Source organism: Klebsiella indica (assembly GCF_005860775.1).
GTDB lineage: Bacteria > Pseudomonadota > Gammaproteobacteria > Enterobacterales > Enterobacteriaceae > Klebsiella > Klebsiella indica.
Genome location: NZ_VCHQ01000009.1, coordinates 1 through 57,671, shown reverse-complemented (window position 1 = coordinate 57,671; position 57,671 = coordinate 1). Strand labels below are relative to the sequence as shown.

General features: G+C 53.1%; 56 protein-coding genes and 2 pseudogenes (1 of these 58 running past the window's edge). 28 read left to right on the top strand and 30 right to left on the bottom strand.

The genetic code is table 11. The features are described 5' to 3' along the window. Positions 1-299, bottom strand: the 5' end (the start) of a protein-coding gene (locus FE839_RS07760) for an RpiB/LacA/LacB family sugar-phosphate isomerase (protein ID WP_138360261.1). It extends 340 nt beyond the left edge of the window; only the first 299 of its 639 coding nucleotides appear in the window; its start codon is at positions 297-299; its stop codon lies off the left edge, out of view. A 417-nt stretch (positions 300-716) separates the two neighbouring features. On the opposite strand from FE839_RS07760, the gene ftnA reads away from it, so the two are divergent. Continuing rightward, a complete protein-coding gene (ftnA, locus tag FE839_RS07750) occupies positions 717-1,214 on the top strand; it encodes a non-heme ferritin (RefSeq protein WP_138360392.1) in 498 nt (165 codons plus the stop codon). A 36-nt stretch (positions 1,215-1,250) separates the two neighbouring features. On the opposite strand, the gene FE839_RS07745 is transcribed toward ftnA, so the two are convergent. Continuing rightward, positions 1,251-1,490 (bottom strand): YecH family metal-binding protein, encoded by a 240-nt coding sequence (locus FE839_RS07745; protein WP_138360260.1) that lies wholly within the window; start codon positions 1,488-1,490, stop codon positions 1,251-1,253. A gap of 195 nt (positions 1,491-1,685) precedes the next feature. Here FE839_RS07745 and tyrP point away from each other — a divergent pair, with 195 nt between their 5' ends. Then, positions 1,686-2,897, top strand: coding sequence for a tyrosine transporter TyrP (gene tyrP, locus FE839_RS07740; protein ID WP_138360259.1), 1,212 nt, complete (start codon positions 1,686-1,688; stop codon positions 2,895-2,897). 28 nt (positions 2,898-2,925) lie between these two features. Here the strand turns inward: tyrP and FE839_RS07735 are convergent, their stop codons facing one another. Together FE839_RS07735 and emtA are read right to left on the bottom strand one after the other, a co-directional pair. Then, positions 2,926-3,594: a YecA/YgfB family protein gene (locus FE839_RS07735; protein WP_138360258.1), complete on the bottom strand. Its 669-nt coding sequence runs from the start codon at positions 3,592-3,594 to the stop codon at positions 2,926-2,928. Between the two features lie 191 nt (positions 3,595-3,785). Continuing rightward, positions 3,786-4,397 (bottom strand): membrane-bound lytic murein transglycosylase EmtA, encoded by a 612-nt coding sequence (gene emtA, locus FE839_RS07730; protein WP_138360257.1) that lies wholly within the window; start codon positions 4,395-4,397, stop codon positions 3,786-3,788. A gap of 95 nt (positions 4,398-4,492) precedes the next feature. Between emtA and ldcA the strand changes: the two genes are divergently transcribed. Together ldcA and FE839_RS07720 are read left to right on the top strand one after the other, a co-directional pair. Then, positions 4,493-5,407: a muramoyltetrapeptide carboxypeptidase gene (gene ldcA, locus FE839_RS07725; RefSeq protein ID WP_138360256.1), complete on the top strand. Its 915-nt coding sequence runs from the start codon at positions 4,493-4,495 to the stop codon at positions 5,405-5,407. 92 nt (positions 5,408-5,499) lie between these two features. Beyond that, a complete protein-coding gene (locus tag FE839_RS07720; protein WP_138360255.1) occupies positions 5,500-7,233 on the top strand; it encodes a potassium/proton antiporter in 1,734 nt (577 codons plus the stop codon). Positions 7,234-7,249: 16 nt separating this feature from the next. On the opposite strand, the gene dadX is transcribed toward FE839_RS07720, so the two are convergent. Together dadX and FE839_RS07710 are read right to left on the bottom strand one after the other, a co-directional pair. Beyond that, complete coding sequence (gene dadX / locus FE839_RS07715; RefSeq protein ID WP_138360254.1) at positions 7,250-8,320, bottom strand: catabolic alanine racemase DadX; 1,071 nt, start codon at positions 8,318-8,320, stop codon at positions 7,250-7,252. 12 nt (positions 8,321-8,332) lie between these two features. Beyond that, complete coding sequence (locus FE839_RS07710) at positions 8,333-9,631, bottom strand: D-amino acid dehydrogenase (protein WP_138360253.1); 1,299 nt, start codon at positions 9,629-9,631, stop codon at positions 8,333-8,335. 321 nt (positions 9,632-9,952) lie between these two features. On the opposite strand from FE839_RS07710, the gene FE839_RS07705 reads away from it, so the two are divergent. Further along, on the top strand, positions 9,953-11,485 hold the full coding sequence (locus tag FE839_RS07705) for a SpoVR family protein (protein ID WP_138360252.1): 1,533 nt from the start codon (positions 9,953-9,955) through the stop codon (positions 11,483-11,485). 57 nt (positions 11,486-11,542) lie between these two features. Here the strand turns inward: FE839_RS07705 and fadR are convergent, their stop codons facing one another. After that, positions 11,543-12,262, bottom strand: coding sequence for a fatty acid metabolism transcriptional regulator FadR (gene fadR, locus FE839_RS07700; protein WP_138360391.1), 720 nt, complete (start codon positions 12,260-12,262; stop codon positions 11,543-11,545). 243 nt (positions 12,263-12,505) lie between these two features. Between fadR and nhaB the strand changes: the two genes are divergently transcribed. From nhaB to FE839_RS24840, 4 genes and pseudogenes are all read left to right on the top strand, one after another. Then, a complete protein-coding gene (gene nhaB / locus FE839_RS07695; RefSeq protein ID WP_138360390.1) occupies positions 12,506-14,053 on the top strand; it encodes a sodium/proton antiporter NhaB in 1,548 nt (515 codons plus the stop codon). 135 nt (positions 14,054-14,188) lie between these two features. Next, the gene (gene dsbB / locus FE839_RS07690) at positions 14,189-14,719 is read left to right on the top strand and encodes a disulfide bond formation protein DsbB (RefSeq protein ID WP_138360251.1); all 531 of its coding nucleotides are present in this window, start codon (positions 14,189-14,191) and stop codon (positions 14,717-14,719) included. Between the two features lie 113 nt (positions 14,720-14,832). Next, positions 14,833-15,177: a TehB family protein gene (locus FE839_RS07685; protein WP_138360250.1), complete on the top strand. Its 345-nt coding sequence runs from the start codon at positions 14,833-14,835 to the stop codon at positions 15,175-15,177. Between the two features lie 73 nt (positions 15,178-15,250). Next, positions 15,251-15,438, top strand: a pseudogene (locus FE839_RS24840) (SOS response-associated peptidase family protein); the annotation flags it as partial. A 105-nt stretch (positions 15,439-15,543) separates the two neighbouring features. Here the strand turns inward: FE839_RS24840 and FE839_RS07675 are convergent. Next, positions 15,544-16,305, bottom strand: coding sequence for an SDR family NAD(P)-dependent oxidoreductase (locus tag FE839_RS07675; RefSeq protein WP_241675620.1), 762 nt, complete (start codon positions 16,303-16,305; stop codon positions 15,544-15,546). Between the two features lie 98 nt (positions 16,306-16,403). On the opposite strand from FE839_RS07675, the gene FE839_RS07670 reads away from it, so the two are divergent. Together FE839_RS07670 and FE839_RS07665 are read left to right on the top strand one after the other, a co-directional pair. Then, positions 16,404-17,294: a LysR family transcriptional regulator gene (locus FE839_RS07670; RefSeq protein WP_138360249.1), complete on the top strand. Its 891-nt coding sequence runs from the start codon at positions 16,404-16,406 to the stop codon at positions 17,292-17,294. Positions 17,295-18,003: 709 nt separating this feature from the next. After that, positions 18,004-18,384: an RND transporter gene (locus FE839_RS07665; protein ID WP_138360248.1), complete on the top strand. Its 381-nt coding sequence runs from the start codon at positions 18,004-18,006 to the stop codon at positions 18,382-18,384. Between the two features lie 153 nt (positions 18,385-18,537). Here FE839_RS07665 and FE839_RS07660 read toward each other — a convergent pair whose 3' ends face one another. The 3 genes from FE839_RS07660 to FE839_RS07650 all read right to left on the bottom strand — a co-directional run bounded on the left by FE839_RS07660 (position 18,538) and on the right by FE839_RS07650 (position 20,041). Beyond that, on the bottom strand, positions 18,538-18,984 hold the full coding sequence (locus tag FE839_RS07660; protein WP_138360247.1) for a YcgN family cysteine cluster protein: 447 nt from the start codon (positions 18,982-18,984) through the stop codon (positions 18,538-18,540). A gap of 94 nt (positions 18,985-19,078) precedes the next feature. Beyond that, positions 19,079-19,738 carry a fumarylacetoacetate hydrolase family protein gene (locus tag FE839_RS07655; RefSeq protein WP_138360246.1) on the bottom strand — a complete coding sequence of 220 codons (660 nt, stop codon included), beginning with the start codon at positions 19,736-19,738 and terminating at the stop codon, positions 19,079-19,081. Between the two features lie 21 nt (positions 19,739-19,759). Further along, positions 19,760-20,041 (bottom strand): YcgL domain-containing protein, encoded by a 282-nt coding sequence (locus FE839_RS07650; protein WP_138360388.1) that lies wholly within the window; start codon positions 20,039-20,041, stop codon positions 19,760-19,762. Between the two features lie 126 nt (positions 20,042-20,167). On the opposite strand from FE839_RS07650, the gene minC reads away from it, so the two are divergent. The 3 genes from minC to minE are packed head-to-tail and all read left to right on the top strand — an operon-like array spanning position 20,168 to position 21,974. Beyond that, the gene (gene minC, locus FE839_RS07645; RefSeq protein WP_138360387.1) at positions 20,168-20,866 is read left to right on the top strand and encodes a septum site-determining protein MinC; all 699 of its coding nucleotides are present in this window, start codon (positions 20,168-20,170) and stop codon (positions 20,864-20,866) included. A 22-nt stretch (positions 20,867-20,888) separates the two neighbouring features. Then, positions 20,889-21,701: a septum site-determining protein MinD gene (gene minD / locus FE839_RS07640; protein ID WP_138360245.1), complete on the top strand. Its 813-nt coding sequence runs from the start codon at positions 20,889-20,891 to the stop codon at positions 21,699-21,701. Between the two features lie 3 nt (positions 21,702-21,704). Next, the gene (gene minE, locus FE839_RS07635) at positions 21,705-21,974 is read left to right on the top strand and encodes a cell division topological specificity factor MinE (RefSeq protein ID WP_138360244.1); all 270 of its coding nucleotides are present in this window, start codon (positions 21,705-21,707) and stop codon (positions 21,972-21,974) included. Between the two features lie 72 nt (positions 21,975-22,046). On the opposite strand, the gene rnd is transcribed toward minE, so the two are convergent. The 5 genes from rnd to FE839_RS07610 all read right to left on the bottom strand — a co-directional run bounded on the left by rnd (position 22,047) and on the right by FE839_RS07610 (position 28,572). After that, positions 22,047-23,171 (bottom strand): ribonuclease D, encoded by a 1,125-nt coding sequence (rnd, locus tag FE839_RS07630; RefSeq protein ID WP_171034847.1) that lies wholly within the window; start codon positions 23,169-23,171, stop codon positions 22,047-22,049. 81 nt (positions 23,172-23,252) lie between these two features. Then, positions 23,253-24,938 carry a long-chain-fatty-acid--CoA ligase FadD gene (gene fadD, locus FE839_RS07625; protein WP_138360242.1) on the bottom strand — a complete coding sequence of 562 codons (1,686 nt, stop codon included), beginning with the start codon at positions 24,936-24,938 and terminating at the stop codon, positions 23,253-23,255. Positions 24,939-25,146: 208 nt separating this feature from the next. Then, complete coding sequence (locus tag FE839_RS07620; RefSeq protein ID WP_138360241.1) at positions 25,147-25,734, bottom strand: Slp family lipoprotein; 588 nt, start codon at positions 25,732-25,734, stop codon at positions 25,147-25,149. Positions 25,735-25,773: 39 nt separating this feature from the next. Next, the gene (tsaB, locus tag FE839_RS07615) at positions 25,774-26,469 is read right to left on the bottom strand and encodes a tRNA (adenosine(37)-N6)-threonylcarbamoyltransferase complex dimerization subunit type 1 TsaB (protein WP_138360240.1); all 696 of its coding nucleotides are present in this window, start codon (positions 26,467-26,469) and stop codon (positions 25,774-25,776) included. A gap of 192 nt (positions 26,470-26,661) precedes the next feature. Next, on the bottom strand, positions 26,662-28,572 hold the full coding sequence (locus FE839_RS07610; protein ID WP_138360239.1) for a DNA repair helicase YoaA: 1,911 nt from the start codon (positions 28,570-28,572) through the stop codon (positions 26,662-26,664). 132 nt (positions 28,573-28,704) lie between these two features. Here FE839_RS07610 and FE839_RS07605 point away from each other — a divergent pair, with 132 nt between their 5' ends. Continuing rightward, positions 28,705-29,049: a RidA family protein gene (locus tag FE839_RS07605; protein ID WP_138360238.1), complete on the top strand. Its 345-nt coding sequence runs from the start codon at positions 28,705-28,707 to the stop codon at positions 29,047-29,049. A 101-nt stretch (positions 29,050-29,150) separates the two neighbouring features. Here the strand turns inward: FE839_RS07605 and FE839_RS07600 are convergent, their stop codons facing one another. The 5 genes from FE839_RS07600 to FE839_RS07580 are packed head-to-tail and all read right to left on the bottom strand — an operon-like array spanning position 29,151 to position 34,491. Further along, on the bottom strand, positions 29,151-30,290 hold the full coding sequence (locus tag FE839_RS07600) for an alginate lyase family protein (RefSeq protein WP_138360237.1): 1,140 nt from the start codon (positions 30,288-30,290) through the stop codon (positions 29,151-29,153). A 7-nt stretch (positions 30,291-30,297) separates the two neighbouring features. Continuing rightward, positions 30,298-31,392, bottom strand: coding sequence for an ABC transporter ATP-binding protein (locus FE839_RS07595; protein ID WP_138360236.1), 1,095 nt, complete (start codon positions 31,390-31,392; stop codon positions 30,298-30,300). Positions 31,393-31,402: 10 nt separating this feature from the next. Continuing rightward, positions 31,403-32,242 (bottom strand): carbohydrate ABC transporter permease, encoded by an 840-nt coding sequence (locus FE839_RS07590; RefSeq protein ID WP_138360235.1) that lies wholly within the window; start codon positions 32,240-32,242, stop codon positions 31,403-31,405. A 9-nt stretch (positions 32,243-32,251) separates the two neighbouring features. Continuing rightward, on the bottom strand, positions 32,252-33,193 hold the full coding sequence (locus FE839_RS07585) for a carbohydrate ABC transporter permease (RefSeq protein ID WP_241675619.1): 942 nt from the start codon (positions 33,191-33,193) through the stop codon (positions 32,252-32,254). 11 nt (positions 33,194-33,204) lie between these two features. Beyond that, positions 33,205-34,491 (bottom strand): ABC transporter substrate-binding protein, encoded by a 1,287-nt coding sequence (locus FE839_RS07580; protein WP_138360234.1) that lies wholly within the window; start codon positions 34,489-34,491, stop codon positions 33,205-33,207. Between the two features lie 526 nt (positions 34,492-35,017). On the opposite strand from FE839_RS07580, the gene FE839_RS07575 reads away from it, so the two are divergent. Both FE839_RS07575 and FE839_RS07570 read left to right on the top strand, forming a co-directional pair. Continuing rightward, complete coding sequence (locus FE839_RS07575; protein ID WP_138360233.1) at positions 35,018-36,256, top strand: alginate lyase family protein; 1,239 nt, start codon at positions 35,018-35,020, stop codon at positions 36,254-36,256. After that, positions 36,256-38,274 carry a heparinase II/III domain-containing protein gene (locus FE839_RS07570; RefSeq protein WP_138360232.1) on the top strand — a complete coding sequence of 673 codons (2,019 nt, stop codon included), beginning with the start codon at positions 36,256-36,258 and terminating at the stop codon, positions 38,272-38,274. The genes FE839_RS07575 and FE839_RS07570 overlap by 1 nt, the downstream gene beginning before the upstream one ends. A gap of 16 nt (positions 38,275-38,290) precedes the next feature. Here the strand turns inward: FE839_RS07570 and FE839_RS07565 are convergent, their stop codons facing one another. After that, entirely contained in the window at positions 38,291-38,470 is a 180-nt protein-coding gene (locus tag FE839_RS07565; protein WP_004103292.1) for a YoaH family protein, read from the bottom strand. Between the two features lie 90 nt (positions 38,471-38,560). Here FE839_RS07565 and pabB point away from each other — a divergent pair, with 90 nt between their 5' ends. From pabB to FE839_RS07545, 4 genes are all read left to right on the top strand, one after another. Continuing rightward, positions 38,561-39,916, top strand: coding sequence for an aminodeoxychorismate synthase component 1 (gene pabB, locus FE839_RS07560; protein ID WP_138360231.1), 1,356 nt, complete (start codon positions 38,561-38,563; stop codon positions 39,914-39,916). Positions 39,917-39,919: 3 nt separating this feature from the next. Beyond that, positions 39,920-40,498 (top strand): CoA pyrophosphatase, encoded by a 579-nt coding sequence (locus FE839_RS07555; protein ID WP_138360230.1) that lies wholly within the window; start codon positions 39,920-39,922, stop codon positions 40,496-40,498. Positions 40,499-40,660: 162 nt separating this feature from the next. After that, positions 40,661-42,025 (top strand): L-serine ammonia-lyase, encoded by a 1,365-nt coding sequence (gene sdaA, locus FE839_RS07550; protein ID WP_138360229.1) that lies wholly within the window; start codon positions 40,661-40,663, stop codon positions 42,023-42,025. Positions 42,026-42,154: 129 nt separating this feature from the next. Beyond that, positions 42,155-43,720: an EAL domain-containing protein gene (locus FE839_RS07545; RefSeq protein ID WP_138360228.1), complete on the top strand. Its 1,566-nt coding sequence runs from the start codon at positions 42,155-42,157 to the stop codon at positions 43,718-43,720. A 41-nt stretch (positions 43,721-43,761) separates the two neighbouring features. Here FE839_RS07545 and yoaE read toward each other — a convergent pair whose 3' ends face one another. Then, positions 43,762-45,321, bottom strand: a complete 1,560-nt coding sequence (gene yoaE / locus FE839_RS07540; protein ID WP_138360227.1) for a CNNM family cation transport protein YoaE — start codon at positions 45,319-45,321, stop codon at positions 43,762-43,764. A 446-nt stretch (positions 45,322-45,767) separates the two neighbouring features. On the opposite strand from yoaE, the gene manX reads away from it, so the two are divergent. The 5 genes from manX (at position 45,768) to mntP (ending at position 49,954) form a co-directional block, all read left to right on the top strand. After that, positions 45,768-46,730 carry a PTS mannose transporter subunit IIAB gene (manX, locus tag FE839_RS07535; protein ID WP_138360226.1) on the top strand — a complete coding sequence of 321 codons (963 nt, stop codon included), beginning with the start codon at positions 45,768-45,770 and terminating at the stop codon, positions 46,728-46,730. Positions 46,731-46,790: 60 nt separating this feature from the next. After that, positions 46,791-47,591 (top strand): PTS mannose transporter subunit IIC, encoded by an 801-nt coding sequence (gene manY / locus FE839_RS07530; RefSeq protein WP_138360225.1) that lies wholly within the window; start codon positions 46,791-46,793, stop codon positions 47,589-47,591. A 12-nt stretch (positions 47,592-47,603) separates the two neighbouring features. After that, positions 47,604-48,455, top strand: coding sequence for a PTS mannose transporter subunit IID (locus tag FE839_RS07525; protein ID WP_138360224.1), 852 nt, complete (start codon positions 47,604-47,606; stop codon positions 48,453-48,455). 52 nt (positions 48,456-48,507) lie between these two features. Continuing rightward, on the top strand, positions 48,508-48,966 hold the full coding sequence (locus tag FE839_RS07520; protein ID WP_138360385.1) for a DUF986 family protein: 459 nt from the start codon (positions 48,508-48,510) through the stop codon (positions 48,964-48,966). 421 nt (positions 48,967-49,387) lie between these two features. Further along, positions 49,388-49,954 carry a manganese efflux pump MntP gene (gene mntP / locus FE839_RS07515; RefSeq protein ID WP_138360223.1) on the top strand — a complete coding sequence of 189 codons (567 nt, stop codon included), beginning with the start codon at positions 49,388-49,390 and terminating at the stop codon, positions 49,952-49,954. A gap of 4 nt (positions 49,955-49,958) precedes the next feature. Here the strand turns inward: mntP and rlmA are convergent, their stop codons facing one another. The 6 genes and pseudogenes from rlmA to mgrB all read right to left on the bottom strand — a co-directional run bounded on the left by rlmA (position 49,959) and on the right by mgrB (position 54,264). Next, positions 49,959-50,756, bottom strand: a complete 798-nt coding sequence (rlmA, locus tag FE839_RS07510) for a 23S rRNA (guanine(745)-N(1))-methyltransferase (protein ID WP_138360222.1) — start codon at positions 50,754-50,756, stop codon at positions 49,959-49,961. Between the two features lie 61 nt (positions 50,757-50,817). Next, on the bottom strand, positions 50,818-52,563 hold the full coding sequence (gene ftsI / locus FE839_RS07505; protein ID WP_138360221.1) for a peptidoglycan glycosyltransferase FtsI: 1,746 nt from the start codon (positions 52,561-52,563) through the stop codon (positions 50,818-50,820). Between the two features lie 190 nt (positions 52,564-52,753). Then, the gene (cspE, locus tag FE839_RS07500; protein WP_001062678.1) at positions 52,754-52,963 is read right to left on the bottom strand and encodes a transcription antiterminator/RNA stability regulator CspE; all 210 of its coding nucleotides are present in this window, start codon (positions 52,961-52,963) and stop codon (positions 52,754-52,756) included. A gap of 12 nt (positions 52,964-52,975) precedes the next feature. Next, a pseudogene (locus tag FE839_RS24835) lies at positions 52,976-53,121 on the bottom strand (DUF2627 domain-containing protein). Positions 53,122-53,755: 634 nt separating this feature from the next. Next, a complete protein-coding gene (locus FE839_RS07490; RefSeq protein ID WP_138360220.1) occupies positions 53,756-54,046 on the bottom strand; it encodes a YebO family protein in 291 nt (96 codons plus the stop codon). Between the two features lie 74 nt (positions 54,047-54,120). Next, positions 54,121-54,264, bottom strand: a complete 144-nt coding sequence (gene mgrB, locus FE839_RS07485) for a PhoP/PhoQ regulatory lipoprotein MgrB (RefSeq protein WP_138360219.1) — start codon at positions 54,262-54,264, stop codon at positions 54,121-54,123. A gap of 159 nt (positions 54,265-54,423) precedes the next feature. Here mgrB and FE839_RS07480 point away from each other — a divergent pair, with 159 nt between their 5' ends. Further along, positions 54,424-54,663 (top strand): YobH family protein, encoded by a 240-nt coding sequence (locus FE839_RS07480; RefSeq protein ID WP_138360218.1) that lies wholly within the window; start codon positions 54,424-54,426, stop codon positions 54,661-54,663. A gap of 46 nt (positions 54,664-54,709) precedes the next feature. On the opposite strand, the gene kdgR is transcribed toward FE839_RS07480, so the two are convergent. Continuing rightward, complete coding sequence (kdgR, locus tag FE839_RS07475; protein WP_138360217.1) at positions 54,710-55,501, bottom strand: DNA-binding transcriptional regulator KdgR; 792 nt, start codon at positions 55,499-55,501, stop codon at positions 54,710-54,712. A gap of 177 nt (positions 55,502-55,678) precedes the next feature. On the opposite strand from kdgR, the gene FE839_RS07470 reads away from it, so the two are divergent. Continuing rightward, entirely contained in the window at positions 55,679-57,052 is a 1,374-nt protein-coding gene (locus FE839_RS07470; RefSeq protein ID WP_138360216.1) for an MFS transporter, read from the top strand. Positions 57,053-57,671: the final 619 nt, after the last annotated feature.

Sequence of the window (57,671 nt, the reverse complement as noted above, 5' to 3'; positions counted from 1 at the left end):
AGGAAAGCGTCAGCCGGATCGATACAGTAGCCGCAAACCACTCCCGGATGAATATTCAACGACATCATGGCCCCCTGGCCGGTACCGCAGCCGGTAACTACAAAATCTACCGCTTTCGAGTTCAGCAAAATGCTGGCCATAATACCCAAATGAATATAAGTCAGGTGGTGGTCGTTTTCATCGCTCATACCGACGTTGTAAACCGGGAAGCCTTTTTCCTCAGCAACGGCGTTTAACTCATTGAGGATAATGGCGTTTTTGTTCGCCTGGCTATTTTCCATCATCAGTGCGATTTTCATGCTTTACTCTCCTGAATGCTGTGCGGGTTCGCCCGCGATAGTTCGTTAGCGTTGCCCTTAACGATAGCACCACATAAACATACTTTCAAATTTTATGAAAAGTTGTTTTATAAATTGCATATCCCCTCACACTTTTCATTCTCCCCCCTGCACAGCCTGACTCTCCCCGTTGCTGCTCAAACCATTTCCGACGTGTTGTCTGCGGGTGCCCGTTTTTAGCACGAGATCTGCGGTGATAATGAATAACGTCAAATATTAAATTAAAACCATTCTCATTATTTATTAAAGTGCCAATGCGTGTTATTCCCATTTGCATTATTAATAAATCATTTTATTAATTTACTTTTTGCAAATAAATTAATAACAAATTATAGTGACGACAAAATATGCTTTTATTTTATTTGCGGAGAAAACCTGATGCTAAAAACAGAAATGATCGACAAGCTCAATGCACAGATGAACCTTGAACTTTACTCCTCTCTGCTTTATCAGCAAATGAGTGCATGGTGCAGCTACCACAGTTTTGAAGGCGCCGCGGCATTTCTGCGTCGCCACGCGCAGGAAGAGATGACCCATATGCAGCGCCTGTTCGATTATCTGACGGATACCGGTAGCCTGCCCTGCATCGCAGCTATCGAATCACCGGCGGCGGAATATGCTTCACTGGACGAACTCTTCCGCGCCACCTATAAACACGAACAGTTAATTACGCAGAAAATTAACGAACTGGCGCATGCGGCGATGACCGGTCAGGATTATCCGACCTTTAATTTCCTGCAATGGTACGTTGCAGAGCAACATGAAGAAGAGAAACTGTTTAAATCTGTTATTGATAAACTGACCCTCGCAGGAAAAAGCGGCGAAGGTCTGTACTTTATTGATAAAGAACTGGCAACGCTCGATACGCAGAATTAAGCAAAATAATGGCGACGTGTAACAAACGTCGCCGTATTAATGATGGCAAATTTTACTTTCATGGGTATTAAACCCATTTTCTCTGGCAATAAACTTACCCTTTTTCTGCAAAAACGCCACCAGTTCCGCCGCACTCAGCCCCTCAGCCGAACAGGTATGGAATCGCGCCTCCGTGCCGAAACGCGCGGTAATCGCCGCCTCCAGGCTGGCGGCAGTATAAGGCTCACCTGACGCGAGCATCATTTGTAAAACTTCGTGGCCATGAATTGATTGCATAATGCCTCCCGTAAAACACAAAGCATAAACTCGTCGGGATAAGCGATTCTTGCGCCAGCGCAGCTTTAACGCAAAATCGCGACATCCGTAAACCAATCATTACACCCCCTGTACCACTGGTTTGACGAACACGCGGATTTCACATACCCTGCGCGGCATAATCAATTGTGTATTCCGTTATGGATAGATGAAAGCGTGAAGAATCGCACTCTTGGCAGTATTTTAATCGTCGCCGGGACCACTATCGGCGCCGGAATGTTAGCGATGCCATTAGCATCGGCAGGCGTCGGTTTCGCCGTTACGTTAGGTTTGCTCATCACGCTTTGGGCGTTGATGTGCTACACCGCGTTATTGTTGCTGGAGGTTTACCAGCATGTACCGGCTGACATGGGGCTGGGCTCTCTCGCGGCCCGCTATCTGGGGCGTTATGGGCAATGGGTAACCGGTTTTTGCATGCTGTTCTTATTGTACGCCCTGACCGCCGCCTATATAAGCGGGGCTGGCGAACTACTGGCCGCGAGTCTCAATCAGTGGCTGAACTGGACCCTGTCGCCTGCTGTCGGCGTTGCGCTGTTTACCGGCATCGGCGGGACGGTGGTGTGTATCGGAACATCGCTGGTCGACCTTTTTAACCGTTTTTTATTCAGCGCCAAAATTATCTTCCTTGCGGTTATGCTGGCGCTTCTCCTGCCGCACATTCATCAGATGAACCTGTTGACTCTGCCCTTACAACAAGGGCTGGCGCTATCGGCAATACCGGTGATGTTCACTTCTTTTGGCTTTCACGGCAGCATACCCAGTATCGTCAGCTACCTTAACGGGGATGTTCGAAAGCTGCGTCGGGTATTTATTATCGGTAGCTTTATTCCGCTGGTCGCCTATATTTTCTGGCAACTGGCGACCCTTGGCAGTATTGATTCGACCACCTTTACCCACCTGCTGGCAAAAAATGCCGGGCTTAACGGACTGTTAGAAACAATCCGCGGAGTGGTGGTTTCATCGCACGTTGAAGTGGCCGTCCATCTGTTTGCCGATCTGGCGCTGGCTACCTCATTCCTCGGCGTAGCGCTTGGGTTATTCGACTACCTGGCCGATCTGTTTCAACGTAACAACAGCGTCAGCGGACGTATACAGAGCGGTGCAATCACCTTTCTGCCGCCTCTGGCCTTCGCCCTGTTCTACCCGCGCGGGTTCGTAATGGCTTTAGGTTATGCCGGTGTCGCGCTGGCGGTACTGGCGCTCATGCTCCCTGCATTGCTGGCCATCAAGAGCCGTAGACAGCATCCTGATGCCGCGTGGCGAGTGGCCGGAGGGACCCCGGCTCTGTGGCTGGTTCTGCTGTGCGGGATCGGTATCGTGGGCATTCAGTTCGCTATTGCCACGGGGTTGCTGCCTGCGGTGGGGTAATCTTCAGGGGCCTGTGCGGCCCCTGATTTTATTTCGCTAAGCAGCACTGTTTGTATTTCTTGTTGCTGCCGCAGGAACAAGGATCGTTGCGCCCGATCTTCGCCTCATTTCTGACCGGCTGTTGACCCGCTATGGGCTGAGCATGCTCGGTCCAGTAGTTATAGAGCGCCAGAGCCGCCGGACGAATTCGCTCTACGCTGGCGACAAACTCGTCAGCAGATAAGTTATCAAGCGCCTCAAAGTGCGCCTCGGAGCCATGCAAAGCGATAGCATCCAGTTCGGCCTGCAACGGTGCCGGTAAGGCGGACCAGTCGCTCAGGCCCACACCGCGCATATAGCCGAAGCACCACTCTTCGACGATAGTCAGTTCCTGCCCTTGCTCTTCACGGCTGCCAAACATCGGCTCAAACTGATCGGGGTAATCGCTTAGACGCTCCGCAATATCGCTCATCTGCCGCAGCGTCAGATCCACAAATCGGTTCCGTTCCCGGTCGTTAGCCCAGCGCGGTACGTTATCCGCCCCTCCCCAGATAGCCAGCAGGCACTGCGCGGGTTCGATCTCCGTCGGCCCGGAGAGAATCGCCGTCAGCAATCCATCAAGTTCGGCAACATCAAGGATGGTGCCTTCTTCAGCATATTTCGACAGGATCTCGTCCAGCCATTCAATTTCGCTTTCATTCAGGGGTCCGCTGTTCATAACCAGGCTCATGCTCGTAGAAAAATGGCGCTTACAGTAGCGGAAATAGCGCGAGAAAACTACCTGACATGGCGCATTCGGCGACAGTGCCTCTTTTCCGGCAAACGGACTGAAAGGGAAAAAGGCCTCAGTCTGACGATAAGGAAGGAAAAATTCCTCCCCGCAATACAGCCTGCGGGGAGAATGCGGGATTACATGGCATCCAGCGCTTTCTGTAATTTCCAGATATAACGCGGGGCCTGTGGTGCCGGATGTTTTTTCACAACGTGCTCAAAGAAGTCATCCGCATCCATCTCATTAATTTCGTCAATCGCATCCTGCCGACTCGACGAGAATGTCCGCAGCAGCGCCCCCGCGCCATTGGCATAGGCGACCACCAGCGCATAGCGCATCACCTGCGGATCTTTAATCCCCGCCAGCGGACCGGTTTCAAGAATGCTCAGATACGCGGCCCCCATGGAGATATTGCGCTCAGGATTTTTCAGCTCGCTCACTGAAGGAACGCCGCTCCAGCCCATCCGCCGGTACACATCACGACCTGATGTCGATGGTTTCAGTTGCATCAGGCCAACCGCGCCAGATTGACTGATAACCGTCGGGTTACCGCCGGACTCAATGGCGATAATCGCGGTGATCAACTGCGGATCCACTCCCCACGCCGCACCGGCTTTTTCACTGACGGGCATCCACTGCATGGCTCGCTTAACCGGGATTTCCGGGTTCCACGGCGGATTACGATAATCTTGTTTTGAGCTACAACCGGCCAGCAAGACCAGTAAAAACATACACCATCTCAATTTCACACATCGATCCTTATTGGCTGAAGTTTGCCGCGCGGTGATGACAATAAACGCGCCAGGCGGCATGATAACCCTTTCATTCTTAGCAAGGAATTGTCATGTCCCAGTTTTACCTCATCGCCCCCTCCGGTTATTGCAGCAACCAGCAGGCGGCTAACCGCGGCGTACAACGTCTGCAGGAGGCTGGACATCAGGTCATGCATCTGGAGGTAATCCCCCGCCGGGAACGGCGTTTCGCCGGAACGGAACATCAACGACTCGCCGATATCAACCATCTTGCAACGCTGGACGGTAAAAACCGTATTGTGCTGGCGGTTCGCGGCGGCTATGGCGCGACTCGCCTGCTGCCGCACATTGACTGGCAGGCGCTGATCGCCCGCCAGCAGCGGGATCCGCTGCTCATTTGCGGCCACAGCGATTTTACCGCCATTCAGATGGGCCTACTGGCAAAAGGAGACGTCATCACTTTTAGCGGACCGATGCTGGCTGGCAATTTTGGCGCGGAGACGCTAAACGAATTTACCCGGCACCATTTCTGGCAGGCGTTGCGTAGCCCGGCGTTTACCCTGGAATGGCACGGTGATGGGCCAGACTGCCGCGCCGAAGGCACCCTGTGGGGCGGCAACCTGGCCATGCTGACATCGCTTATTGGTACGCCGTGGATGCCGCAGATTAGCGACGGAATTCTGGTGGTCGAAGATATTAACGAACATCCCTTCCGGGTCGAAAGAATGCTATTGCAGTTGCTTAATAGCGGTATTCTGGCGCGCCAGCGGGCGATTATTTTAGGCAGCTTCAGTCAGGGGAATGCTAACGACTATGATGCCGGATATGACCTGCCGGTGGTATACGATTACCTTCGCGCACAGCTTAACATTCCCGTTATTTCGGGGCTGGAATTTGGTCATGAGCAGCGCACCGTCACGTTGCCGCTGGGCGCCAGAGGACAACTGGTCAACAACACATCCATCACAACATTGCGCATCAGCGGCCACCCGGTTCTGACGGAATAAAAATTCCTCTAACGCATATCCTGATTAGCGTGAGATTGTTAAAATGGTGTAGTTTTTAATTCATATTCATGCCGGTAAGGAGTACGTCAACATTGGACGCCGCTGCGGTCATCAATTTGTTTATCCTGGGTTCTGTTTTAGTAACCAGTAGCATCTTATTAAGTTCTTTTTCCTCACGCCTCGGCATCCCCATTCTGGTTATCTTTTTGGCCATCGGGATGCTGGCGGGCGTTGATGGTATCGGCGGTATTCCTTTTGACAACTATCCATTCGCTTATATGGTGAGCAACCTGGCGCTGGCGATCATTCTGCTGGATGGCGGGATGAGAACCCAGGCCAGCTCCTTTCGCGTTGCGCTGTGGCCTGCGCTTTCACTCGCCACGGTGGGCGTTCTGATTACTTCCATTCTCACCGGTGCGATGGCGGCCTGGTTATTTCATCTCAATCTTATTGAAGGCATGCTGATCGGCGCAATCGTTGGCTCCACCGATGCGGCTGCGGTGTTTTCATTGCTCGGCGGTAAGGGCCTGAACGAACGCGTCGGCTCCACGCTGGAAATTGAATCCGGCAGCAACGATCCGATGGCGGTGTTCCTGACCATTACGCTTATTGAGATGATCGAACAGCATCAGACTGGCCTGAGCTGGCTGTTCGTGGTCCATCTCGTGCAGCAGTTTGGATTAGGTATCGCCATTGGTCTGGCAGGCGGTTATCTGCTGCTGCAGATGATCAACCGCATCGTACTGCCAACTGGTCTTTATCCCTTGCTGGCGCTGAGCGGCGGGATCATGATTTTTGCCGCAACCACATCGCTGAATGGCAGCGGCATCCTTGCGGTTTATCTGTGCGGCTTCCTGCTTGGTAACAGGCCGATTCGCAACCGCCACGGCATCCTGCAGAACTTTGACGGTCTGGCATGGCTGGCGCAGATCGCCATGTTCCTGGTACTCGGTCTGCTGGTGACGCCATCCGATTTATGGCCCATCGCTATCCCGGCGCTCATTCTGTCGATGTGGATGATATTCATCGCCCGCCCGCTATCGGTATTTGCCGGTCTGTTACCCTTTCGCGGCTTTAATCTCCGCGAACGGATGTTTATCAGTTGGGTCGGTCTGCGTGGCGCGGTGCCAATTATTCTCGCCGTCTTTCCGATGATGGCCGGTCTGGAAAACGCGCGGTTATTCTTTAATGTGGCCTTCTTCGTTGTCCTGGTCTCGCTGCTTTTGCAGGGCACGTCTCTGTCGTGGGCGGCAAAAAAAGCCAAAGTCGTCGTGCCGCTGGTGGGGTATCCCATTTCCCGGGTGGGGCTGGATATTCATCCGAAGAACCCGTGGGAGCAGTTTGTTTACCAGCTTAGCGCCGAGAAATGGTGCGTCGGCGCGGCGCTACGCGACCTGCATATGCCACCTGAAACGCGTATTGCCGCGCTGTTTCGCGATAATGTTCTGCTGCACCCGACGGGCAGCACGCGGCTGCTGGAAGGGGATATTCTCTGCGTTATTGGCCGCGAACGCGATTTGCCGGCGCTGGGGAAATTGTTCAGTCAGTCGCCGCCCGTGTCGCTTGATCAGCGCTTCTTCGGTGATTTCATCCTTGATGCGGATGCAAAATTCGCCGATGTGGCACAAATTTACGGTATCGACGGCGGAGAAGAGTTCCGCGAGCATCAGCATTCACTCGGGGATGTCATTCAGCAGTTGTTAGGCGCCGCCCCGGTTGTCGGTGACCAGGTGGAGTTTGCCGGAATGGTGTGGACGGTGGCAGAAAAAGAAGAAGATCACGTACTCAGAGTCGGTGTCCGTATGGCGGAAGGTGAGACGGAGTGATCCGCCTCACCTTCCGTTACGCTGTCACAACCGGAACGCGCGGCGCCAGAGCGCACATTAATTCATAGCCGACGGTGCCGCAGGCGGCGGCAACGTCGTCAATTTTAATCTCTTTGCCCCACAGCTCAACCGGCGCGCCAATCCCCGCCTGTGGGCAAGGGGTTAAATCGACCACCAGCATATCCATTGAGATGCGCCCTACCGTGGTGGTACGCACACCGTCAACCAGTACCGGCGTGCCGGTCGGCGCCAGGCGAGGATAGCCATCCGCATAGCCACAGGCGACGATTCCGATTCTCTGTTCTTGCGTCGCTTTCCAGATCCCGCCATAGCCTACCGCGTCTCCGGCCTTCAGATTCTGCACGGCAATAATCTCGCTGCTTAGGGTCATCACGGGTTTCAACCCGGTATTGGCCACATCCTGCCACAGGCCGGAAGGTGAAGCGCCATACAACACGATACCCGGTCTTACCCAATTATAATGGGTTTCCGGGTGCCATAACGTGGCGGCGGAATTTGCCAGCGAGCGCGGGCAATCGAGACCTTCCGCCGCCTGTTCGATACGGCGCATCGGTTCCACAATGCCTTCCGCTTTTTCCGCTTCAGCAAAGTGCGACATTAACGTCATGTCACTGACGTTATCGAGTGCCCGCAGTTGCTGCCAGACAATCGGCAGACGTTCCGGCATAAAGCCCAGCCGATTCATCCCGCTGTTCACCTTAACGTAGATATCAAGCGGCGCATGCAGTTTCGCCTGCTGAAGCGCCTTGATTTGCCAGTTGCTGTGTACGCTGGTTGTCAGACGATATTTATCAAACAACACCAGTTCATCGGCATGGAAGAAGCCTTCCAGCATCAGTATCGGCCCTTTCCAGCCCAGCTCGCGCAGCAGGATCGCCTCTTCCAGATTCAGCATCGCAAACCCCTCAGCGGCGCTCAGCGCGCCCCAGACTCTCGCCAGACCGTGGCCATAAGCATTTGCTTTGACCACCGCCCACAGGCGCGAGCCGGGCGCGGCGCGGCGAACAATTTGCAGATTTTGCCGCAAAGCTGAGAGATCAATACTGGCCTTTACAGGACGGGACATAAAAACTCCTTGTTAATTATGAACACCGTGCAAATGTCGGGCACGAGCCGGGGAAAACCCACGCTGATAGCGAGTGACCGCAAGATCGTCATACGGAATCGCCGGGGTTCGTCCGGAGATCAAATCGCTAAGCAGTTGCCCTGAGCCACAAGCCATGGTCCACCCTAACGTGCCATGCCCGGTGTTGAGCCACAGATTTTTATACGCCGTACGGCCTACCACCGGCGTACCATCCGGCGTCATCGGCCGCAATCCGGTCCAGAAGGTCGCTTGCTCAATATGACCGCCGCGGGGGAACAGATCGCGTACCACCATCTCCAGAGTCTCACGCCGCGACGGCAGCAGTGTTTTATTAAAACCGACAATCTCCGCCATGCCCCCGACGCGAATACGCTTATCGAAGCGGGTTATGGCGATTTTGTAAGTTTCATCCAGAATAGTCGATACTGGCGCGCCGTCTTCTTCCGCCAGCGGAATCGTGAGTGAATAGCCCTTCAGCGGATAAACCGGAATATCCACCCGCCCTTTCAGCATAGCCGTTGAATATGAACCTAATGCCATAACGTATGCATCAGCTTTGATGATTTCAGACCCGCATTTCACACCGGAGATCTGCTCCCCTTCATATAACAACGCATCCGCTGCCGTATTAAATCTGAAGGTCACCCCCGCCTGCTCCGCCATCGCCGCCAGACGCGTGGTAAACAGCTGGCAGTCGCCGGTTTCATCGTTGGGTAAACGTAAACCGCCGGTCAGCTTATGACTGACCTCGGCCAGCCCGGGTTCAACCTCCCGCAGATGCTGCGCTTCCATCAGTTGATAAGGCACACCCGCCTCTTGCAGCACGGCAATATCACGGGTGGCGTTTTCAAACTGTTTAGCCGTGCGAAAAAGCTGCAGAGTCCCGCCCTGGCGGCCTTCATACTGGATACCGGTACTTTCACGCAGCGCTTTCAGGCAATCGCGGCTGTATTCGGCCAGACGCACCATGCGTCCTTTATTCTCCATGTAGTGACGGGTATCGCAGTTGCGCAGCATCTGCCACATCCATCTCAACTGGAACTGCGTCCCGTCAAAACCAATCGCCAGCGGCGCATGACGCTGGAATAGCCATTTGATTGCTTTCAGCGGCACGCCAGGCGCTGCCCACGGCGCAGCATAGCCCGGAGAGATCTGTCCGGCATTTGCAGCGCTTGTCTCCTCAGCGGCTCCCGGCTGACGGTCAATTACCGTCACCTGATGTCCTGCCTGGCTTAAATACCAGGCGCTTGCGACCCCAACGACCCCACTTCCCAGTATAACGACGCGCATATCGGCTCCGTAATCGTTAAAGAACAATCATCTAATTACAAATTGATAACCCAGATGAAAATATTATTCAACATACGCTTTATTTATGATGACCCGCTTCACAGGATTCACCGCCAGTAGTGGCCCCACTGATTTAAAATCTCCTGCTACGCTCCCTTTTTCTTCAGAATAAAATTCTAATTAAAGCGCAAAATAACGCCTTTAAGATTGTGAAATCGCGAAGAAAAGAAATTGCTCATCAACGCAGTTTACGGCACCGTGTTCTATGCTTGTTTAGAGGTTTTCCGTACAGAGAGAACCACCAACAATGAGGGCGCGCTAATGGCTACGATTGATTCCATGAACAAGGACGCAACCCGTTTAAGCGATGGACCCGACTGGACTTTTGAACTGCTGGAGACTTATCTGGCAGAAGTCGACCGGGTGGCGAAACTGTACCGTCTTGATACCTATCCGCACCAAATTGAAGTGATTACTTCCGAGCAGATGATGGATGCGTACTCCAGCGTCGGGATGCCTATCAACTACCCGCACTGGTCATTTGGTAAAAAATTCATTGAAACCGAACAAGCTTATAAGCACGGTCAACAGGGCCTGGCCTATGAGATTGTGATTAATTCCAACCCCTGCATCGCCTATTTAATGGAAGAGAACACCATTACCATGCAGGCGCTGGTGATGGCTCATGCCTGCTACGGGCATAACTCCTTCTTCAAAAACAACTATCTGTTCCGCAGCTGGACAGATGCCAGCTCAATCATTGATTATCTGATCTTCGCACGTAAATACATCACCGAATGTGAAGAGCGCTACGGCGTTGATGAAGTCGAGAAACTGCTCGACTCCTGCCATGCCTTAATGAACTATGGTGTCGACCGTTACAAACGCCCACAAAAAATTTCCTTACAAGAGGAGAAAGCACGGCAAAAAAGTCGCGAAGAGTATCTGCAAAGCCAGGTGAATATGCTGTGGCGTACTTTACCGAAGCGCGAAGAGGAAAAAATCGTAGAAGCCAAACGCCGGTATCCTTCGGAACCGCAGGAAAATTTGCTCTACTTTATGGAGAAAAACGCGCCGTTACTGGAGCCCTGGCAGCGTGAAATCCTACGCATCGTGCGTAAGGTCAGCCAGTACTTTTATCCGCAGAAGCAGACTCAGGTCATGAACGAAGGCTGGGCAACTTTCTGGCACTACACCATCCTCAATCATCTTTACGATGAAGGAAAAGTGACGGAGCGCTTTATGCTGGAGTTCCTCCACAGCCATACCAATGTCGTGTTCCAGCCGCCCTACAATAGCCAGTGGTATAGCGGCATTAACCCGTACGCACTGGGCTTCGCCATGTTCCAGGATATTAAACGTATTTGCCAGTCGCCGACGGAAGAGGACAGATACTGGTTCCCGGATATTGCCGGTTCTGACTGGCTTGAAACGCTGCATTTCGCCATGCGGGATTTTAAGGATGAGAGCTTTATCAGCCAGTTCCTGTCGCCGAAAGTCATGCGCGATTTCCGCTTCTTTACCGTGCTCGATGACGATCACAACAACTATCTGGAGATATCCGCTATTCATAACGAAGAGGGATACCGTGAGATCCGCTCGAAACTTTCAGCACAGTACAATCTGAGCAATCTTGAGCCCAATATTCAGGTCTGGAATGTTGACCTGCGCGGTGACCGCTCCTTAACCCTGCGCTACGTGCCGCATAACCGCGTACCGTTAGATAAAGGCCGCCGTGAAGTTCTTAAGCATGTTCACCGCCTGTGGGGATTTGATGTTCTTCTGGAGCAGCAAAACGCCGATGGCAGCGTTGAACTGCTGGATCGCGTTCCTCCGCGGCAAAATGCGCTGTAATGATTGAAAGCAAAACGCCCGGCAGTCACGCCGGGCATTTTTTATCATTCACCGGGTTTAGCGCATATTGATAGCTAAATCGCCTGGCAGGCTTTTTTGCATACGGTGCCAAATCTCACCGCTGTCGCGCCCATAGCGGCGCACAATCTCATAAACCTGCTCGTAAAGGCCCTCTTCACAAACTTTCGCCAGTTGATGATAGAAGCCCAACGCCAGACTACGCGCTTCCGGACTGGAGAAATAGTGGCGACCAATGCGTGTATACAACCCTTTCATACCATTGAGGATCAGGCCGTAGATCGGGTTACCGGACGCAAAAGCCAGACCGCGGAAAATGTTGTAATCCAGCTCAGCAAAGGCATCCGCATGATCTTCCACCTCATGCGCGCTCGCCAGCACGTCCAGCGCCTTGTCCGGATGCTGGCGGAATGCGGTGCGAATAAATATAGTCGAAATATTCGTCCTCACCGACAGCAGGTTATCAATGAGCTGCGGTACGCTGTCATGATCGAGACGCGCCAGGGTTTCGAGAATATTCAGGCCCGATGTTTCCCAGAAATTATTCACCTTCGTGGGTTTCCCGTGCTGAATAGTTAACCAGCCATCGCGGGCCAGGCGTTGCAACACTTCACGTAAGGTTGTACGGGTCACACCAATCAGTTCAGAAAGCTCACGTTCAGCGGGAAGAATTGAACCAGGAGGAAAGCGGTTATTCCAGATACTCTCAATGATGTACTCTTCAGCGAAACCCGCAGGGCTTTGCGCCTTAATGACCATAATAATATTTCCATTACACAGCGTTGCAATTTTACTCATCATACCAGAGCACCCTTGAGGCAGATAGCGCCAGAGAGCAATTAAAAAGGGATCGCTGTTTCATTTTAGACTTTTCATTTCACGCTTTTTCTTGTTGAAGAAGGTGATATAAAGCGGATTACAAGTTTTTTACCCAACTGGCAATCTTGCGCATAGTCACGTATAAAAGTGTGTTGAATTTTTGACGGAGAAAGAATGGCTGTCATGGAAATGTCTTATGGCCGCGCCCTTTGGCGCAATTTTCTGGGCCAGTCTCCGGACTGGTATAAGCTCGCGCTTATTATTTTCTTAATTATTAATCCCTTAGTCTTTCACCTCAACCCGTTTATCGCCGGATGGCTGCTGGTGGTTGAATTCATCTTTACCCTGGCAATGGCGCTTAAGTGTTATCCGCTGCTGCCGGGGGGACTGCTGGCGATTGAAGCTGTCTTTATTGGTATGACAACCCCCGGCCATATCCGGGAAGAAGTTGCCGCTAACCTGGAAGTCCTGTTGCTGCTGATGTTCATGGTGGCGGGGATTTACTTCATGAAACAGCTGCTGTTGTTCATCTTCACCCGCCTGCTGTTGGGTATACGCAGTAAAATGTTGCTGTCGTTGGCATTCTGTATTGCGTCCGCCTTCCTCTCCGCCTTTCTGGACGCGCTGACCGTCGTGGCGGTGGTCATTAGCGTCGCCGTCGGTTTTTATGGTATCTATCACCAGGTTGCTTCAGCGCGCCCGGATGATCACGATCTCCTTGATGATAACCACATCGAACAGCACTACCGCGATGTGCTGGAACAGTTTCGCGGTTTCTTACGCAGCCTGATGATGCATGCGGGAGTCGGTACGGCGCTCGGCGGCGTGATGACGATGGTCGGTGAGCCGCAAAACCTGATTATCGCTAAAGCCGCTGGCTGGCACTTTAGTGAATTTTTCTTACGCATGTTACCCGTCACGCTGCCTGTGCTGGCCTGCGGCCTGGCAACCTGTCTGCTGCTGGAAAAATTCCACCTTTTTGGCTATGGCGAACCGCTGCCACCAACCGTGCGCAAAGTGCTGCAGGATTTTGACGATCGTAGCCGTCATAGCCGTAGCCGCCAGGATCGCCTGCGGCTTATCGCGCAGGGCATTATCGGCGTCTGGCTGATCGTCGCGCTGGCGCTGCACCTTGCGGAAGTCGGTCTGATTGGCCTGTCGGTGATTATTCTGGCCACCACTTTCTCCGGGATCACGGATGAACATGCGATCGGCAAAGCGTTTACCGAAGCTCTGCCATTTACCGCTCTGCTTACCGTCTTTTTTGCCGTGGTCGCGGTGATTATCGATCAACATCTGTTCGCCCCGGTGATTGAATTTGTCCTGCAAGCGTCGCCGCATGCTCAGCTTTCGCTGTTTTATCTGTTTAACGGCCTGCTGTCATCGATTTCCGACAACGTTTTTGTCGGCACGGTCTACATCAATGAGGTGAAGGCGGCTCTGGCACAGGGCACCATTGGCCTACCGCAGTTTGAGATGCTGGCGGTGGCGATCAACACCGGCACCAACCTGCCATCGGTGGCGACACCGAACGGCCAGGCGGCGTTCTTGTTCCTGCTCACATCCGCCCTGGCACCATTGATACGTCTCTCATACGGCCGGATGGTATGGATGGCGCTGCCGTACACCCTTGTCCTGACGCTGGTTGGTCTGGCGTGCGTCGAGTTTACCTTAATGCCGGCCACGCAGTGGATGCTCGACCACGGCTGGCTGGTTACGCCCCAGTTATAAAAATAGCGCGGCGCGTACCCGGCGCACTCACCGGGTACGCAGGATTTGTTTACGGAATATTTTCAGACGAGTTGATGGCGTCGGTGCGGTTTTCGTTTACACTGCCATGATTTAGCATGTTCCAGGGAAATGATTATGTTGCGATATCTAAACCAGTGCTCAAGGGGACGCGGTGCCTGGCTCCTGATGGCGCTAACCGCGTTTATTCTTGAATTGGTTGCATTGTGGTTCCAGCACGTGATGTTGCTGCAGCCATGCGTGCTGTGCATTTACGAACGCTGCGCGCTTTTCGGCGTGATGGGAGCCGGTATTGTCGGCGCGATCGCCCCGAAATCCCCGCTGCGCTATGTAGCAATCGTTATCTGGCTTTACAGCGCCTTCCGTGGGCTGCAGTTGTCGTGGGAGCACACCATGATTCAGCTCCACCCTTCCCCTTTCCAGACCTGCGATTTTGCCGCACGCTTTCCCGGATGGTTACCGCTGGATAAATGGCTGCCTCAGATTTTCGTTGCAACCGGTGACTGCGCCGTACGCCAATGGGAGTTCCTGACCCTGGAGATGCCGCAATGGCTGGTCGGGATTTTCGCCGCCTATCTGATTGTTGGCGTGCTGGTGCTTATTGCTCAGCCGTTTAAACCGAAAAGACGCGATCTTTTTGGACGCTAAGAGTGATTGCGGGTAAAGCGCTCCTTCGGGAGCGCTTTTTTTTGCGTGTTGACGTCGGCCCCTAAAAGTTGCATGTTAAATACAACTTATTTATCTTCACTCAGGAGCACATGATGTCTCATCTGCGAATTCCCGCTGACTGGAAAATAAAACGTTCCACGCCGTTTTTCACCAAACGGAATGTTCCCGCTGCCCTGTTGACTCACCACAACACCGCCGCCGGTGTTTTTGGCCAGCTTTGTGTGATGGAAGGCACTGTCATCTACTACGGTTTTGCAGATGAACAGGCGACTGAACCGGAAGTGAAAGTGGTGATAAACGCCGGTCAGTTTGCCACCAGTCCACCGCAGTACTGGCACCGTATCGAGCTAAGCGACGATGCGCAGTTCAATATTAACTTTTGGGTCGCAGACGATGCCGATGGCGAAAGCGGGCTGTTTCACGTGAAGAAAGAGTAATTCGCGCCTTACTGCGGCCGATTTCACATTCTCTGTTTTAGTGCGCGATATCTGTGGTGCTTTTATTTTCCATCCTGTTGAACGGGGCAATGACGCTGAAGGATTTTTGATAGTCACTGCAGGAGCCAGCCACGGTTTAGCCGATATTCACGACCGCCAGCCCCTTATCCTGTCACCGGAAGCCGCCCGTGAAGGCTGCACCAGGATGTCGGTGGACAAGAGGCCGGGGAAATTGCTGTCGATGGGGCCATGCCTGCAGACTATGGCTGCCACACTGCCGTAGGATAAATCGCTGTGACCTTTATTCCGGTAACCATGCGATAAAGTGAATCTTCATCACAAAGCCCCTCCCTGATTTAAAAGCTATTATCTCATTCCCCCCATCGTGAAACCGCCATCAACCGTAATTTCCTGTCCGGTAACATAGCTGGCATCATCAGAAAGTAGCCACGCAACTGTCCCTGAAATGTCATCAGGAACACCATTGCGTTGTAACAATGCATGTGAAGCGAGTGCGTTAACGGTATCTTCGGGTAGCGCTGATGCTGCCATCGGGGTGAGAATGACCCCGGGGCTAACAGCATTCACTCTTATACCCCGGGGACCACACTCCACGGCCAATGTATGCATTATTGCAAGCAATGCCGATTTAGTTGCTGCGTAAATTCCGGATCCAGGCATGACACTCCCCGTGGTCCATGAAGCATTGATCAGAATAGCGCCTTTATTTATCAGAGGCAGGCAATGGCGGATTGTCAGAAATGTTCCTTCGAGATTGGTTGCCAGCGGCTCACTGAAATCTGCTACGTCGGCTTCAGCCAGCGGTTTAAATGCACCAAGATATCCGGCATTAGCAAACAGGGCATCAACATGCTGGAAAACAGAAGCAACCTGTATAAAGGTTTCTTTTACCTGGCTTTCACTTCTGATATCACACGGAAAAACCTCAGCAAAACCCCCTGCATGTTTTATTTCATCTCGTACTTCTTCGAGTCCTCCCACCTGTCGCCCAAGGAGCATGACCTTTGCGCCTTCCGATGCGAGCCTTATTGCTGCCGCCCGCCCCATTCCACTACCGGCGCCAGTAACAACAACTGTTTTGTCCACGAAACGTAATTTGTTCATCATTTCTCCGGATGTTATTAAGTGCATCCGGGATGGTAATAAAATACTTTTTTAAAGATAATCGTCTTATAAATTTAATGACTTTAAAGTAAAGGTATCAAATGGATCTTTTCCGGGCGATGACTGTTTTTGCCGAAGTTGCCAGAGCTGGCTCGATGAGTGCTGCATCAAGAAAGCTGCACATTACCCCGGCAATGGTGGGCCAGCATATAGCATCACTGGAAGAGCGACTGGGAATGCGTCTTCTGAACCGGACAACGCGCAAGCAAAAGCTGACCGATTTCGGGAGCAGTTATCTGGAGCAGTGTCATGACATACTGGAAAGAGTCGCCATCTCTGAAACACAGGCTGAGGGATTGCAGCATTCCTTTAGTGGAAAACTGAGACTAACAGCCCCTGTATCTTTTGGCACAGAATGCCTCATACCCGCACTGCCGCGTTACAGGGAAATGGCACCGGATGTTGAGATTGATATTACTCTGACTGACCGGGTCATCGATCTGGTTGATGAAGGAATAGACATTGCTTTCAGGATCGGCGAACTGGATGACAGCAATATGATTGGCCGACCATTAATGCCATATCGTATGGCGGTCTGCGCATCACGCGACTATCTTAATATATATGGAACACCTGAACATCCTTCTGAACTTTTCGCACATCAGCTACTTTCTCTCTCTACCTCATCCCGTTCTCCATGGAAACTGAGCAGAGGTGAGGAGCAAATTGAAATCCCTATACAGAGTAAACTGACTGTGAATAATGGGCAGGCGCTGCGGATAGCCGCCCGGTCAGGGCTTGGGATTGTTATGCAGCCAGAAATACTCCTGTCGGAGGACATAATCTCGGGGAGACTGGTACGCCTGTTTCAGGGATGGCGTATAAGAGAAAGGCAAGTATGGTTGTTATATCTCAGGGATAGAAGAATGACACCCAAAATTCGGGCCTTTATCAATTTCTCACTTGAGGAATTCTCTTGCGATAAGGTTTGAGCAAATACACTTAAGGCCATAAGGGCCATTGCCTTTCAATCCCATAGCATCAGCAGACCACGCGACCACCATTGTTTGACAGGACGACCACCGGCCGCCCTTGCAAATCTGGCCGGAATGCCAATATCCCGTGCTCCACTTTGCGCGCGCTATCGACACCCGCCACCTGTCCCGACCTCAACCATGTTATCTGTCGTTAGCGATTGCTCGCTCAGTCGTTCTTGCCACGGCTACCAACCGGGAAGCTGACGATTCCATAAATTATCCATTTTGTTACCGGATTGTTGGATTATGATTTACATACCTCACACCCTTGAGGATCGTGGTTAACCACGGAATGATGATGTGTTGCATATCTCTTGTCAGATTTGACGCCGCCATATTCCTGGCGGTTTTTTTTCCTCATCATCAAACAGGCAGCCGTTGATAACATGTATTGCTGTCAACAACGGATAAAAAGCGGGCCTTCCGCGAATCAGGCGGAAGAAAATTATGCCTTCCGTTTTATGAGTCTGATGTGTGAAGCCATCACCTGCAACTGCGTAATCGTGTTGTCAAGGAGCATGTTAACCGTCTGAAAATGCGAAAGCCCATTTTCGATCCGTTAGTGACAGTGGCCCCCTCCGACATGTTGAATTACAAATTCAAACACATTTACAACAGCCCGTGCATGATAGTTATCCTGTACAGTCAACTGAGGGTGACAGCGATGGGTAAAGTTAAATTTGTTTTGTTGTTGGCTACGCTGTCCTCTGTATCGTTCTCCTCGGCAGCGTCATATTGCGAATCTAATAATATAGGCGGGCAGTTGTGCTTTCATGATGATGGAACGACATCCAGCAGTATTCCAAATGGGGTCAACGGGTTCGATACTTACTCAAGCGACGGAAAATGGTCAAGCACTATGCCAGATCTGGCGGGTACGAAAGAAGATATTGAAGGCTCGACGCTACCAAACGATGACGATGTAACCCACTCTTCGTCCAGTGAATCCGACAGCACGCTTATGGGCAAGGACTGGAATTCTGCAGCAAACATCCAGTCAGATGGCGCCGCGACATCCAGTGCGGCCATAGTAAATGCGCCATAACCGACTGCAGGTGTCATAATCCATCTTCGTCCGTTCATACACCCGGCGCCCTCGACGCGGCTAAACCAGCGGGATGATCATTGTTTGAGGATAAAACCAATAGGCTGCCCCACGCCATTTCTGTGCAGGAAAAATAGCGTATAAATCATGACATCAACTGGCCCAATCCGGCTTATTGAGGATATGATCCTGCCAGTCAACCACGCTGGACTCTTTTACCGCGATATGGCGAACGGAAATCCGCTCACCGTGCATAGCGGCCTTCGAACCCGTCAATAGCGGATGCCAGGAGGGTAACGGCTTTCCTTCCGCCAGCAGGCGATACGCGCAGGTCATCGGCAGCCATTCAAACGTTGGCAAATTGTCGCGCGTTAACTTAATGCAATCCGGCTCATATTCGAAACGGCGCGCATAGTTACGACACTGGCAGGTTTTAATATTGAGCTGACGGCAAGCGACGTTAGTGAAATAAATCTCGTCGGTATCCTCATCCATCAGCTTATGCAGGCAGCACTGTCCACAGCCATCGCAGAGTGATTCCCACTCCGCATCGCTCATTTCATCCAGTGTTTTTTGTTGCCAGAAAGGTTGGTCGCTCATTAGGATGTCCGTCATTGCAATTCAGGGTGCACCTTATAACCACTCTGGCACGCCGTTGCAAGTTTTGCCGCCCTGAAAAGGCGGCAAACGGACGTTACAACACACGAGTGGTCAACGATAATCCATTAAAACCAATCTCCAGTTCGTCGCCGCCGTTCAGCGGGCCAACACCTTCCGGCGTGCCAGTCAGCACCACGTCACCGGCTTTCAGCGTGAAGAAACGCGACATATACGCAATCAACGGCGCGATTTTGTGGATCATATCAGCCGTTGTGCCGTGCTGACGCACTTCACCATTTACCTTCAGGCTCAGCGGCGTATTCTGCACATCGCCATGAAATTCCGCCACCGGAATAAACCCGGAAATTGGACAGGCGTTATCAAAGCCTTTCGCTTTTTCCCAGGGCTGACCAGCCTTTTTCATTTTTCCCTGCAAATCGCGAAGGGTCAAATCAAGGGCCACGCCATAGCCTGCGATAGCCTTCAACACGTGCTCTTCCGTCGCCTGCCGTAAGGTGCCGCCAATCAGCACCGCCAGCTCGACTTCATGATGCACCGACCCCAGACCTTCAGGAAGCACTAACGGCTGGCGAATGTCGCACAGCGCCGTTTCAGGTTTAATAAACAGCACCGGCTCTTCCGGCGTCGCACTGCCCATCTCTTTGATATGTTTAGCATAGTTGCTACCTACGCAAACCACTTTGCTTACCGGATAATCCAGTAACGCGCCCTGCCAGTTATGATGTTGGTACATTATTTATTTGCCCTCAGTGGGTTAATCAGATTTATTCCCCTGTTCCGCCAGGTGTTTCTTGAGTAAATTTTCAGGTGGAGGAGGAAGTTGCAGGTAGTAGCCCTGATCGGTCAGCGCCTGCTTCACGTTCTCTAAATCGGCTTGAATCAGTTTTTTCCGTCCATCGAGCGGCAGAATCATTGCCAGTTTAGGCATACCGAAGCTACGCATTAATTCGTCGGGAACGCGGGAAAAATCGTCCTTTTTTTCGACATATAAATAGGTTTGCTCACGTTTAGTACTTCGATAGATCACACAAAACATAGTTTTACTCGGAATTAGACCTATGGTCACTTGCCTCAATATATGAGTGACTATAACATGCCTTTTAGTCTTCGGAATATCACCGCACTTCGCCGGTTGATAAACAGCAAATTGAGTAAGGCCAGGATGTCAAATACGCCAATCGAACTTAAGGGAAGTAGCTTCACCTTATCCGTTGTTCATTTGCACGATGCAAGTCCCGAGGTTATTCGTCAGGCGTTAGAAGAAAAAATCGCCCAGGCCCCCGCCTTTTTACGTCATGCTCCGGTGGTTGTGAATATTAGCGGCATTGAAGAGGCCGTCGACTGGCGCGCGCTGCATGAAGCTATTGCGAGCACGGGTTTGCGTATCATGGGCGTAAGCGGATGTAAGCTCCCTCGCCTGAAAGCAGACATTGACCGTGCGGGCATTCCTTTATTAACTGAAGGGAAAGAACATATTCCCCGTCAGGCGGTTGCTGAACCGCCAGCGCCGCCGCCAGTTGTTAATCAGATCACAAAAACGCGTTTGATAGATCAGCCGGTACGTTCCGGACAGCGTATTTATGCACCACACTGTGATCTCATTGTGACAAACCATGTGAGTGCCGGCGCGGAACTTATCGCTGATGGGAATATCCATGTATATGGCATGATGCGGGGACGCGCGCTTGCTGGCGCGGGCGGCGACAGAGACGTCCAGATATTTTGTACCCACCTCTCGGCGGAACTGGTGTCCATCGCGGGGGAATACTGGCTGAGTGATAACATTCCGGCCGAATTTTATGGCAAAGCGGCGCGCCTGCGTTTAGGCGATAGCGCTTTGACAATTCAATCGTTGAATTAATCCCTTTTAACAAGGAATTTCTATGGCACGCATTATTGTTGTGACTTCGGGTAAAGGAGGCGTTGGCAAGACCACCTCCAGCGCGGCCATCGCTACTGGTTTGGCCCAGAAGGGAAAAAAAACGGTCGTCATCGACTTCGATATCGGTCTGCGTAACCTTGACCTGATCATGGGCTGTGAGCGTCGCGTCGTTTATGACTTCGTCAACGTCATCCAGGGAGACGCCACCTTAAATCAGGCGCTTATCAAAGACAAGCGTACGGAGAACCTCTATATCCTTCCAGCCTCGCAGACCCGTGATAAAGAAGCCCTGACCCGCGAAGGCGTAGACAAGGTTCTCGAAGAACTGAAAAAGATGGGTTTTGATTTTATCATCTGCGACTCTCCGGCTGGTATCGAAACCGGCGCGCTGATGGCGCTGTATTTCGCGGATGAAGCCGTTATCACCACCAACCCGGAAGTCTCCTCCGTCCGCGACTCCGACCGTATCCTTGGCATTCTTGCATCGAAATCCCGCCGGGCGGAAAAAGGTGAAGATCCGATCAAAGAGCATCTGCTGCTGACCCGCTATAATCCGGGTCGAGTGAACAAGGGCGATATGCTCAGCATGGAGGACGTGCTGGAAATTCTGCGCATCAACCTGGTGGGCGTCATTCCTGAAGATCAGTCCGTATTGCGCGCATCCAACCAGGGTGAACCGGTGATTCTGGATGAGACTTCGGACGCGGGTAAAGCCTACGCCGATACCGTTGAACGTCTGCTCGGAGAAGAACGTCCTTTCCGCTTCGTAGAAGAAGAGAAGAAAGGTTTCCTCAAACGCCTGTTCGGAGGATAAATTATGGCATTACTCGACTTTTTTCTCTCGCGGAAAAAGAACACGGCCAACATTGCGAAAGAACGCCTGCAAATCATTGTCGCGGAACGTCGTCGCAGCGATGCGGAACCGCATTATCTGCCGCAGTTGCGCAAAGACATTCTGGAAGTGATTTGTAAGTATGTGCAGATCGACCCGGAAATGGTCAGCGTACAGTTGGAGCAGAAAGACGGCGATATCTCGATTCTGGAGTTGAACGTCACCCTGCCGGAAACCGAAGAGTCGAAATCCTGACCCTGCGAGGTGGTAAAAAACCGGCAACGCTATGCGACGCCGGTTATTTCCCTCCCTGTGCGCTCACCCGCGTTAAATCTCTGAACGCGGATACTCGCTTAATAGCGCCTTCAGGCGATCGGCCATCAATTCACCACGCCAGCCGGAAATCAGTTCTGGCTCCCCGTTGCCGTTTTTCAGCCCCCAGTGCCCGTTCAACAACTGATTAATCTGCCTTCTCGATGCCAGCAGTTCCGCACTTATGCCCTTCTCCACGCTCACCGTCTGTACCAGCGCTTTAATCGCTTTAAACACCTTGCGATACCCCGGCATATCAACCAGGTTCTGTAGCGGCTCTGGCAACGCCTCTTTCGGCAGCGCCTGCGCTTTTTCGACAAGGCTTATCAACGTCTTACCGTGGAAGCGAATTTCGCTGCCCGATAACCCCAGGCTATCAAGCTCCCCCAGGCTGCCAGGCATATAGCGCGCGACGTTCCACAGATGTTCCTCTCGAATGACAAAGTTGACCGCCAGGTCACGCTCGCGCGCTTTACGTAAACGCCAGTCGGCCAGCAGTTGCAGACACCCCAACTGGCGAGTGCGCAGTTGCCAGGCATTGCCGATATCGCGCCACGCCTGCGCCGGATCCTGAACCTCCTGACGACGCTGCTGCATTAACTGGCATTCATCCAACGCGGCGGATAGCCAGCCGGCGCCTTCAGTTTCAGCCATTAACTTGTTGGCGATAGGTAGCAGGTACCAGACATCCGCAGCAGCATAAATGCACTGGCGTTCCGTTAACGGACGGGCCAGCCAGTCGGTCCGTGATTCGCTTTTGTCCAGCGCCACGCCGCTATACTCTTCGACCATCGATGCAAATCCCCATGACATCGGACGTCCGCAAAACGCGGCCAGAATTTGCGTGTCGATTAGCGGTTGCGGCATCAAATGAAAAGCATTAAGAAACACTTCCAGATCTTCACTGCCGGCATGCAGATATTTAGTCACGTTTTTATTCAGCAGCAGTTCACGCATCGGCGCCCAGTCTGTAATGACCAGTGGGTCAATCAAGAAAACCTGTTCGCCATCAAACAGCTGAAGCAGACCGAGTTGGGGATAATAGGTACGAGTACGGACAAATTCCGTATCCAGCGCAATGGCCGAAACCGCGCTTGCCGCTTCACAGATGGCGCGAAGGCCATCATCGGTGGTGATCATCTGATAGTTCAAATCGTACTCTCTTAACTTGCGCCCATAAAAAACGCCGGCTTAGCCGGCGTCTGGCGATTCACTCTTAGCTCAGGCTTTATTGTCTACTTTAGCGCGGGCTTCGTCACGCAGTTCTCGCCGTAAAATTTTACCGACATTGGATTTTGGCAGTTCATCGCGAAACTCGACCAGCTTCGGAACCTTGTAGCCGGTCAACTGACGACGGCAAAAGGTAATAAGCATCTCTTCCGTCAGCGCCGGGGCTTTCTTAACCACGAAAATTTTGACGGTTTCACCGCTGCTACCTGACGGCACGCCCACCGCAGCGACTTCCTGCACGCCGGGGTGTTGCATGACCACATCTTCAATTTCATTAGGATAGACGTTGAACCCGGATACGAGGATCATATCTTTCTTACGATCGACGATGCGCAGAAACCCCTCTTCATCCATTATCGCGATATCGCCGGTATGCAGCCAGCCATCCTTAATGATTTCAGCCGTCTCATCCGGGCGTTGCCAGTAGCCCAACATCACCTGCGGCCCTTTCACACACAGCTCGCCCGGCTCGCCCGGCGGCACGTCATTATCGTCGTCATCCACCAGTTTCGCTTCAGTGGAGGGCACCGGCAGACCAATACTGCCGCTGTGATAATCAATATCGTGCGGGTTAACGCTCACCAGCGGCGCGCACTCCGTCAGGCCATAGCCTTCCAGAAGATATTGCCCGGTCAGCTTCACCCAGCGCTCAGCGACCACCTGCTGTACCGGCATCCCGCCACCGGCGGAAAGATGCAGAGAGGAGAAGTCGAGTTCCTGAAACGCTTTGTTATTAAGCAGAGCGTTAAACAGGGTATTTACCCCGGTCATGGCGGTGAAGGGGTATTTCGCCAGCTCTTTGACCATACCTGGAATATCGCGCGGATTAGTAATCAGCAGATTCTGCCCACCCCGTTCAATAAACAGCAGACAGTTCATGGTCAGCGCAAAGATGTGATACAGCGGCAGCGCGGTGACCACCAGCTCTTTCCCGCGATGCAGCAGCGGCCCGTAGGTGGCATTCACCTGCTCAAGGTTCGCCAGCATATTGCGGTGAGTCAGCATTGCCCCTTTCGCCACGCCGGTTGTCCCGCCGGTATACTGGAGGAAAGCGAGATCCTGTGAAACAATTTCCGGTTTGATGTACTGCATTCGGTAGCCGTGCTGCAACGCACGACGAAATGAGATCGCGTCCGGCAGATGGTATTTGGGCACCAGCCGCTTAATGTACTTCACCACAAAGTTCACCAGCGTCCCTTTTGCCGTAGAGAGCTGATCGCCCATACGCGTTAAAATTACGTGCTTCACCTGGGTTTTATCGACCACCTTCTCCAGGGTGTGTGCAAAGTTAGAGACAATCACAATGGCCGCCGCCCCGCTGTCATTAAGCTGGTGCTCCAGTTCACGCGGCGTGTATAGCGGGTTAACGTTTACCACGATCATCCCTGCGCGCAGGATACCAAACAGCGCCACCGGATATTGCAATAAGTTAGGCATCATCAGGGCAACACGGTCGCCTTTTTGTAAACCTAATCCCTCCTGAAGATAAGCGGCGAACGCCCGGCTGCGCTCCTCCAGCTTCCGGTAGGTCATCACCTCACCCATATTGATAAATGCCGGTTGGTCAGCATAACGGGTTACGGATTGTTCAAACAGTTCAACCAGGGATTGATAGCGGTCAGGGTTTATCTCCGCGGGAACATCTGCGGGATAACGGTTTAGCCAAACCTTTTTCACTGCATCACCTCTGAAATAGCTATTCGTCGTCATCACAGCCCCTGATTAAAAATCATTCTGTTAACATTATATTAACTCAGCGTACCAGTTTATTAATCAGCCGTTTTACAGGTTGCGAAGCGCGTCACTATTTATTTTTCTTATTTGACTGAAAACGAAGAAACAGCGGACCAGCCGCTGTTTCTTTTAACTTATAAAAACTACAAAATCATTCAGTTACAACGTTTCTCACTTCTGCCGGGCCCTGATTATACCAGCCCCAGCCCCAACCACCGTATCCGTAACCCCAGGGTCGTGGGCCGAACAGCCACGGGTCAAATGGCTGCGGCGGCATCACCACCTGCTGCACGACGTTCCAGCGCTTATAGCCCGTCGCATTCATCAGCATGAATTTATATGGCGTACTGCCCACTTTGCCATTCACGACACCGGTGATCGGGCCAACGACGGTAACCAGTTGACCACGAAAATCTACCGGATCGAGAAACCCGTTCACATCGGCAAAAATGCGCCCGCGCGAAGGTTCCCCCAGTTCCGGACGCGCAGCGTTGTCCAGCTTGACAGTCGCGATCTCTAAACGGGTTTTACCCTGCTGATTCTGCACGCTGACAACTTTACCGCCAAAACGCGCTTCCTGGCCAACATACAGCTGCGGCGCGTTCATCACCCGAATTAAATCCTGCTGTGGCGTCGGGCTGGTGCCTTTAATGGCATCCGGTACCGAAGCGCACCCACTCAGCGCGGCGACAACCACTGCCGCCACTAACCAACGCACTGCGGTTTTTTGATCCGCCATGATGCAACTCCTTCTTCTCAGGCCTGGTGTTACTGAGATTCATTCGCGGCCTGGAAGTTTCTTCCAGGCCACTTCATTACGCAAATAAACTGGTTCCGCGTGTTCAACCGCCACGGTTTTACCCGCCGTAAACAGGTAACAAGCCAGCGGCAGCATATCCTGAGCTTCAGGAAGCTGAATCTCCCCGTCAACCAGCGTCAAACCGGAGCCCTTAGCCATCTCCGGCCACGCCTGCCAGCCAGTTCCGACTGTCGCCCACTCACCTTCCAGCCGCTGTAGCCGCTCGCTCACCGCTTCAGGCTTGAGCACCGACTCACTCGCTTCGCCGTGCCAGACGCCCTGCGCGTCGCGCTGATATTCTGCCCAGTAGACTTCCCCCATTCTGGCGTCAATCGCCGCCAGAACGCGCGTTGCGCCGGTTTTGCGCCATGCCCCCTGGGCCATAGTCGCCAGCGAAGAGACGCCAATCATCGGCAACTCAGCGCCCAGCGCCAGCCCCTGCGCGATACCGATACCGATACGCACGCCGGTAAAACTGCCCGGCCCGCGGCCAAAGGCCAGCGCATTAAGCCCGGTCAGTAGGATGCCGCTTTCAGTGAGGAGATCCTGCACCAGCGGCAGGATTCGTTGCGTATGTTCACGGGGACAGATTTCAAAATGAGCACTAAGGGTGCCATCATTCCACAGCGCCGCGGAGCAAGCTTCCGTGGCGGTATCGATAGCCAGAATTCGCATGGATCGTCACGCTCTCGTTATATACCCTTCGTATTTCCAGCAACATTTTGCCAGGGCTATGTGCATTCATCCCCGTCACATCGTTATCTATGTTCCGGGGAACCACACCCTTGCCGCCGCAAAGCCACTCGAAATGCATTGGGTATAGCAGATTCACAAAATGGCGCGCAGCTTACCACATATTGCGCCAGATTACCTCGCTGGCGGCAGCGCAAGAAAACGTATCGCCCGACGGATATCGCGAGTCCGCGGCGCGGGCGGTAAGCTGGCGAGAAACACCGCGCCATAGGGGCGCATCACCAGACGGTTATCGCAGATCACCAGCACCCCGCGATCGTCAATGTCGCGAATCAGGCGCCCCACCCCCTGTTTTAGCGTAATCACCGCATCCGGTAGCTGGACCTCATCGAAAGGATCGCCGCCGCGCAGACGACAATCTTCCATGCGCGCTTTGAGGAGCGGATCGTCCGGCGAGGTGAACGGCAGTTTGTCGATAATCACCAGCGAGAGGGTATCGCCGCGCACGTCCACCCCTTCCCAGAAGCTGCTGGTCGCCACCAGCAACGCATTCCCGGCGCTCACGAACTGCTGCAAAAGCTGGCCCTTACTGGTTTCCCCTTGTAACAGCACCGGCAGGGTCATGGTCGCGCGGAACTGTTCCGCCAGATCGCGCATCATGGCGTGCGAGGTACACAGCATAAAACAGCGCCCGTCATTGGCTTCAATCAGCGGTTTAAGCATTGCCGCCAGATGCCGCGCTGCGCCGGGCTTGTTCGGCAAAGGTAAATTACGCGGCACGCAGAGCAGCGCCTGATGGGCATAGTCAAAGGGGCTGGGCAGCAGCAGCGTTTGCGCTTCGCTAATCCCCAGACGATCGGTGAAATGGTGCAAATCGTCGTTTACCGACAGCGTCGCCGAGGTAAAGATCCAGCTCCCGGACTTTTGCGTCATAACGTCTTTAAATTTATCCGCCACCGTGAGCGGAGTCAGCGCCAGGGTGAAGTGACGGGAAGTGCATTCATACCAGTAGCTAAAGCCCGGCTGGTTGGTCTCTTTCAGCCGTTTGAGGCGGCCACGGTAAATCGTTGCCCGTTCGAAAGCGGCATCCAGCAACGCTGAGCGCCCCAGCGACAGCTTTGCCACGTCGTAGCACAGCTCCAGCGCATCATCGAGGAGCAGCAACGCGCGCTGAATATTGTTATCCGCCAGCAGATCGCGCAAATTGCCGCGATAGCCTGGCTCCCCGAGCTGCAGGCGAAAATCCTGCGTGCTCTGGGCAAGACGGTCAGCGCATTTCTGCAACTGCCGGGTATCTTTTAACTCGGTGCGATAAGCAATAGTGATATCTTTCGCCAGATCCAGCAACTGGCGGCTGGAGAGCGACTGGCCAAAGTACTGGCTGGCGATATCCGGCAACTGATGCGCTTCATCGAAGATCATCACTTCCGCCTCCGGAATAAGCTCGGCAAAGCCGCTCTCTTTCACCACCATATCGGCAAGAAACAGATGGTGGTTAACGACCACCACGTCGGCATCCATCGCCTTTTTACGCGCTTTCACCACAAAGCACTCTTTATATAGCGGGCAGTCGCTACCGAGGCAATTATCGTTGGTGCTGGTCACCAGCGGCCAGGCCAGCGAGTCTTCGGCAACGCTCACGCAGGTGCTGATATCGCCATCCACGGTTTGATTCGACCACGAGCGCAGCAGAATCACATCGCTGAGGGTTTGTACCGGCAGATCCCCTCCGGCAAGCGCCTGTTGCTCAAGACGCTCAAGGCAGAGGTAGTTGGAACGCCCTTTCAGCAAGGCCAGTTTGCCGGTGAACTTCAGCGCGTTGGCGACGGTGGGCAAATCCCGGCTGTAGAGCTGATCCTGCAATGCTTTCGAGCCGGTGGAGATAATGACTTTCTTGTTGGCCCGTAGCGCAGGCGCCAGATAAGCGTAGGTTTTGCCGGTCCCGGTGCCCGCCTCAACCACCAGCGGGCGGGTTTCTTCAATCGCGCTGGCGACGGCGAAAGCCATCTGGCGCTGCGGTTCGCGTGGTTTAAATCCCGCAATCGCGCTGGCCAGCTGGCCGTCTGCTGCAAAATCGTCGATCACATTACCCCCTGGTTATTTGGACAGTGATTATGTCAGGGTGGCGTGGTTTTCGCCAGCACGGGTAGTGACGCAGGAGAAACATTGTGGCAGTCTTGCCGCAGCTTAATGAACCGGAACAACGAGGAAATGAACATGACTATTACGCGTATCGATGCCGAAGCCCGCTGGTCTGATGTTGTTATTCACAACCAGACGCTGTACTACACCGGCGTACCATCAAACCTTGACGCCGACGCCTGCGCGCAAACCGCCGACACACTGGCGCAGATTGACGCGGTGCTGGAAAAACAGGGCAGCGACAAGTCGCGTATACTTGATGCCACCATTTTTCTCGCCGACGGCGACGATTTTGCGGCCATGAACCAGGCCTGGGATGCCTGGGTCGTCGCAGGGCATGCGCCAGTTCGCTGTACGGTACAGGCGAAGCTGATGAACCCGCGTTATAAAGTCGAGATTAAGATTATCGCGGCGGTGTAAGCGGCAATCATGTCCGCCGGATAAGGCAACGCCGCCATCCGGCATCTTACCGCACCGAGCCTGATGGCGCTGCGCTTATCAGGCCTGGAATTTAGTTTCTATCAACCCGCGCACCACATCAGCTGTTCCCTTAACTGTAGCGTCTCCTGCGGCAAACACTTCAGCGCTTCGCGGTAACTGGCCGATTGCTTTGCATAGCCCCGTACTGACTGCAGCAGCACCCGCAGCGCGCTATCCCAGACAATCCCCTGCAAATCGCTATACGGCCAGAGATCCGGTTCGCGGATAAACGGCACCAGATAATCAATCCCCTGCTTCACTCCACGCCCGTCGCGGATAGCATTCCAGCGATCGAACTCAACATGCTCGGCGTAGCGGTTAAGCAACAGATGCGCCTCCAGATTAAACAGCGAGTAGTGGAACGGAATAGTGCGCTCCAGCTCCATCGTCTGCTTGCCGTCCTGGTCAATCTGCGCCGCCATACGCTGGGTGATCCCCTGCTCAATGATCCGCGCAGCTAACCCTTTATCGCCGTAGAACAGCGCATTAACCGTGCGCTGAGCGTCATACCAGGTGCCGTGGTTGTTGTGCCAGACGTACTCGGAGTGGCCGATTTCGCTGTAATACATCCAGTGATTAAAATCACGGAACCACTGATGCAGGCCGATAATATCATCGGTATTCAGCACGCTCGCCGTATTAATCAGCCCGATAGTATCCACCACCATCCACAGCAAGCGAGTGTCGATAAGCCCGGTACCGCGCCCGGAGACAATCCCCGGGATTGCCTGGCCGTAGTTAAGATGCGGATTCATGCGCGTATCGGTATCAAGAAACCAGCAGCGGATCTGCTGCGCGGCCGCCTGCGCATACTGACGCTGACCGGTGAAATACCACGCCAGCCCCAGCGTCAGGCACCGCTCGCACATGCGGATAATGCGCGAGGTATCGGTGTCGTTATTTTCACATTGCGGGTTGACATGCCCATCGCGGCGAATATAGGGCAGCCCGTTTGGCCGCCGTGGGTTCGGCCACCAGTAGGTGCCCAGACTGTAATAATCGTGCGCATCGCCGCTCACCGGACGCAGTTTTTTATGCACCACACTCTCCGGCGCTTCACGCCGCAGAATATCAGCCTCCGCCACCAGCTTACTGAGCGCCAGTTGCAGCGGCGAGAACGGCTGCTTTAAGCCCGCGCGCGCGTTTTCCAGGCAGGTTTCATCAAGAGTATACAGCTTCATCGCCACCTTAATTTCCCTCCTGGCACGCGATGCGCTGGCCGCTTTGCGCATCGAAAATATGCACGCCGGAGAGCCTGGGCTGCAACCAGATACTGTCGCCCTCTTTCACTGCCAGCCTCTGTTTGAATACCGAGGTGAACGCGCCGCCGCCGGTATCGCAGAACAGTTGCATATCCGAACCGGTATTTTCCACCGCCGTGACCTTCGCCGCCAGAGCGTCATCCCGGGCCTCATGGACCACATTGACCTGCTCAGGGCGGATCGCATACACCACCTGCTGGCCATGCCGCACCTGTAACCCGGCAGGCAAAGCCAGCAGCGAACCATCTTTCAGACGCAGACTGGTCGCGTCGCCACTCAGAACCACCTCACCCGGGAGCTGATTAATCTCCGGCGAGCCAATAAACCCGGCGACGAACAGATTCGCGGGCTGGTCATACAGTTCCAGCGGCGTGCCCGCCTGCTCAATGCGCCCATCGCGCAACACGACGATCATCTGTCCCATTGTCATGGCTTCAATCTGATCGTGGGTGACATACACGGAGGTAGTTTTCAGCCGACGATGCAGCTCGCGAATTTCGCCTCGCACCTGAGTACGCAGCTTGGCATCAAGATTCGAGAGCGGTTCATCAAATAAAAACACCTGCGGCTTACGTACGATGGCCCGCCCCATCGCCACACGCTGGCGCTGGCCTCCTGAGAGATCTTTCGGCAAACGCTCCAGCAGCGGTTCCAGTCCCAGCAGCGCAGCGGCTTCATTAACCTTCTGGTTGATATCCGCTTTCGGCAGACGCGCCATCTTCAGGGCAAAGCCCATATTTTCACGCACCGTCATCTGCGGGTAGAGCGCGTAGCTCTGGAACACCATCGCAATATCGCGCAGCTTCGGTTCCACATCGGTGACGTTGCGTTCGTTGATATGCACCTCGCCGCCGGAAATCTCCTCAAGGCCGGCGATCATGCGCAGCAGCGTAGATTTCCCGCAGCCGCTGGGCCCGACAAGGACGCAAAACTCGCCGTCCGGGATAGTCAGCGACACGTCTTTAATGACCTGCGCATCGCCATACGATTTACGCACGCTATTCAGTACAACAGATCCCATCGGTAACTCCTTATCCTTTGACCGCGCCGGACATGATCCCGCGATTGAAATGTTTTTGCAGACCCAGGTAGACGATGATGCTGGGCAGCATCGCCAGTAGCGTAATGGCGATAAAGATATTCGGTGTGATGCTCTCATCGGTACGCAGCGTGCCAAGGATCACCGGAATGGTATTCAGGCTGTCCTGGTTGACCACAATCAGCGGCAACAGGTACTGATCCCAAATCATAATGAAGCCAAAGGTGACCACCGTGCCGAGCGCCGGTTTGACCAGCGGCAGGATCACGTGGAAGAAGATTTGCCATTCGTTGGCGCCGTCTATTCGTGCCGCCTCTTCCAGCTCTTTCGGAATCGCCGACATAAATTCGGTCAATACGAAGATCGAGAACGCCCAGCCCACCACCGGCAAAATCATCCCGAGGTAGCTGTTATAAAGCGAGGCATCGATCAACGGCAGTCGCCAGTTGATGATCATATACAGCGGAATGGCAATCACTTCTTCCGGCAACATCATGGTGGACAAAATCACCAGGCTAACCAGCGCCACGCCGCGAAACTTCTTACGCGCCAGCGCATAAGCCGCCAGCGCACTTACCGACACCTGCATAATGGTACCGAAGAACACCACCAGAATTGAGTTCAGCAGATACTGCCAGACGCCGATATCCATCCACGCAAAGATGAAGTTTTCAAACGAGAACTGATGCGGCCAGGCCAGCAGCTCACCCGGTTTAACCGGTGCGCCACTGAATGCGGTGGCGACGATGCCCCAGAACGGCCCGACAAAGACAATCAGCAGCAGCGTGTAGATACACCAGCGTCCTGCGGTATCCCAACGTTTACTTAACATCACGGCTCCTTAATAACGTGCGATACGTTTTTTCAGCGTCAGATGACAGATGGTTAAGATCACTGTGAAGGTGAACAGCAGGAACGACACCGCTGAGGCGTAGCCATAGTCAAACTGCTCAAAACCAAGTTTATAGATGTGGGTCATGATCATTTCCGTGGCGTTAGATGGCCCCCCGCCAGTGGTGGCGTACACTTCCGCAAACACGCGGAAACCACGAATAAAAGAGAGCATCAGTACCACCGAGAGCGCCGGGATCATGCCGGGCAGCGTGACGTAGCGCAGGCGGTTCCACCAATTGGCGCCGTCAACATTCGCCGCGTCGTACAGGTCGCGGCTGATCCCCGCCAGACCGGCAATAAAGATCACCATGTTGTAGGGCACCGCTTTCCAGATATGCAGCAGCATGATGACCCCCAGCGCCTGATCGGAGCTGGCGAGGAAGCCCTGATCGGCCACGCCGAACCAGCTGAGAATATGGTTAACCACGCCGTTTGGCGTCGGGTTAAACAGAATGCGCCACATTTCGGCGACAATCGCCGCGCTGGTGACGGCCGGTAAAAAGATGGCGGTTCGAATAAAACGCAAATGGCGCGCAGGACCTTCCAGCAGCATAGCAAGGAAAAACGCCAGGATAGCGGCAGCGAACATCGTCACTACCACGTACAGCAACGTGTTCACCACAGCCGCATGCAATTCTGCGTCAGCAAAGGCGCGGGTGAAGTTATCGAATCCGACCCATTCATTGGGCTGGTTAAAGTTAACCTTATAAAAGCTCATCACCAGACCTTGAATCATCGGGATGAACTTAAACCAGCTAAAAATAATCAGCGCAGGCGCTAAAAACAGCCAGGGGATCAGCGCCCGTTTACGTTTTTCATTCAGCCAGCCGCTCGCGTCGGGCGCAGCGGCTTGCTTTTGCGACGCGGACTTCGTCTCATGCAGCGTCATAACGTCGATCCTCAGTTAGCCAGCACATTTTGTTTTTCCAGCTCGGCGTTAACCTTGCCGTCGATGGTCTTCAGCTCGGCGGCAATCTCGCTGTTACAGTCGGCAAAAATACGATTAAAGCCGTCAGCAGTGACCTGACGCACCGGCGTCCAGTTTGGAATTTGCGGCACGTAGCGCCCCTGCTGGTTGTACAGGTTAGCGAAGGTTTCCCAGCGAGTGTCCTGATAAACGGCTTTGACGTCGACATTCTTATTAACCGGCAAACGCACCACCGGAATGTGCTTACTCCCTTTGCCCATGCCGATTTCCTGACCCTCCGGCGAGATCATAAATTCGATGAATTTACGCGCCGCCTCTTTTTGTTTACTGCTCTTCATCATAAAGACCGTGGTGCCCTCAGCGAGCGTGGCTTCGCCTTTTGGCCCGATTACCGGCACGACTTCGTAGTTATCTTTGCCCGGATCTTTATCAAACAGCGCGATATGGTATGGGCCACTGAAGAACATGCCGCTTTGCCCGGAACGAAAAGATGGGATGACATCAGCTGTGGTGGCGTTAATCGCGCCCGGCTGGGTCACTTTTTCACACATCATTGTGCGCATAAAGCTCATCGCCTGAGTCACTTCCGGGGTATTCAGCGAGGCGCTAAATTTGCCGTTACTCTCTTTGACAAAATCGCCACCCGCCTGCCAGATAAAGCTGCTCATAAACCAACTGGCATAACCGCGGGTGGTGGAGGCGGGAACAATAAAGCCATAGGTATCATTTTTGCCGTTGCCATCAGGATCCTGAGTGGTAAAGGCTTTCGCCAGGGTCTGGATATCGTCCCAGTTTTTAGGCTGCGGCAGCCCCAGTTTTTCACGCCAGTCTTTGCGCACGAACAGGGCGAAGGTCTGCGCCGAGGTTGGTACACCATAGTATTTACCATCGATATAGCGCGTACTATCCCAGGCGGTCTCGAACAGCTGGTCGCTACCGGTAATCTTTTTCGGCTCAATTTCATCGGCAATCCCGAGCTGGATAAACTGCCCCAGCGACGCCGCATCGTTAAAAATCAGGTCAGGTAAGGCATTGCCCGCCGTAGCGCGCGCCAGACGCTGTTCAAAATCGGTGGTCGCATTGAAGTACTCAATCTTGATACCGGTTTTTTCTTCAAACTTCTCCGCCTCTTGTTTGTAGATATTTTTGGAATCGTTGCTGGCGCGAATCCAGACGTTCAGGGTAGCGGCATAGCTCTGACCTGCGCCGAGTCCGAGTGCGGTAAGAAGTAATAATGAACGTAATTTATTCGCAGACATAATTGCATATCCTTTATTGTAGGGCACAAAGGTAATTCAATTCTCAATTAATACACATCAAGGAATTTGAATAGCATTCAGAAGTTAATACAACAGATGTAAAAAATATTTCCATTCATTAAATAGAAATACATTCCCCAATACAACCACACAAAAAAGAAATTGCGTTTCAAAAATCAAAAAGTTGAGTCAGATCACATCAAAAAGTGACAAAAAAAGTGACAAATAATTAATAACCATTAAATTCAATTAATTATAAATTTGCTGATTTTATTTAACCATTAAAAAATTTTAGAAAAACGCGAAATTCCGTGATACACGTTGCATTAAAAAAGTCATTTTTTATCCATCCCGATAACCTTGATGGATATCACAAAAAAAATCACTTTGTCTTTTACACTGCACGCCATCGTATATTCAAATAGATTATTTTTTAATTAAACCACTGGCTTTACATGTCGTTTAAATACGTGACGAGTATAATTCTGTCATTATCTTTCCCCATATTTGCAGAAGGGTCATTACTATGAACTCAATACCTCGCCGAGGTTTGTTATGCGTTGTGCTGTTCTGTTCCGGCATGAGCGCCTCTCTGTATGCCGCCGAGCCATACACGCTTGACGGAAAAGATTTAGCCTTTAGCCGTCAGCGGATCGCCGCCAACGATCCGCTATTTATCCAGGCGCAAGCGGCGCTGCTGAAAAAAGCCGATCTGGCGCTCAGGCACCCACTGTTCTCAGTGATGGACAAAACGCTGGTCGCCGCCAGCGGCAATAAGCACGACTATTACAGCTTCCCGCCATACTGGTGGCCGAACCCGGAGACCAAAGACGGGCTGCCGTATATCCGCAAAGACGGGCAAACCAATCCGGACGCCAATAGCGACGCCACCGACAAAAACCGGCTGGTGAAGATGAGCAACGATGTGTCAACCCTGGCGCTGGCGTGGTACTTCTCCCGGGACGATCGCTACGCGCAAAAGGCGGCGGCTCAGTTAAAGACCTGGTTCCTCGATCCGAAGACGCGTATGACCCCCAACCTGCAATACGCACAGGCCATTCCCGGCATTAACACCGGACGCGGCATCGGTATTATTGATAGCCGCGCGCTGGTCGAGGTGGTTGACGCTATCGCCCTGCTGCAATCATCAGATGCCCTCAGCGGAAAGGACGTTACAGAGTTAAAACAGTGGTTCGGTGAATTTTACCACTGGATGACCACCAGCCAGAATGGCTTTGAAGAGGAAAACTGGCACAACAACCACGGCAGTTATTTTGATATGCAGGCCGCCACCTTCGCTCTGTTCAGCGGTAAAACCGAAGCGGCGAAAAAGCGCCTGTACATCACTCAGCTGCGGCGCATTGCCGGGCAGTTTGATGTCGAAGGCCGCCAGATAGCCGAGCTGGAGCGCACCCGCCCGTGGCACTACAGCAACTTCAACCTTGAGGCCTATAACCGCCTGGGCCGTCTGGGCGAGAAAGTGGGCGTCGATATCTGGAATTTCACCCTCGACGACCATAGCCTGCGCAAAGGCTATCAGTACATCGCCGGGTTTATTAACAGCAACACGCCGTGGCCCTGGAAAGATCTCGATAAAATGGACGACAAAAAAGCGCTGCGCAATATCGCCACCGCCGCGCACGCCTGGCCTGACGACCCGCTGTTTCGCGACAAAGCGCAGTGGCTGCGGGCGAAATACCCCGACGATATCACCACCCTTATTGCCCCACTCCCCGTGCCGGCAGAGGTCAAGGATAACCACTGATGAAACAATTTTCTGGGCTCTGGCCCGACATTGCCATACGTGCAGTCGGCGATAACGGTCTACTTGAACGGCTCGTGAAAGATTCACAACCGCTTCTCGACGCGGCAATACGCATCCCGCAGACCGGGATAGCCACCTGGAACCTTTACTACTTTTGTCCGCATCACGGCGTGCGGTTGACATGGCAGGCGGATACCCCCCACCAGCACATCTGCCCGGTCGACAATGCGGTTTTTAGCGGTGAGCCGTGGGACGGCGCCTGGTGGCGCGAGATGAATGGCCGCAACGCCGGCGCATGCCAGCAGCTTGGACTGATGTGGCGTCTGACCGAACAGCAGCAGTACCGCGACAAAGTACGCGCGTTACTGATGGGCTATGCGGACGTTTATCCCGGCTATGAAGTCCACGGAAATATTCCCCACAACGGCCCAGGCAAGATGAACGCGCAGACGCTGTGCGAAGCCAACTGCATTCTGGAGATGGCGTTGGGTTATGACTTTATTGCCGACAGTTTAACGCCTGCCGAACAGCAACACATTAGCGATAATCTGCTGCGCTGCGCGGCAGAGTTTCTGCGTGAACATCGCAGCCCGCAGATCCATAATCATGAAGTCAAAATCAGCGCAGCACTGGGGGTGCTGGGCTTCATCCTCGAAGATGAGAGTCTGCTGGAGTTTGCCGTTAACCAGCCATACGGTCTGCGCTGGCAACTGGAAAACGGCCTGCTGGCGGAAGGGCTGTGGTTTGAAGGTTCCATTCACTACCACTATTACGCGCTACAGGGCTTTTTTGCCTTTGAGAAGCTGGCGCGCGGCACTCGCTGGAGCCTGCTTGATGGTCCCTGGTATCAACCTATGCTGCGCTTCCCGCTCTCGTTACTACTGCCGGACGGCACCTTCCCGCGGTTAAATGATTGCCTTGCCGGACAAGAGAAACTGTATCATCGGGATCTCTACGAATTTGCCTGGTTTATCTGGCGAGATCCGCTCTACGCCGCCGTACTGCAGTTCATCAACACTGAACCTGATGAGCGTGAAACCTTGCTGTGGCGCGACCAGCCGCTGCCTGAAGAGCCTATAACGCTTATCCCCCAGCAATCGCTGTTTGCGCCAGGCGCGGGCCTGACACTGTGGCGACGCCCTCAGCAACGTCAGGCAGTGCTGATTAAACACAGTCCGTGGGGAGGGGAGCACGACCATTACGATCGCCTGAGCCTGATGCTGTGGCAGCGCGACGGCTGGCTGCTGCCGGATCCCGGCACCACTGGTTACGGGGCGAAAATGCACTATGACTATTACAAAAACAGCGCAACCCACAACACGCTGACGGTCAACCAGAGCAATCAACCGCCCGCCAACCCAGTGGTATTGGCCTGGCAGATGAACGATGATTTTTTCTGGTTGGATAGCGAAACCGACTGGGGCAAGCCGCCGCCGGAATTAAACAGCCATAGCCACGTCGAGTGGGACACGGCGGCCTGGCGAGACATCCGCTTTCGCCGTCGCCTGCTGTGGCTTGAAGATGTGCTGATCGATCTGTCGACGGTGGAAAACCCGCATCACCAGCAGCTCGACTGGACGTTACATCTGGCAGCGCAGGCGCTGGATCAGAGCGGCAAGCCGCAGCCCTTCTCGCTCAGCGGGCCGCTACGGCATATGACCGGTTCGACCATGACGCCGCTGCACGGCTGTCAGCCGCGCCACTTTGCGCGCGGCGGCGATACCGTTGCGCTCTGGCTGGCTGGCGATGGCGAACTGTGGCAGGGACTAGCGCCCGATAACCCGGCGATAAGCAATCTCAGCTATCTGGTGATGCGTAATCATCTCCCGCAGGCGCGTTTTGTGTGTCTGTGGGATCTGGCGAACAACGCGCCGTTGACGGAAGTTAACGTGCATCATACGCCAGGCGGTACGCAAATTACCTTCTGGCGCGGTGACCGTGTGGCGCACGTGACGCTGCACGACGATCCCGGGCGAATACCTGATGTGATCCTTCCGCTCACGGAAGGCGGCATTTAAGAACAATACCGATTACTTACTCGTCTTCATCCTCAAAGCGCGCCACAATCCGATCGCCGGTATGCGAGGCGCGCAGTTCGTCTGCCACTAAAGCGATAGCCTGGCCGCTGCTCATCCCCTGCGACATCAACTCCTGAATTCGTTCGACTGCTTTCTGCTGTTGCTCATGGCTCAGCGAAGGTAAACCTGCAAACATCACGCACTCCTGCTACATTGTGGGGCGTAATTATTTCACGCCGTCCTGCTGGATACCAGCGGGCGGTAACGATCAGGATAGAAGAAGACGATGTTGTCCCCCGCGATTATCTCCCTGCCCTGGCGTCCGGATGCCGCTGAACACTATTTTGCCCCATTAAGTTCGCAGCCCTGGGCAATGCTGCTGCACTCCGGTTTTGCCGAACATGCGCATAGCCGGTTCGACATTATCGTCGCCCAACCGCGCGCAACGCTGGTTACTCACGGCCAAACTACCGCGATAGTCGAGGGGGAAGCCGTCTCGACGTCAATGGCCGATCCGCTGGCATTGCTGAATCAGCAACTGACGCATTATCACCTGCAACCGTCGGCTCACCCGCATCTGCCGTTTCTCGGCGGCGCGCTGGGGCTGTTCGGCTACGATCTTGGCCGCCGCTTTGAAACCCTGCCGTCTCAAGCGGAGGCGGATATCTCCCTGCCCGATATGGCGGTCGGGATCTATGACTGGGCGCTGATTGTCGATCATCAGCGCCAGGAAGTCTCGCTGTTCAGTTATGACGACCCGCAAACCCGTCTGGCGTGGCTGGAAGCTCAAACTGCCGTCACCGCCGCACCTTTTGAACTGACATCTGAATGGTGCTCAAATATGAGCCGCGAAGAATACGGCGAAAAGTTTCGCCAGATTCAGGCTTATCTGCACAGCGGCGACTGCTATCAGGTTAACCTGGCGCAGCGGTTTACCGCGCACTATCGCGGAGATGAGTGGCAGGCTTTCTGTCAGCTTAACCACGCCAATCGCGCCCCCTTCAGCGCCTTTATCCGTCTGCATGAAGGCGCCATATTAAGCCTGTCGCCAGAGCGTTTTATACAACTGCAACAAGGTGAAATACAGACCCGGCCAATTAAGGGCACCCTGCCAAGACTTAGCGACCCTGAGCAGGACGAACAACAGGCGCGAAAGCTGGCGAATTCGCCAAAAGACCGCGCGGAAAATTTGATGATCGTCGATTTAATGCGTAACGATATTGGCCGGGTTGCCGTACCCGGCAGCGTTCACGTCCCTGAGCTGTTTGTGGTTGAGCCATTCCCGGCCGTACATCATCTGGTCAGCACCATTACCGCCAGACTCCCTTCCCATCTGCACGCCGCTGATTTACTACGCGCGGCCTTTCCCGGCGGTTCCATAACCGGCGCACCGAAGGTCAGAGCGATGGCGATCATTGATGAGCTGGAGCCGCAACGGCGTAACGCCTGGTGCGGGAGCATCGGATACCTCAGCTTCTGCGGCAATATGGATACCAGTATTACCATCCGTACGCTGACGGCCTGCCACGGACAGATCCACTGCTCCGCAGGCGGCGGTATTGTCGCCGATAGCGAAGAAGCGGCAGAATATCAGGAAACGTTTGATAAAGTTAACCGTATCCTGCATCAACTGGAGAGCTAGAACATGGCGGACAGCGCCCTCGAACTTGACGACTTTCTTTCCCGTTTCCAGCTTCTGCGGCCGCACCCTTCGCGTCACGCGCTCAATCCGCGTCAGGCGGCGGTGCTGGTGCCGATTGTCCGTCGTCCACAGCCGGGGTTACTGCTGACCCAGCGTTCACCATGGTTGCGTAAACATGCCGGTCAGGTGGCCTTCCCCGGCGGCGCGGTGGATAACAGCGATGCTACGCTGATTGCCGCCGCGCTGCGCGAGGCGCAGGAAGAGGTGGCGATCCCGCCAGAGTCGGTTGACGTTATCGGCGTTCTGCCGCCGGTCGATAGCGTGACGGGTTTTCAGGTCACACCGGTGGTAGGTATTATTCCATCCAATCTGCACTACCACGCCAGCCAGGATGAAGTGGCGGCGGTTTTCGAAATGCCGCTTGCGGAGGCGCTGCGTCTGGGCCGCTACCATCCGCTGGATATCTATCGTCGCGGCAATGCCCATCGTGTCTGGTTATCGTGGTATCAGCACTATTTTGTCTGGGGAATGACCGCCGGTATCATTCGCGAGCTGGCGCTACAGATAGGTTCCCGACCTTAGCTATACTTAAATGCAAACGGGGCGGTCAGTATTAGTAAATCCGCAGTTATCCATTAGTTTAATTCATGTGAATACTTCAGCTGATAGCACGGTTCCCTCTTACACTATGCGCAATTATTACATCGTTACCGTACCTGCGGTAACCCTGTCAGGAGTGTTAGCGTGATTAGTCTATTCGACATGTTCAAGGTGGGGATCGGTCCCTCATCTTCCCATACTGTAGGCCCGATGAAAGCCGGGAAACAGTTCGTCGATGACCTGGTCGAAAAAGGATTGCTTAATGCGGTGACGCGCGTAGCGGTTGATGTCTACGGCTCACTGTCATTAACCGGCAAAGGCCACCATACGGATGTCGCCATTATCATGGGACTGGCGGGCAATCAGCCCGATTCGGTCGATATTGACGCGATTCCGGCATTTATCCGCGACGTTGAAGCGCGCGGTCGCCTGCTGCTGGCGCAAGGGCAGCATGAAGTCGACTTTCCCCATGATGACGGCATGCGCTTTCGTAGCGACAACCTGCCGCTACATGAAAACGGCATGACCATTCACGCCTGGGCTGGCGACCGGGAAATCTACAGTAAAACCTATTATTCCATCGGCGGTGGTTTTATCGTTGATGAGGAACATTTCGGCAAAGAGAACGTTAATGAGCTCGCCGTTCCATATCCGTTTAAATCCGCGCAGGAGATGCTGGGCTTCTGTAAAGAGACCGGGATGTCGCTCTCCGGCATGGTGATGCAAAACGAGCTGGCGCTGCACAGCAAAAAAGAGATTGAAGACTATTTTGCGCATATCTGGCAGACCATGCGCGCCTGTATCGATCGCGGGATGAATACCGAAGGCGTCCTGCCTGGCCCGCTGCGGGTCCCGCGCCGTGCTTCGGCGCTGCGCCGGATGCTGGTGGCCAGCGATAAACTCTCCAGCGATCCAATGAACGTGGTGGATTGGGTAAATATGTTCGCACTGGCGGTCAATGAAGAGAACGCCGCTGGCGGAAGGGTGGTGACAGCGCCAACCAACGGCGCCTGCGGTATCGTTCCGGCGGTGCTGGCCTACTATGATCACTTTATCGAGTCCGTAAGCCCGGATATCTATATTCGCTACTTTCTGGCCGCGGGCGCAATTGGCGCGCTGTACAAGATGAACGCCTCCATTTCCGGCGCGGAGGTCGGTTGCCAGGGCGAGGTCGGCGTTGCCTGTTCAATGGCGGCGGCGGGCCTGGCAGAGATTCTTGGCGCCAGTCCGGAGCAGGTTTGCATCGCGGCGGAAATTGGTATGGAGCACAATCTTGGTCTGACCTGTGACCCGGTAGCCGGACAGGTTCAGGTACCCTGCATCGAACGCAACGCGATTGCCTCCGTCAAAGCGATCAATGCCAGCCGAATGGCAATGCGCCGAACCAGCGAACCCCGCGTCTCACTCGATAAAGTTATTGAGACCATGTATGAGACCGGTAAAGATATGAACGCCAAATATCGGGAAACGTCGCGCGGCGGCCTGGCGATTAAAGTTCAGTGCGATTAATCATTGCGCCATCGAGTGCGCCAGCCGGCGCATTCTTCTTTTTTCCCTCTATATTACCTGCGCCCGGCTACACTTGCTCTATAACGACTGTTACTCTGATCAATATTTTTCGTCGACAGGGCGTCATGCATGCAGACTGCACAAAAGTTTATAACAGCCTATCGCAGAAGACGCATCCTGGTTTGCTTACTGGTCGCGCTATTCTCACTGACAACAACGTTAGTGATACGATTTATTTCGCAGCGTAGCTTAAATCAGCAAGAAGTCCAGACCGCTACCGACAAAATGGTAGTGGCGATGGACAACATTTTACGTCCCCTTGAGGCACAGCACACGACGCTACTGCAATTGATAAACACGCCCTGTCAGGATGCCAAACTGACGCTACGCAAACTGGCAGCTACGCTGCAAACGGTGCGATCCATCGCGCTGGTCCAGTCGAAAATACTCTACTGTTCAAGTATTTTCGGCCAACGTCATATCCCGATAAATCAACTACAGCCAGCGTTGCCAACCGCGCACCCTTTACTCACCTTCAGTAACGACGCCTCGCTGCTTAAGGGTTCTCCGGTTCTTATCCAGTGGTATCCCGACTCACGCAACGGTACCGATGGCGTAATGCTGGTGATCAACATTGAGCTATTGGGTAAGTTAATTTTCGACGTGAAATCGCCGCTAATCAGCGGTATTGGCCTTAAAGTCGGTGAAAAAAGCTTAATTAGCGGCACAGGGCTAATTAATCAGGATGCATTATCGGGAGAGCGCATCATCTACCGTCAACGATCAACAGCATTTCCTTTTACGATTAATGTCAGCGGTCCCGGCGCCTCGGCGGTTGCCCTTCATGAACTGCCCGGCGAGCTCCCCCTGGCGCTGATCATCAGCCTGCTAATGACCGGTATTGCCTGGCTGGCTACCGCGGGAAGAATGAGCTTTTCTCGTGAAATTAATCTCGGTATTACTGCGCAAGAGTTTGCGCTCTGGTGCCAACCCCTGCAGGACCTGCGTACCCGTCAGTGCTGTGGCGTTGAAATACTGCTGAGATGGAATAATCCGCGCAAAGGCGCTATCTCACCGGATGTATTTATTCCGATCGCTGAAGCCCATAACCTGATTGTTCCGCTTACGCGTTATGTCATCGCCCACACGGCGAACAATCTGGCCCTTTTCCCTCAGGACAAACATTTTCACATCGGCATTAACGTCGCCGCCCGCCATTTCGCCAACGGTGAGCTGCTGCGCGATTTACAGCATTACTGGTTTAGCATCCATCCACCGCAGCAACTGGTGGTGGAGCTCACCGAACGTGACATGCTGCAGGAAGGCGATCAGCACATGGCCGAGCACCTGCACAATGCGGGCGCGCTCCTGGCTGTTGATGACTTCGGTACCGGGAACAGTTCCCTCTCATGGCTGGAAAAGCTGCGCCCTGATGTGTTGAAAATTGATAAATCATTCACTAGCGCGATTGGTATTGATAGCGTCAACGCGACGGTAACCGACATGATCATCGCCCTGGCCCATCGACTCAATATCGTGACGGTTGCGGAAGGCGTAGAGACCCGCGAGCAGGAAGCGTATCTGCGGGATAATGGTGTCAATTTACTGCAGGGATTTTATTACGCCCGCCCGATGCCGATAGATGAATTTCCACAATGGCTGGCGAGCGCAAAACGTCGCGACATATCGTCGTAGAGCGCATCTGTCGGCCTCACGATGAGACCGACAGATAAGGGTTACTCTTCTTCGTCGCTGTACTGATGCACTTTGACAACACGCACCAGATCGACCCGATAGTCATTAGCCTCCACAATCGTGAACTGTAAAGGCGGCAGTTCAAGCTCATCGCCGGGACGAGGAATATGCCCATTAACGGCAATCACCAGGCCGGCAACCGTCGCGATATCTTCGTCCTCATCGACCAAATCATCTACGCCAAGAGCCTGTTGTAGCGCATGCAGATCAGTTGACCCTTTCACCAGCCAGCCGTCACCATCAAGGATAATTTCTGGCGTTTCGTCAGCATCCGGAAACTCGCCGGCAATCGCCTCCAGCACGTCCAGCGGCGTCACCAACCCCTGCACAACGCCAAATTCATTGGTCACGATCACAAAGCTACCGCGGGCACGGCGCAGAACCCCCAATAGATTGATCGGGTCAAGCGTTTCCGGAACCACAATCGCCGGAGAGGCCGAAGCCAGAGCGGCAACGTTTTCACCGGCTTCCAGCGCCACCAGCATCTCTTTCGCCCGCACAATACCAATGATTTCATCCAGTTCGCCACGGCACACCGGGAACAGGCTGTGTGGTGACGAGAGCAACTGGCGACGAATTTCGTCTTCGCTTTGCTCGGCGTTCACCCAGCTAATTTCACCACGGGGCGTCATAATGCTGCGCAACGAACGCTGCGCCAGCGTCAACACGCCATTAATCATATAGCGCTCTTCTTCAGCAAATGCCCCTTCCGGTACCGGCACCACGGCGGCACTATCGCTATCGTGTACCGCGGCATGCTGTTTACGCCCGCCCATCAGACGCAGGATCGCGTCTGCAGTACGGGCGCGCAATGGCAACGTTGACTGATGGCGGATAAAGTTACGCCGCGCGATCTGATTAAAGAACTCAATGGTTATCGAGAAACCAATCGCGGCGTACAGATACCCTTTTGGTATGTGGAAACCAAAACCTTCCGCCACCAGGCTCAGGCCAATCATCAGCAGGAAACTCAGACAGAGCACGACCACCGTCGGATGCTGATTGACAAAATTCGTCAACGGCTTCGACGCCAACAGCATCATCGCCATTGCAATGACCACCGCCGCCATCATTACCGGTAGATGGTTTACCATCCCGACGGCAGTGATCACCGCATCAAGCGAGAACACAGCATCGAGGACGACAATTTGCAATACAACCACCCAAAAACTGGCATACCCTTTACCATGCCCCCCATCATGCTGGCGGTTTTCCAGCCGTTCATGCAGTTCGGTGGTAGCCTTAAACAACAAGAATATCCCGCCGAGCAACATGATCAGATCGCGCCCGGAAAACGAGAAATCGGCAACGCTGAACAGCGGTTTGGTCAGCGTCACCATCCATGAAATGACGGACAGCAGACCCAGGCGCATAAACAACGCCAGCGTAAGGCCAATCAGGCGTGCTTTATCACGCTGCTTAGGCGGCAGCTTGTCAGCAAGGATGGCGATAAATACCAGGTTGTCGATACCTAACACGATTTCGAGGACGACCAGCGTCAGTAAGCCGGCCCAGATAGAGGGATCCATTAAGAATTCCATGAGCAACTCCAGTTAAAGACAGGCGTAGTCATCCCTGTTTCATATTCAGACGGGATAGTTGTTGCTGGTAAAGAAACGTAGCAGGTGGAAGAGGCAGCCAGGTGCCTGAAGGTGAAAAGGCGTCGGTGACGGTCCATATAGCGGGCTATGCCCTATACTCCTGAGTAGTTAAACGAAAGATAAACATAGCAAAACAACGTGGCTGATTGGCAAAAATTTACCTGAATTTGCAATAGTCAGGCCATTTTTTTGCGCCAAAAAATAATTGTCGGTAGATGCATAATTAACGGAGCTTCATCACATTATTTATTTTTTCACTATCTAAAATAATTCGCTGTAGTAATTACTTTATATCTCACATCCTTACTGAATCGATTTTGTCCGCAAGAGTGATTCAGGATGTATCACTACAGATGATGCATTCACGATTATAAAGGAGGTAGCAAGTGACGATTGCTATTGTAATAGGCACACATGGTTGGGCTGCAGAACAGCTGTTGAAAACAGCAGAAATGCTGCTGGGCGAACAGGAAAACGTTGGCTGGATCGATTTCGTTCCCGGGGAGAACGCAGAAACGTTAATCGAAAAGTACAACGCTCAACTGGCAACGCTGAATACGGCAGAAGGCGTGTTATTTCTCGTCGATACATGGGGAGGCAGCCCGTTTAACGCCGCCAGCCGCATTGTCGTCGATAAAGAACATTATGAGGTCATCGCGGGTGTCAACATCCCGATGCTGGTAGAAACGCTGATGGCGCGTGACGATAACCCGTCGTTTGATGAACTGGTCGCCCTGGCGGTGGAAACCGGTCGCGAAGGTGTAAAAGCGCTGAAGGCCAAGCCGGCAGAGAAGGCCGCGCCGGCGCAGGCCGCAGCGCCAAAAGCGGCCGCACCGGTGAAACCAATGGGTCCGGACGACTATATGGTGATTGGGCTTGCGCGTATCGATGACCGTTTAATTCACGGTCAGGTCGCCACGCGCTGGACCAAAGAAACGAATGTGACCCGCATTATCGTCGTCAGCGATGAAGTTGCGGCGGACACCGTGCGTAAGACGTTGCTGACTCAAGTTGCACCTCCGGGCGTGACCGCCCACGTTGTAGACGTTGCGAAGATGATTCGCGTCTATAACAACCCGAAATACGCAGGCGAGCGCATTATGCTGCTATTTACCAACCCAACGGATGTTGAGCGCGTTGTTGAAGGCGGCGTGAAAATCACCAGCGTTAATATTGGCGGTATGGCTTTCCGTCAGGGCAAAACGCAGGTGAACAACGCCATTTCGGTCGATGAGAAAGATATTGAAGCATTCAAAAAGCTGAATGCGCGCGGTATCGAACTGGAAGCCCGCAAAGTTTCCACCGACCAGAAACTGAAAATGATGGATCTGATCAGCAAGGTGAAATAAGCCATCTTGCGGACAACAGCCCAATTTTCAACTTAACACTTAATCAACAGGAGAAGTACAATGGAGATTACCTTTCTTCAGATTGTGCTGGTGTTCATCGTCGCGTGTATTGCGGGTATGGAGTCGGTACTTGATGAATTTCAGTTTCACCGTCCTCTGGTGGCCTGTACGCTGATTGGCGCCGTTCTCGGAGATATGAAAACCGGTATCATTATCGGGGGTACCCTGGAAATGATCGCCCTGGGCTGGATGAATATCGGTGCCGCCGTTGCGCCGGATGCTGCCCTCGCCTCCATCATCTCTACCGTGCTGGTTATCGCTGGCCATCAAAGCATTGGCGCCGGTATCGCGCTGGCTATCCCGCTGGCCGCGGCAGGCCAGGTTCTGACAATTATCGTTCGTACCATCACCGTTGCCTTCCAGCACGCTGCGGATAAAGCCGCAGAAAACGGCAACCTGACGGCGATTTCCTGGATTCACGTGTCATCCCTGTTCCTGCAGGCCATGCGTATCGCCATTCCCGCCGTTATTGTGGCGATATCCGTCGGTACCAGCGAAGTACAGGGCATGTTGAACGCGATTCCGGAAGTGGTTACCGGGGGGCTGAACATTGCGGGTGGCATGATCGTGGTAGTTGGTTACGCGATGGTCATCAATATGATGCGTGCGGGCTACCTGATGCCGTTCTTCTATCTGGGCTTTGTTACCGCTGCCTTCACCAATTTCAACCTCGTTGCTCTGGGTGTGATCGGTACGGTGATGGCTATCCTCTACATCCAGCTGAGCCCGAAATATAACCGCGTCGCGGGTGCGCCAGCGCAGGCGGCTGGTACTAACGATCTCGATAACGAACTGGACTAACAGGTGAGCGAAATGGTTGATATGACTAAAACTACCAGCGAGAAAAAACTCACTCATAGTGATATTCGTGGCGTGTTCATTCGTTCTAACCTGTTTCAGGGTTCATGGAACTTCGAACGTATGCAGGCCCTGGGCTTCTGCTTCTCTATGGTGCCGGCGATTCGTCGACTCTACCCGGAGAACAACGATGCGCGTAAACAGGCGATTAAACGTCACCTTGAGTTCTTCAATACCCACCCATACGTTGCGGCGCCGGTTCTTGGCGTCACGCTGGCCATGGAAGAACAGCGTGCCAACGGCGCGGAAATCGATGATGCCGCCATCAACGGTATCAAAGTCGGTCTGATGGGGCCGCTGGCCGGCGTCGGCGACCCTATCTTCTGGGGGACCGTCCGCCCGGTATTCGCCGCGCTCGGCGCAGGTATCGCGATGAGCGGCAGCCTGCTCGGCCCTCTGCTGTTCTTCATCCTGTTTAACGCAGTGCGTCTGCTGACGCGTTACTACGGCGTAGCCTATGGTTACCGTAAAGGTATCAATATCGTTAAAGACATGGGCGGCGGCTTCCTGCAAAAACTGACCGAAGGCGCGTCCATTCTCGGCCTGTTTGTTATGGGGGCGCTGGTTAACAAGTGGACACACGTGAATATTCCACTGGTGGTGTCCACCATCACCGGACAAGATGGTCAGACGCGCGTGACCACTGTGCAGACTATCCTTGACCAGTTGATGCCCGGACTGGTGCCGCTGCTGTTGACTTTCGCCTGTATGTGGCTGTTGAGGAAGAAAGTGAACGCCCTGTGGATCATCGTTGGCTTCTTCGTCATTGGTATCGTGGGTTACGCTATCGGCCTGCTGGGTCAGTAATCATCGTGTTGTGCGCCGGGGGCTTGCCCCCGGTTTTTTATTTGGAGGATCGATGACAATCACGGATTGGGTGCTAATCCTGTTTATTCTCGCCTTGCTCGTCTTTGCGGTTTACGACCAGTTCATTACGCCGCATCGTCATGGCCCGGTTCTGCTGACTATCCCCCTGCTCCGTCGCAATCGCGTTGATGGCATTATTTTTGTCGGCCTCATCGCCATACTGATTTATAACAATATTGCCAACCAGGGAGCGCTTATCACCACCTGGCTATTATCTGCCCTGGCATTAATGGGGGTATATCTTTTCGCGATCCGCATACCCAAAATCATCTTCAAAAAAGAGGGTTTTTTCTTCGCCAATATCTGGATTGAATATAAGCGAATTAAAGCGATGAATTTATCGGAAGATGGTGTACTGGTCATGCAATTAGAGCAACGGCGCTTGCTTATTCGTGTACGAAATATCGACGATCTGGAAATGATATACAAGCTTCTTATTTCAATTCAATAAGTTAAAATATAGCCATCGCTATGTTTTTTGCCTTTTTTAACGAATGAAATATTGCCACTGCTATATTTCATTCAGTTTCTTTAACGATATTCATTAACGAATTATTCACTTTAAAAAAGAAATGAAAATCGTTATCATTTGGTTAGCAAAATAACCTGCTTCTGTTATTGTTTTATATTCTAAAATTATGTTAAGGTTGCGCCCGTCGTTGGGGAGTAGCCAGTTTCCTGCCCGTCAGGAAATGTACGTGTCAACATACTCGTTGCAAAACGTGGCACGTGCGGGTTGAAGAAGATATTCAACCAGGCGAGACCATAGACGCATCACTGCTGTATGTGGCGTTTCATCATCAGGAAACGCGACATATATTTACTGGGGGCGGCGATGTGTCATATGGATTATCCCCGGTCAGGACGCTCTTATGAATGTATCCGCTACAATTCTTCTTGCCTTCGGCATGTCGATGGACGCCTTCGCGGCTTCTATCGGTAAAGGTGCGACCCTCCATAAACCTAAATTTTCCGAAGCCCTGCGTACGGGACTTATCTTTGGCGCTATCGAAACGCTTACCCCTCTGGTTGGCTGGGGACTGGGAATGATCGCCAGCCAGTTCATTCTGGAATGGAATCACTGGATTGCCTTTGTATTGCTGGTGTTTCTTGGCGGACGCATGCTTATCGAAGGATTCCGCAGCAGCGATATCCCGGAGTGTGACGTTCCCCGCCGCCATAGTTTCTGGCTGCTGGTCACCACCGCCTTCGCTACCAGTCTGGACGCAATGGCCGTCGGCGTAGGTCTGGCGTTTCTGCAAGTCAACATTATCGCTACCGCACTGGCCATCGGCTGCGCCACGCTGATAATGTCAACACTCGGTATTATGGTAGGACGTTTTATCGGCCCGCTGCTCGGCAAACGGGCTGAAATACTCGGCGGTATCGTACTGATTGGTATTGGCGTTCAAATACTTTGGGGACATTTCATCGGCTGATGACTCAGACGTCGCGCTGCCAGCAGTGAATAGCAAAATCGGTCTGGCAGTCAAATGATACCTGCTGGCGCAGCATTTCACGAACCTCTGGCTTCGCCCTCCACGCGAACGGCGTCATCTGTAGTAACGCTTCCGCCTCATGGCCGCTCAGCTGCATCGGATAGGCCAGCCGCTGCTGATGACGTAACGTGAACCCTGGCATCGCTTCAGAATTCTGCTCATGCAAGCGCACATCGTCGTATATCACGCCTTTCAGCTCCAGCAAATGGCGAGGCCCTGGCGTGGCGGTAATCACCCAGCCTCCGGGCCTGACCACACGCGCCAGCTCCAGGGCATTACAGGGCGCATAAATTCGCACAATCGCATCAAGGCTTTCATTCTCAAATGGCAGACGCTGGCTGGAGGCAACGCAAAAATTAGCCTGCGGATAATAACGCTTTGCCGCCGCGCGGACCGCAGGTTTTGATACATCCAGCCCCCAGCAATGACTGGCGATAGCCGCAAAAGCGTGTGTGTAGTACCCTTCACCGCAGCCGATATCCAGTAAATCTGTCGGCGCGAACGTCTGCAAATAAGCGCAGATAGCCTCGCGCAGCGGCTGATAATGCCCGGCATCAAGAAAGGCTCGCCGGGCCTGCATCATCTCAGCGCTGTCGCCCGGATCGCGGGAGCGCTTAAACTGCACCGGCAGCAAATTAACGTATCCCTCCTTCGCCAGATCAAACTGATGCCGCTGCGGGCAGATATAGCTACTATCGCGGCGAGTAAGCGCCGCGTGGCAAAGCGGGCAACTGTAAGACATAACAACTCCGGTGTTGCAGAAAGGGCGAAAGTGTAGCGCTATTCTTCCCCACAGACCACCGTTACAACGCAGGCGACTGCACCTTATCATTATGCATCACGATGAGATTCGCTGAGCCCTGCGGCATCCCGTCCGGGATGACGTTTTCCAGACGCAGAACATCGCCCATAATCTGGCTGAATACCGGCGCCGAAACCGCCCCGCCGTAATACGATCCATTGCTTGGGTTATTCATCACCACCACCAGCGCAAATTTCGGGTTACTGGCAGGAGCAACGCCCGCAGTGTAGGCAATATACTTATCGATATATTTCCCATCCGGGCCGATTTTTTTTGCGGTTCCGGTTTTTACCGCAACCCGGTAGTCGCGTACCGCGGCTTTGACGCCACCACCGCCCGGTAAAGCGACACTTTCCATCATGTGTTCGACCTCGTGTACGATTTTCTCAGGCATCACCCTGGTCCCCATTACCGGCGGGTCGATGCGGGTAATCGATAGCGGCCGCTTGATACCGAAACTGCCGATCGTGGCGTAAACATGTGCCAACTGTAGAGGTGTCACCATCAGACCATACCCAAAGGCGAAGGTTGCCCGGTCCAGTTGCCCCCAATAGCGGCGATTAGGCATCAGCCCCGCACTTTCGCCGGTCAGCCCTAATCCGGTCGATTCACCGAAGCCAAATGCCTTATATGTATCAATAAGATGCTGTACCGGCATAGCCAGAGATAAATGCGAAACGCCGGTATCGCTGGATTTTTGCAGAATACCGGTGAGGCTCAGTTCAGGATAGTAACCTACGTCACGAATACGGTGACCATCAATAACAAAGGGGTGGGTATCCACGACGCTATCCGGTTGAACGATCCCCTGCTGCAGAGCGGTCATCACCACCAGCGGTTTCACCGTTGAGCCGGGCTCAAACGTGTCGCTGATGGCACGATTGCGGAAATCATCCAGTTTCGCGTCATCGCGATTATTGGGATTGAAATCCGGGTAGCTGGCCATCGACAGGATCTCGCCGGTATCGATTTTAATCAATACCGCCGCGCCGGATTCCGCTTTGTTCCAGCGTACGGCATTATCCAGGGCATCTTCGGTTACCGTTTGCAGACGCTCATCAATACTTAACTGCAAATTGTGGGCAGGAACAGCAGGCACTTCCGTAATATTTTCGATAACGTTGCCGTGGCGATCCTTACGTACCAGCCGACGCCCAGGCTGACCGGTTAACTGGGCATTAAAACTCTTCTCAACCCCTTCAATTCCCTGATTATCAATATTGGTAAAGCCCAGCAGGTTAGCGGCGACATGGCCCGCCGGGTAGAAACGACGCGATTCATCGCGCAGGTTGATCCCCGGTAGGTGAAGTTTATCAATCCATTCCGCCTGTTCAGGATTTATCTGGCGCGCCAGATAGAGAAAGCGCGCATGAGGATGCGCGGCGATGCGACGGGCCAGTTCACTAAGGTTAAGATGTAAAGCTTCAGCCATCGCCTGCCAGCGCGGGCTATACCCTACGCCTCCTTTTTCAAGGGTCGTTTGCGGATCGATCCAGATAGCGCTCACCGGAACACTGACCGCCAGTGGCCGCCCCTCGCGGTCACTGATCATTCCACGTGGCACATCAATGGGCTCTTCACGCAAAGAACGCATATCTTCTTGTTTCACCAGATTGTCAGGGGAGACAATCTGCAGCCAGCCGACCCGGGCGAGCAGCAGCCCAAGACATGCGAGAATAGCTACGCACAACAACCCAAACCGAAGAGGGGTAAAATTGGCGGCTGATTTATTTTTGTTCTTTTGCACCTTAGCTCCAGCATTATTTTGCAACCACCTGATTTAACAGAAAATATACAAAACAGACTGCTAAACAGTGCTAATAAAGGTGTTGTTTTGCAACAAAGCGCAACGGAGGAGGCGAAAATGAAATGTTTTGCAATAAAAACTAAAAAGCCTCGCAAACGCAAGGCTTTCTCACAAGATTCATTGGTCTTAATCAGATAGCAGTTACGTTAACTGCAGCTGGACCTTTCTGGCCGTCCTGAATTTCGAACTCAACGTTCTGGCCTTCAGCCAGCGTTTTGAAACCGTTACCCTGGATAGCGGAGAAGTGTACGAACACATCTTTGCTGCCATCAGCCGGAGTAATGAAACCAAAACCTTTAGACTCGTTGAACCACTTAACTTGACCTTTAATCTTTGCCATTTGCAAAATTCCTTAGACTGTTTTCTTCGCCCTTAGGCACTTACATAGATAAAACTGACACATCACTGCATGAGGCACTAATATTAAGGTTCGGCAGAGAAGCGGTATTCAACGACAACGTGTTTACTCAGGACTTCTTTACTGAAAATGCCACACATAAACAGAACTGTACCTCGTTTGACCCGAAATGTGTTATCACATACTACGTAAATAATGGCAAGCCATTTTTAGACGGCTCACGATCGCTCGCACATAATATAAGGTAATCATTTGATCGCCTGCACATTTATGCGCCTTAGCTCGCCTCTCCATCGACTTCACGCCGCCCTGCCATCCGTCAGAAAACAGGGCCTGTATCGTTAACTTTTTTACTATAGCTCAACAACTTCACTCCGATCATCCTGCCGAGGACACCCGCTATCAGGCTTAAAAAACAACCGGACAACTGCATAACGATGCACCAAATTGCTCATATCTATAGCTGGAAATTTGCGAAACACCCTGGTCATCCGTAATAATGAAATACGCTAACTAAAAGCACTGAAATAGTGTTGCGATATTAAACGTTAATAATGAAGTATTGATGACAAGGTTTTACTATCAGGCACAAGATGAGTCTGGTTATTCCTTTTATTTTTTTGCCGAAGCAACGTGCTGAAACATAAGGATGAAAAGAGAATGGCCGCCCCTTTACCGCACGGCAAGAGGGATAAAGAGAACAGATAAGAATAAGTTATAGGAAGGGGTGATATGCAGGCACACACCACGCTGATGCACGCCTGCTCAGCAAAACTACCTCTCAGCGACCAGGCGGATAAGGTCGTCGTCACCTTTGCGCGTCTCTGCGGAGGAAGATTCAGCCACGCTCTCTTTCTCCGGTTCATTGGCCTCGCAGAGACGGCGAAGCAACGCGGTCTGCCGTTTTTGCTGATCCAGCAACGCTTGCAGCAGCTCAATTTGCTCATTGGCGCGCGAACTGGCGCGATTAACAAAAAACCATAACAACAGGCCGACGAGTAACAGCACAATGGAAAGTACCATCGATGCCAGACTTACGACGCCAGAATTTAGTAATTCACTCATTTCACCACCTCAAAGAGAAGGCGTACATTCTACCACTCACATGGCAGAAGAAAATCAGTCAGATTAAAATTGTCTTACCAAGGGATAAACTTGTTGATAGTGCAGATGCCGTTGAAGAATTGCACATCCTGATCGCACATTACGTTAAGCATCTGAGTCCATAGCAGCAGACAGCCCGCTATGATGACTATCAGCAAAACCCACCGTAATTTTTTCACTCCACTCTCCGCGTCAGTATCAGATGTCGCCAGGATAACATGACCTTCTTAAACCGCGGCTAACTGTAAGACGAAAGGCACGTTTAGGAATCATGGACTTGTTTCAGCGCGTGTTCATGAGAGAATAAACGCCGGGATAATATAAATCTTGAGGCAATAATGCGATTGTTCATTCGTACCATTATGGTACTGGCTATCCTGTGGATTGCCGTGTTATTAAGCGGTTATGGTGTTTTAATGGGTAGCAGTAAAAATGTCGGCGGATTAGGGTTACAGTGCAAATATCTTACCGCCCGCGGCATCAGTACCGCACAATATGTTCATTCCAGCAGCGGTATTATCGGCATTACCGATTGCCCTATTCTGCGAAAAAGCGCCATAGTTGTTGACAACGGTTAGTCATGATCCGGGCTACACCGTAGCCCGAATGACAAGCGAGACGAGGTCAGAACGGATAATCGTTGTAGCCCATCTGTTCAGAAATCTTACGCGCCGCCGTATGCAGCATCGCCACATACTCGTTCAGGCGTTCTTCAGAAAAACGCAGCGTCGGGAAAGAGATACTCAGCCCGGCGATGACCACGCCGAAACGGTCGAAGACCGGTACGCCGATGCAGCGCAACCCTTCTTCCTGCTCTTCGTTATCTTCGCCATACCCCTGTTCACGAACTTTATCCAGAACCGCCAGTAACGCGTCGGTGCTGGCGATGGTTCGCTCCGTGCTGCGCTTGTACTCTACGCCCTGCAGAATCTGCTCGACTTCCGCGCGGTCGCGCCATGCCAGCAGCACTTTACCGATTGCCGTGCTGTACAACGGATTACGACGACCAATACGCGAGTACATGCGCAAATTGTACATTGAGTCGATTTTATGGATATAGACAATACTGTCTTCATCAAGCGCGCCCAGATGGATAGTCTCTTTCGTCAGACGAGAAAGCTCACGCATCTGAATGTCTGCGCTGCGCACCAGATCGACATTCTGCAATGCCCGCGCCCCCAGTTCAAAGAGCTTCAGGGTCAGAGAATATTTCTCCGATTCACCTTCCTGCGCCACATAACCCAACGATTTCATGGTCTGCAAAAAGCGATAAACGGTGCTTTTTGACATCATAACGCGCTGGGACAGTTCAGTAATGCCGATTTCACGCTCTTCACCAAGCGCCTGCAAAATGCCAAAAACCTTCAATACCGAAGAGACAGAATCTGGCTGTTTATCCAAATCCGCAACTGCCATTTATCACCTCATCGCAACTGTTTTATAAAAATCAGAACCAGTTTTTATTATAAATTCGCATCCCGATACCCGCAATCGTTCTTCTGCGTCTTCGTTACAAATCTGCGACATACCGCTGAATAATCAATGCTAAAATCATTATCCAGTAAATAGTTTCTATAAAGACATACATTTCGCATGAATAATAACATCCCAGATGGCCTGCCTTTACCACAGCGTTACGGCGCCATTCTGACCATCATATTAGGTTTAACCATGGCGGTGCTGGATGGCGCAATCGCCAACGTTGCACTTCCGACAATCGCCAGCGATTTGAATGCCTCGCCAGCGTCCTCAATCTGGATAGTTAACGCCTATCAAATCGCCATTGTAATCGCGTTACTGCCGCTGTCGTTCCTCGGCGATATGGTCGGCTACCGGCGTATCTATAAAATCGGACTGGTGGTTTTCACTTTTACCTCACTGACCTGCGCGCTCTCACGTAGTCTGGAGATGCTTACGCTGGCGCGTGTCGCGCAGGGCCTCGGCGGTGCTGCGTTAATGAGCGTCAATACCGCGCTGATACGTCTGATTTACCCTCAACGCTTCCTCGGTCGCGGAATGGGGATCAACTCTTTCGTTGTGGCGGTCTCTTCGGCGCTGGGGCCAACAATTGCGGCAGCCATTCTCGCAATAGCTTCATGGCAGTGGCTGTTTCTGATTAACGTACCTCTGGGTATTATTTCGCTGATTCTCGCACTGCGTTTTCTGCCAGCGAATGCCGGGCGAAGTAAAATAACCCGCTTCGACCTGCCAAGCGCGATCATGAATGCGCTCACTTTTGGCTTGCTGATCACCGCTCTCGGCGGATTCGCCCAGGGCCAATCCACCCAACGGGTTTTGCTGGAACTCGCTGTAATGCTGGTCGTTGGCGTCTTTTTTGTCCGCCGTCAGCTACAGATGCCGGTTCCTCTGTTGCCCGTGGATCTGCTGCGGATCCCGCTATTCTCTCTCTCGATTTGTACCTCAATCTGCTCTTTCTGCGCACAGATGCTGGCACTGGTTTCGCTGCCGTTCTTCTTACAATCAACGATGGGCCGCAGCGAAGTGGAGACGGGCCTGCTCCTGACACCGTGGCCACTGGCTACCATGGTCATGGCGCCGCTGGCGGGATATTTGATTGAAAAAGTTCATGCGGGTCTGCTGGGCGCGATCGGACTCCTCGTGATGTCCGGAGGTCTGTTCGGTCTTGCGTTACTGCCCTCTGCGCCTGCCGATCTGGATATCATCTGGCGAATGGCGCTCTGCGGCGCTGGCTTTGGTCTGTTTCAATCTCCCAATAATCACACCATCGTCTCATCAGCGCCCGCGCATCGTAGCGGTGGCGCAAGCGGCATGCTGGGTACCGCGCGTCTGCTTGGGCAAAGCATCGGCGCGGCGCTGGTGGCGCTTCTGTTTAATCTGCTGGACACAGACGGAACCCACACCGCGCTTGTGCTGGCTGGTTCACTTGCGGTTGTTGCCGCCGCCGTCAGCGGACTTCGCGTCACGCAGCCACGCACCGGGCTGTAGAAAAGGGATAGCCCGAAGGTTGTAATGCTGGTCAGTTAAGGGCTGTCAGTTGCGTTTATGGCTGGCTGAGCGGTTCTGTCAATCGGTGGTTCTGGCGAAAATGGCATTTTTCGTTTTCACTTGGTTTGGCTCAGTGGCCTGTTCCGTTCACGATAAATACGCGGATAGTCGTTATATCCACAGCGTGTGAACGGGCAGGGGGACGTTTCGCCCGTCCCCCTGCACCCCCGGCATTGCGCTGAAAACCTGCCGCTCCGCGGTCCGCTCCACTCCGGCTTCATCTGGCGGACCGGACGGGACTCGACGTCCCTGTCTCGACCCGCCCTCTGGCCGCCGTCCTGGCGGCCAGTCCTGGATGCGCGCCTGCGTTCTCGCCAGGTTTCCTTGATGCGCCCAACCCCCATGCGGTGAGTCCGTTATTCGTCAGTGGCTTTTCAGAGGCTGAAAGTCATAAAAAAGTTATATCCTTTATATTTCAGCCCGTATCAGCTCAGTTAGTGAATCAACCGAATCAGATTTTCGTTTAAACCACCGATAATGCGTTTGCCACAGGCAAATAAAACAAAAGATAACACCGATGATTTGCTTAAGTGAACGGCATTAGGCCCGAAAGTTGCGG

Coding starts and splice junctions, on each gene's coding strand:
- FE839_RS07705 (WP_138360252.1), top strand. CDS start 9,953: ATGGCTACGATTGATTCCATGAACAAGGACGCAACCCGTTTAAGCGAT.
- ftnA (WP_138360392.1), top strand. CDS start 717: ATGCTAAAAACAGAAATGATCGACAAGCTCAATGCACAGATGAACCTT.
- FE839_RS07490 (WP_138360220.1), bottom strand. CDS start 54,046: ATGAGTGAATTACTAAATTCTGGCGTCGTAAGTCTGGCATCGATGGTA.
- dsbB (WP_138360251.1), top strand. CDS start 14,189: ATGTTGCGATATCTAAACCAGTGCTCAAGGGGACGCGGTGCCTGGCTC.
- ldcA (WP_138360256.1), top strand. CDS start 4,493: ATGTCCCAGTTTTACCTCATCGCCCCCTCCGGTTATTGCAGCAACCAG.
- FE839_RS07620 (WP_138360241.1), bottom strand. CDS start 25,734: ATGGCGGATCAAAAAACCGCAGTGCGTTGGTTAGTGGCGGCAGTGGTT.
- dadX (WP_138360254.1), bottom strand. CDS start 8,320: ATGTCCCGTCCTGTAAAGGCCAGTATTGATCTCTCAGCTTTGCGGCAA.
- FE839_RS07600 (WP_138360237.1), bottom strand. CDS start 30,290: ATGAAGCTGTATACTCTTGATGAAACCTGCCTGGAAAACGCGCGCGCG.
- FE839_RS07555 (WP_138360230.1), top strand. CDS start 39,920: ATGGCGGACAGCGCCCTCGAACTTGACGACTTTCTTTCCCGTTTCCAG.
- FE839_RS07650 (WP_138360388.1), bottom strand. CDS start 20,041: ATGTTTTGTGTGATCTATCGAAGTACTAAACGTGAGCAAACCTATTTA.
- mntP (WP_138360223.1), top strand. CDS start 49,388: ATGAATGTATCCGCTACAATTCTTCTTGCCTTCGGCATGTCGATGGAC.
- FE839_RS07565 (WP_004103292.1), bottom strand. CDS start 38,470: ATGTTTGCAGGTTTACCTTCGCTGAGCCATGAGCAACAGCAGAAAGCA.
- FE839_RS07585 (WP_241675619.1), bottom strand. CDS start 33,193: ATGACGCTGCATGAGACGAAGTCCGCGTCGCAAAAGCAAGCCGCTGCG.
- FE839_RS07545 (WP_138360228.1), top strand. CDS start 42,155: ATGCAGACTGCACAAAAGTTTATAACAGCCTATCGCAGAAGACGCATC.
- FE839_RS07745 (WP_138360260.1), bottom strand. CDS start 1,490: ATGCAATCAATTCATGGCCACGAAGTTTTACAAATGATGCTCGCGTCA.
- kdgR (WP_138360217.1), bottom strand. CDS start 55,501: ATGGCAGTTGCGGATTTGGATAAACAGCCAGATTCTGTCTCTTCGGTA.
- minD (WP_138360245.1), top strand. CDS start 20,889: ATGGCACGCATTATTGTTGTGACTTCGGGTAAAGGAGGCGTTGGCAAG.
- FE839_RS07595 (WP_138360236.1), bottom strand. CDS start 31,392: ATGGGATCTGTTGTACTGAATAGCGTGCGTAAATCGTATGGCGATGCG.
- FE839_RS07735 (WP_138360258.1), bottom strand. CDS start 3,594: ATGAACAGCGGACCCCTGAATGAAAGCGAAATTGAATGGCTGGACGAG.
- FE839_RS07480 (WP_138360218.1), top strand. CDS start 54,424: ATGCGATTGTTCATTCGTACCATTATGGTACTGGCTATCCTGTGGATT.
- minE (WP_138360244.1), top strand. CDS start 21,705: ATGGCATTACTCGACTTTTTTCTCTCGCGGAAAAAGAACACGGCCAAC.
- FE839_RS07580 (WP_138360234.1), bottom strand. CDS start 34,491: ATGTCTGCGAATAAATTACGTTCATTATTACTTCTTACCGCACTCGGA.
- FE839_RS07470 (WP_138360216.1), top strand. CDS start 55,679: ATGAATAATAACATCCCAGATGGCCTGCCTTTACCACAGCGTTACGGC.
- FE839_RS07590 (WP_138360235.1), bottom strand. CDS start 32,242: ATGTTAAGTAAACGTTGGGATACCGCAGGACGCTGGTGTATCTACACG.
- FE839_RS07575 (WP_138360233.1), top strand. CDS start 35,018: ATGAACTCAATACCTCGCCGAGGTTTGTTATGCGTTGTGCTGTTCTGT.
- FE839_RS07570 (WP_138360232.1), top strand. CDS start 36,256: ATGAAACAATTTTCTGGGCTCTGGCCCGACATTGCCATACGTGCAGTC.
- yoaE (WP_138360227.1), bottom strand. CDS start 45,321: ATGGAATTCTTAATGGATCCCTCTATCTGGGCCGGCTTACTGACGCTG.
- fadR (WP_138360391.1), bottom strand. CDS start 12,262: ATGGTCATTAAGGCGCAAAGCCCTGCGGGTTTCGCTGAAGAGTACATC.
- FE839_RS07655 (WP_138360246.1), bottom strand. CDS start 19,738: ATGTACCAACATCATAACTGGCAGGGCGCGTTACTGGATTATCCGGTA.
- rnd (WP_171034847.1), bottom strand. CDS start 23,171: ATGATCACCACCGATGATGGCCTTCGCGCCATCTGTGAAGCGGCAAGC.
- manY (WP_138360225.1), top strand. CDS start 46,791: ATGGAGATTACCTTTCTTCAGATTGTGCTGGTGTTCATCGTCGCGTGT.
- tsaB (WP_138360240.1), bottom strand. CDS start 26,469: ATGCGAATTCTGGCTATCGATACCGCCACGGAAGCTTGCTCCGCGGCG.
- cspE (WP_001062678.1), bottom strand. CDS start 52,963: ATGGCAAAGATTAAAGGTCAAGTTAAGTGGTTCAACGAGTCTAAAGGT.
- minC (WP_138360387.1), top strand. CDS start 20,168: ATGTCAAATACGCCAATCGAACTTAAGGGAAGTAGCTTCACCTTATCC.
- FE839_RS07685 (WP_138360250.1), top strand. CDS start 14,833: ATGTCTCATCTGCGAATTCCCGCTGACTGGAAAATAAAACGTTCCACG.
- FE839_RS07710 (WP_138360253.1), bottom strand. CDS start 9,631: ATGCGCGTCGTTATACTGGGAAGTGGGGTCGTTGGGGTCGCAAGCGCC.
- FE839_RS07520 (WP_138360385.1), top strand. CDS start 48,508: ATGACAATCACGGATTGGGTGCTAATCCTGTTTATTCTCGCCTTGCTC.
- FE839_RS07670 (WP_138360249.1), top strand. CDS start 16,404: ATGGATCTTTTCCGGGCGATGACTGTTTTTGCCGAAGTTGCCAGAGCT.
- nhaB (WP_138360390.1), top strand. CDS start 12,506: ATGGAAATGTCTTATGGCCGCGCCCTTTGGCGCAATTTTCTGGGCCAG.
- pabB (WP_138360231.1), top strand. CDS start 38,561: ATGTTGTCCCCCGCGATTATCTCCCTGCCCTGGCGTCCGGATGCCGCT.
- FE839_RS07525 (WP_138360224.1), top strand. CDS start 47,604: ATGGTTGATATGACTAAAACTACCAGCGAGAAAAAACTCACTCATAGT.
- rlmA (WP_138360222.1), bottom strand. CDS start 50,756: ATGTCTTACAGTTGCCCGCTTTGCCACGCGGCGCTTACTCGCCGCGAT.
- FE839_RS07605 (WP_138360238.1), top strand. CDS start 28,705: ATGACTATTACGCGTATCGATGCCGAAGCCCGCTGGTCTGATGTTGTT.
- FE839_RS07660 (WP_138360247.1), bottom strand. CDS start 18,984: ATGAGCGACCAACCTTTCTGGCAACAAAAAACACTGGATGAAATGAGC.
- FE839_RS07665 (WP_138360248.1), top strand. CDS start 18,004: ATGGGTAAAGTTAAATTTGTTTTGTTGTTGGCTACGCTGTCCTCTGTA.
- FE839_RS07675 (WP_241675620.1), bottom strand. CDS start 16,305: ATGATGAACAAATTACGTTTCGTGGACAAAACAGTTGTTGTTACTGGC.